Annotated in this window: 49 protein-coding genes and 1 pseudogene; 25 read left to right on the top strand and 25 right to left on the bottom strand. The window is 66.5% G+C overall.

Going from position 1 to position 57659, the window contains the following annotated elements; translation table 11 throughout:
- Positions 1–1162, bottom strand: a 1162-nt coding sequence (locus tag AC1DR1_RS17730; protein WP_476992997.1) for an aldehyde dehydrogenase family protein, incomplete at its 3' end; no start/stop codon positions are given.
- 131 nt (positions 1163–1293) lie between these two features.
- On the bottom strand, positions 1294–2652 hold the full coding sequence (locus tag AC1DR1_RS17725) for an MFS transporter (RefSeq protein WP_476992996.1): 1359 nt from the start codon (positions 2650–2652) through the stop codon (positions 1294–1296).
- A 171-nt stretch (positions 2653–2823) separates the two neighbouring features.
- Between AC1DR1_RS17725 and AC1DR1_RS17720 the strand changes: the two genes are divergently transcribed.
- The 9 genes from AC1DR1_RS17720 to AC1DR1_RS17680 all read left to right on the top strand — a co-directional run bounded on the left by AC1DR1_RS17720 (position 2824) and on the right by AC1DR1_RS17680 (position 14220).
- Positions 2824–3657: a PaaX family transcriptional regulator gene (locus AC1DR1_RS17720; protein ID WP_476992995.1), complete on the top strand. Its 834-nt coding sequence runs from the start codon at positions 2824–2826 to the stop codon at positions 3655–3657.
- 180 nt (positions 3658–3837) lie between these two features.
- Entirely contained in the window at positions 3838–5412 is a 1575-nt protein-coding gene (locus AC1DR1_RS17715) for an FAD-dependent monooxygenase (RefSeq protein WP_476992994.1), read from the top strand.
- Positions 5405–7441, top strand: a complete 2037-nt coding sequence (locus AC1DR1_RS17710) for an acetate--CoA ligase family protein (protein WP_476992993.1) — start codon at positions 5405–5407, stop codon at positions 7439–7441. The genes AC1DR1_RS17715 and AC1DR1_RS17710 overlap by 8 nt, the downstream gene beginning before the upstream one ends.
- Positions 7438–9111 carry a (2,3-dihydroxybenzoyl)adenylate synthase gene (locus AC1DR1_RS17705; protein WP_476992992.1) on the top strand — a complete coding sequence of 558 codons (1674 nt, stop codon included), beginning with the start codon at positions 7438–7440 and terminating at the stop codon, positions 9109–9111. The genes AC1DR1_RS17710 and AC1DR1_RS17705 overlap by 4 nt, the downstream gene beginning before the upstream one ends.
- 9 nt (positions 9112–9120) lie before the next feature.
- The gene (locus AC1DR1_RS17700; protein ID WP_476992991.1) at positions 9121–10245 is read left to right on the top strand and encodes a cupin domain-containing protein; all 1125 of its coding nucleotides are present in this window, start codon (positions 9121–9123) and stop codon (positions 10243–10245) included.
- A complete protein-coding gene (locus AC1DR1_RS17695) occupies positions 10242–11063 on the top strand; it encodes a fumarylacetoacetate hydrolase family protein (RefSeq protein WP_476966769.1) in 822 nt (273 codons plus the stop codon). The genes AC1DR1_RS17700 and AC1DR1_RS17695 overlap by 4 nt, the downstream gene beginning before the upstream one ends.
- Positions 11063–11821 carry a maleylpyruvate isomerase family mycothiol-dependent enzyme gene (locus AC1DR1_RS17690; RefSeq protein WP_476992990.1) on the top strand — a complete coding sequence of 253 codons (759 nt, stop codon included), beginning with the start codon at positions 11063–11065 and terminating at the stop codon, positions 11819–11821. Before AC1DR1_RS17695 ends, AC1DR1_RS17690 begins: the two co-directional genes overlap by 1 nt.
- A gap of 215 nt (positions 11822–12036) precedes the next feature.
- A complete protein-coding gene (locus AC1DR1_RS17685; RefSeq protein WP_229992393.1) occupies positions 12037–13416 on the top strand; it encodes an MFS transporter in 1380 nt (459 codons plus the stop codon).
- A gap of 27 nt (positions 13417–13443) precedes the next feature.
- Positions 13444–14220: an SDR family NAD(P)-dependent oxidoreductase gene (locus AC1DR1_RS17680; RefSeq protein ID WP_229992394.1), complete on the top strand. Its 777-nt coding sequence runs from the start codon at positions 13444–13446 to the stop codon at positions 14218–14220.
- Between the two features lie 35 nt (positions 14221–14255).
- On the opposite strand, the gene AC1DR1_RS17675 is transcribed toward AC1DR1_RS17680, so the two are convergent.
- From AC1DR1_RS17675 to AC1DR1_RS17645, 7 genes are all read right to left on the bottom strand, one after another.
- A complete protein-coding gene (locus AC1DR1_RS17675; protein WP_476992989.1) occupies positions 14256–15707 on the bottom strand; it encodes an MFS transporter in 1452 nt (483 codons plus the stop codon).
- Positions 15708–15794: 87 nt separating this feature from the next.
- Entirely contained in the window at positions 15795–16268 is a 474-nt protein-coding gene (locus tag AC1DR1_RS17670; protein WP_229992396.1) for a MarR family winged helix-turn-helix transcriptional regulator, read from the bottom strand.
- A gap of 5 nt (positions 16269–16273) precedes the next feature.
- On the bottom strand, positions 16274–16888 hold the full coding sequence (locus AC1DR1_RS17665) for a TetR/AcrR family transcriptional regulator (RefSeq protein ID WP_229992397.1): 615 nt from the start codon (positions 16886–16888) through the stop codon (positions 16274–16276).
- Positions 16889–16916: 28 nt separating this feature from the next.
- Positions 16917–18161, bottom strand: a complete 1245-nt coding sequence (locus AC1DR1_RS17660; protein WP_229992398.1) for an NAD(P)/FAD-dependent oxidoreductase — start codon at positions 18159–18161, stop codon at positions 16917–16919.
- Complete coding sequence (locus AC1DR1_RS17655) at positions 18158–18352, bottom strand: ferredoxin (RefSeq protein WP_229992399.1); 195 nt, start codon at positions 18350–18352, stop codon at positions 18158–18160. The genes AC1DR1_RS17660 and AC1DR1_RS17655 overlap by 4 nt, the downstream gene beginning before the upstream one ends.
- Complete coding sequence (locus AC1DR1_RS17650) at positions 18349–19521, bottom strand: cytochrome P450 (protein ID WP_229992400.1); 1173 nt, start codon at positions 19519–19521, stop codon at positions 18349–18351. The genes AC1DR1_RS17655 and AC1DR1_RS17650 overlap by 4 nt, the downstream gene beginning before the upstream one ends.
- Entirely contained in the window at positions 19518–21302 is a 1785-nt protein-coding gene (locus AC1DR1_RS17645; RefSeq protein ID WP_476992988.1) for an MFS transporter, read from the bottom strand. Before AC1DR1_RS17645 ends, AC1DR1_RS17650 begins: the two co-directional genes overlap by 4 nt.
- A 316-nt stretch (positions 21303–21618) precedes the next feature.
- On the opposite strand from AC1DR1_RS17645, the gene AC1DR1_RS17640 reads away from it, so the two are divergent.
- The 6 genes from AC1DR1_RS17640 to AC1DR1_RS17615 all read left to right on the top strand — a co-directional run bounded on the left by AC1DR1_RS17640 (position 21619) and on the right by AC1DR1_RS17615 (position 28468).
- Positions 21619–22629, top strand: a complete 1011-nt coding sequence (locus AC1DR1_RS17640) for a phosphotriesterase family protein (protein ID WP_229992402.1) — start codon at positions 21619–21621, stop codon at positions 22627–22629.
- Positions 22630–22679: 50 nt separating this feature from the next.
- On the top strand, positions 22680–23633 hold the full coding sequence (locus AC1DR1_RS17635; protein ID WP_229992403.1) for a phosphotriesterase family protein: 954 nt from the start codon (positions 22680–22682) through the stop codon (positions 23631–23633).
- A gap of 72 nt (positions 23634–23705) precedes the next feature.
- The gene (locus tag AC1DR1_RS17630) at positions 23706–24833 is read left to right on the top strand and encodes an FAD-dependent monooxygenase (RefSeq protein WP_229992404.1); all 1128 of its coding nucleotides are present in this window, start codon (positions 23706–23708) and stop codon (positions 24831–24833) included.
- A 5-nt stretch (positions 24834–24838) separates the two neighbouring features.
- The gene (locus tag AC1DR1_RS17625; RefSeq protein ID WP_364743138.1) at positions 24839–25771 is read left to right on the top strand and encodes an alpha/beta hydrolase; all 933 of its coding nucleotides are present in this window, start codon (positions 24839–24841) and stop codon (positions 25769–25771) included.
- Positions 25768–26736: an MBL fold metallo-hydrolase gene (locus AC1DR1_RS17620; protein ID WP_229992406.1), complete on the top strand. Its 969-nt coding sequence runs from the start codon at positions 25768–25770 to the stop codon at positions 26734–26736. The genes AC1DR1_RS17625 and AC1DR1_RS17620 overlap by 4 nt, the downstream gene beginning before the upstream one ends.
- On the top strand, positions 26729–28468 hold the full coding sequence (locus AC1DR1_RS17615; protein ID WP_229992407.1) for a CocE/NonD family hydrolase: 1740 nt from the start codon (positions 26729–26731) through the stop codon (positions 28466–28468). Before AC1DR1_RS17620 ends, AC1DR1_RS17615 begins: the two co-directional genes overlap by 8 nt.
- Positions 28469–28530: 62 nt before the next feature.
- Here the strand turns inward: AC1DR1_RS17615 and AC1DR1_RS17610 are convergent, their stop codons facing one another.
- The 4 genes from AC1DR1_RS17610 to AC1DR1_RS17595 all read right to left on the bottom strand — a co-directional run bounded on the left by AC1DR1_RS17610 (position 28531) and on the right by AC1DR1_RS17595 (position 32671).
- Positions 28531–29088 carry a TetR/AcrR family transcriptional regulator gene (locus tag AC1DR1_RS17610; protein WP_476992987.1) on the bottom strand — a complete coding sequence of 186 codons (558 nt, stop codon included), beginning with the start codon at positions 29086–29088 and terminating at the stop codon, positions 28531–28533.
- A 186-nt stretch (positions 29089–29274) separates the two neighbouring features.
- Positions 29275–31665: an ATP-binding cassette domain-containing protein gene (locus AC1DR1_RS17605; RefSeq protein WP_229992409.1), complete on the bottom strand. Its 2391-nt coding sequence runs from the start codon at positions 31663–31665 to the stop codon at positions 29275–29277.
- Positions 31666–31805: 140 nt separating this feature from the next.
- The gene (locus tag AC1DR1_RS17600) at positions 31806–32225 is read right to left on the bottom strand and encodes a VOC family protein (RefSeq protein WP_229992410.1); all 420 of its coding nucleotides are present in this window, start codon (positions 32223–32225) and stop codon (positions 31806–31808) included.
- A complete protein-coding gene (locus AC1DR1_RS17595; protein WP_476966763.1) occupies positions 32222–32671 on the bottom strand; it encodes a helix-turn-helix transcriptional regulator in 450 nt (149 codons plus the stop codon). Before AC1DR1_RS17595 ends, AC1DR1_RS17600 begins: the two co-directional genes overlap by 4 nt.
- A gap of 104 nt (positions 32672–32775) precedes the next feature.
- Here AC1DR1_RS17595 and AC1DR1_RS17590 point away from each other — a divergent pair, with 104 nt between their 5' ends.
- The 6 genes from AC1DR1_RS17590 to AC1DR1_RS17565 all read left to right on the top strand — a co-directional run bounded on the left by AC1DR1_RS17590 (position 32776) and on the right by AC1DR1_RS17565 (position 38784).
- Positions 32776–34011: a type III polyketide synthase gene (locus tag AC1DR1_RS17590; RefSeq protein ID WP_476992986.1), complete on the top strand. Its 1236-nt coding sequence runs from the start codon at positions 32776–32778 to the stop codon at positions 34009–34011.
- 62 nt (positions 34012–34073) lie between these two features.
- Entirely contained in the window at positions 34074–34784 is a 711-nt protein-coding gene (locus tag AC1DR1_RS17585) for a class I SAM-dependent methyltransferase (RefSeq protein WP_476966761.1), read from the top strand.
- Complete coding sequence (locus AC1DR1_RS17580; RefSeq protein ID WP_476992985.1) at positions 34777–35958, top strand: FAD-dependent oxidoreductase; 1182 nt, start codon at positions 34777–34779, stop codon at positions 35956–35958. Before AC1DR1_RS17585 ends, AC1DR1_RS17580 begins: the two co-directional genes overlap by 8 nt.
- A 528-nt stretch (positions 35959–36486) precedes the next feature.
- On the top strand, positions 36487–37020 hold the full coding sequence (locus tag AC1DR1_RS17575; RefSeq protein ID WP_476966759.1) for a hypothetical protein: 534 nt from the start codon (positions 36487–36489) through the stop codon (positions 37018–37020).
- Between the two features lie 111 nt (positions 37021–37131).
- On the top strand, positions 37132–38103 hold the full coding sequence (locus AC1DR1_RS17570) for a hypothetical protein (protein WP_476966758.1): 972 nt from the start codon (positions 37132–37134) through the stop codon (positions 38101–38103).
- A gap of 9 nt (positions 38104–38112) precedes the next feature.
- A complete protein-coding gene (locus tag AC1DR1_RS17565; protein ID WP_476966757.1) occupies positions 38113–38784 on the top strand; it encodes a peptide deformylase in 672 nt (223 codons plus the stop codon).
- Here AC1DR1_RS17565 and AC1DR1_RS17560 read toward each other — a convergent pair.
- Positions 38781–40847, bottom strand: coding sequence for a S9 family peptidase (locus tag AC1DR1_RS17560; protein ID WP_476966756.1), 2067 nt, complete (start codon positions 40845–40847; stop codon positions 38781–38783). The two genes, AC1DR1_RS17565 and AC1DR1_RS17560, sit on opposite strands and share 4 nt — an antisense overlap.
- Positions 40848–41026: 179 nt before the next feature.
- Here AC1DR1_RS17560 and AC1DR1_RS17555 point away from each other — a divergent pair, with 179 nt between their 5' ends.
- The 4 genes from AC1DR1_RS17555 (at position 41027) to AC1DR1_RS17540 (ending at position 44478) form a co-directional block, all read left to right on the top strand.
- The gene (locus AC1DR1_RS17555) at positions 41027–42004 is read left to right on the top strand and encodes a putative RNA methyltransferase (RefSeq protein ID WP_476992984.1); all 978 of its coding nucleotides are present in this window, start codon (positions 41027–41029) and stop codon (positions 42002–42004) included.
- A gap of 230 nt (positions 42005–42234) precedes the next feature.
- A complete protein-coding gene (locus tag AC1DR1_RS17550; RefSeq protein ID WP_090580549.1) occupies positions 42235–42696 on the top strand; it encodes an NfeD family protein in 462 nt (153 codons plus the stop codon).
- A gap of 89 nt (positions 42697–42785) precedes the next feature.
- A complete protein-coding gene (locus tag AC1DR1_RS17545; protein WP_229996015.1) occupies positions 42786–43742 on the top strand; it encodes an SPFH domain-containing protein in 957 nt (318 codons plus the stop codon).
- A gap of 388 nt (positions 43743–44130) precedes the next feature.
- Positions 44131–44478: an RNA polymerase-binding protein RbpA gene (locus AC1DR1_RS17540; RefSeq protein WP_026266329.1), complete on the top strand. Its 348-nt coding sequence runs from the start codon at positions 44131–44133 to the stop codon at positions 44476–44478.
- Between the two features lie 110 nt (positions 44479–44588).
- Here AC1DR1_RS17540 and AC1DR1_RS17535 read toward each other — a convergent pair whose 3' ends face one another.
- The 11 genes and pseudogenes from AC1DR1_RS17535 to AC1DR1_RS17485 all read right to left on the bottom strand — a co-directional run.
- Entirely contained in the window at positions 44589–45335 is a 747-nt protein-coding gene (locus tag AC1DR1_RS17535; RefSeq protein ID WP_229996184.1) for a polyprenol monophosphomannose synthase, read from the bottom strand.
- Positions 45336–45788: 453 nt separating this feature from the next.
- The gene (locus AC1DR1_RS17530) at positions 45789–47444 is read right to left on the bottom strand and encodes an amidohydrolase (protein WP_476992983.1); all 1656 of its coding nucleotides are present in this window, start codon (positions 47442–47444) and stop codon (positions 45789–45791) included.
- A 105-nt stretch (positions 47445–47549) separates the two neighbouring features.
- Entirely contained in the window at positions 47550–50498 is a 2949-nt protein-coding gene (locus AC1DR1_RS17525; protein ID WP_476992982.1) for a DEAD/DEAH box helicase, read from the bottom strand.
- Between the two features lie 24 nt (positions 50499–50522).
- The gene (gene tatC, locus AC1DR1_RS17520; protein WP_229994991.1) at positions 50523–51317 is read right to left on the bottom strand and encodes a twin-arginine translocase subunit TatC; all 795 of its coding nucleotides are present in this window, start codon (positions 51315–51317) and stop codon (positions 50523–50525) included.
- A gap of 48 nt (positions 51318–51365) precedes the next feature.
- Positions 51366–51635 carry a Sec-independent protein translocase subunit TatA gene (tatA, locus tag AC1DR1_RS17515; RefSeq protein ID WP_229994969.1) on the bottom strand — a complete coding sequence of 90 codons (270 nt, stop codon included), beginning with the start codon at positions 51633–51635 and terminating at the stop codon, positions 51366–51368.
- Between the two features lie 35 nt (positions 51636–51670).
- The gene (locus AC1DR1_RS17510; RefSeq protein WP_229994970.1) at positions 51671–52054 is read right to left on the bottom strand and encodes a hypothetical protein; all 384 of its coding nucleotides are present in this window, start codon (positions 52052–52054) and stop codon (positions 51671–51673) included.
- Positions 52055–52059: 5 nt separating this feature from the next.
- Entirely contained in the window at positions 52060–54099 is a 2040-nt protein-coding gene (locus AC1DR1_RS17505) for a helix-turn-helix transcriptional regulator (protein WP_476992998.1), read from the bottom strand.
- A gap of 327 nt (positions 54100–54426) precedes the next feature.
- Positions 54427–54822, bottom strand: a complete 396-nt coding sequence (locus AC1DR1_RS17500; protein ID WP_229994972.1) for an FKBP-type peptidyl-prolyl cis-trans isomerase — start codon at positions 54820–54822, stop codon at positions 54427–54429.
- Between the two features lie 49 nt (positions 54823–54871).
- Positions 54872–55807, bottom strand: coding sequence for an FKBP-type peptidyl-prolyl cis-trans isomerase (locus AC1DR1_RS17495; RefSeq protein WP_229994973.1), 936 nt, complete (start codon positions 55805–55807; stop codon positions 54872–54874).
- 112 nt (positions 55808–55919) lie between these two features.
- Positions 55920–57284, bottom strand: a complete 1365-nt coding sequence (gene pafA, locus AC1DR1_RS17490) for a Pup--protein ligase (RefSeq protein WP_229994974.1) — start codon at positions 57282–57284, stop codon at positions 55920–55922.
- A gap of 1 nt (position 57285) precedes the next feature.
- Positions 57286–57659: pseudogene (locus AC1DR1_RS17485) on the bottom strand (proteasome subunit alpha); the annotation flags it as partial.

The raw sequence follows: 57659 nt of genomic DNA, 5'->3' as shown, positions 1-57659 counted from the left end.
CAACCGTGGTGATTGGGCCGAAGGTTTCCTGATCGTAGATCGACATCTCAGGCCGCACTTTGTCGATGATCGTGGCAGGCATCGAGGCACCGTCGGCACGGTCACCGACGATAAGTTCAGCTCCCTTGGCGAGTGCATCATCGATGAGACCGTTGATGCGGGCACCCGACTCTTCGCGGATCATGGGACCGACGATGCAGGCTTCATCGGCCAGCGGGTCGCCGGCGCTTAGCTGCGCCGCCCGTGCTGCGAACTTGGCGACGAACTCGTCGGCCACGCTGTCGTCAACGACGAAACGTTCGGTCGACATGCAGATCTGGCCCTGGTAGAGGAAGGAGCCGAAGACGGCCGCATTGACGGCGCCGTCAATGTCGGCGTCGTCGAGCACGACGAAAGGCGCCTTGCCGCCGAGCTCGAGCAGTAACGGCTTGAGGTATCGGGCGGCCTTTTCCGCAATGATGCGCCCCACTGCCGTCGAGCCGGGGAAGTTGATCCGGCGAACCGCCGGGTGCGCGATGATGGATTCGACGACCCGGTCGGAGTCCTCCGGGGTGCTTGTCAGGAAGTTCAGAACGCCAGCAGGAAGTCCTGCCTCGTGCAGGACTTCTGCAATGATCGCATGGGTTTTCGGGCTAGTTTCTGAGGCGCGGAAGACCACGGTGTTGCCGCAAACGATGGGGTAGGCAATGGCCCGGGCCGCCAGCACGCCTGCCCCGTTCCAGGGAGCCATGCTGAGAACAACTCCRGCGGGCTGCCGGACAGTCATGGAGAGCGTGCCCGGCTTATCCGTGGGGAGCGTCTCACCCTGAATCTGAGTGGCCAGCCCCGCCGCTTCACGGAACAGCTGCGCGGTGAGGAAGACGTTGAACCCGGCCCAGAGCTGTGCTGCACCAACTTCTGACATCATCGTTTCGATGAATTCGGGGCCCCGTCGCTCCATGATTTCCGCCGCCTTCAGCATCACGGCCCGTCGCTCGGTAGGGCCGGTCGCTGACCACGAACCGAAGGCCTTTGACGCCGACTGAACCGCATCGAGAGCGTCGTCTACGCTTGCTGCCGCGCTTTCGGTCACGAGTGCACCCGTCAGCGGGTTTCGCCGCTCGAACGTCTTGCGTTCACGGCCGTCTCGTGGCTGGTTATCAATGATGAGTTGCGTTTGCACTCTGCTCTCCTTGGTTTCTTTTTGATGATGATGCCGGGCTGCGCGCTGGTGGCGCCCGCGTTACTGCTGCAGGAATTCCTGACGCCCTGAGTCCACCGACGGCGGCCTCAACCGCGACAATGGGGCCAGTCTCAGTGCGGTATGGCGGTGTTGGATATTGTCGGCTGAACGGCCGCGGCGTCCGGGCTGGTGGTTGCCGCGGTGAGGAGCCGCGGTACCGACAGCACGGCGACTACGCCGATTGCTGCTGCTATGGCCCAGACGGAGAAGTTGATGAAGTTGCCCAGTGAGGCCGCTACCAGAACGCCGCCGCCCGAGATAGCCAGGACCGCGCCGATCCGCCCGATGCCGAGCGTGATGCCTAGGGCCGTGGCCCGCGTTGCGCCCGAGAAGTAAGTTGCAACGAAGCCGTTCACCAGGATCTGCGCTCCCACTGATCCGAAACCGACGACCGCGACAAGCAGATACATGACCGGAAGTGGCATGAGGCTGGTCCCCATGAGAACCAGTGCTATGCCGGAACTGGCGAAAGCCGTTGCGGTCACCGGGCGGGGTCCAAATCGGTCAGCCAGGCGGGAGGACACGAGCACACCCACGACGGCACCGATGTTGACCGTGAGAAGGAATGTCAGGGAGGAGGCCAGCGAGTACTTGGCGATGACCATGAGCTGCGGCAGCCAGGTATTGAGCCCATACACGAGCGTCTGGCCACAGACACCAGCCAAGCAGAAGAGGACCATCGCCCCGAGCAGGCGCCCTGTCAGTAGCGTGCGGAACCGGCCGGCTACCGGGGCGCCGCGATCCACGGGTGCTTCGGGTAGCGGTTCCAGTCCGTAGTCGGCGATGATGCGGTCCGCTTGGGCCCGGTCACCCTTGACAGCGAGGAAGGCCGGGGACTCGGGAAGGAACTTGAATAGCAGAGGCAGCACGGTAATCAGTGGAACGCCGCCGAGGGCCAGCATCCCCCGGAATCCGAGTGCGGGCAGGAAGGCGAGGGCGACCAGCGCGGCGAGGATCCCCCCAACAGCGTATCCGGAGAACATCAGGGCGTTATTGAAGTTGCGCCGGTTCGACTTTGAGAACTCTACGGTCAGTGCGATCGCCGTGGGGATGACACCGCCCAGTCCGAGGCCTGCCAGGAAGCGGAACAAACCGAAGAGCTCGGGAGTCGGTGCCCAGGCCGTCAGCAGCATGAGCAGAGAGAAGGCTGCAATGGAAGCCATCATGACCTTCCGCCGCCCGACGATGTCGGTGAGGTACCCGATGAGGATGGCGCCCATGAACATCCCGGCCAGCGCGTAGCTGCCGATCGCGCCCGTCTGCACCGGAGTCAGGCCCCAAGGTTCGTACGCAAGGAGTTTGGGAACGATTGCACCGTAGACAACCAGATCGTATCCGTCGAAGACGATGGCCAGGAAACAGAGAAAGATGACAGCGGCTGCCGATTTGCGAGGGCGAACCGGAGGTGAGACAGGCGATTGAAAAGCCATTGGGGACTCCAGGTGATATACACGACGTTGTGGCTGTGCCAGAGATGAGGGGTCGTTCGACTGTGATCTGACCCACAACTGAATGTAACATAAATGTGTTGTGCGTCAACAGAGGTGTTGCATGTTCCCTGATTGACGCCCGCCCGGGCACGCAAGTATTGGAGAAGCCTTATGCAGTGGAAGCCCAGAGCCCTGATCCTGGATCTATTTGGGGACTACCTCCGGTATGCCGGGAGCGAGGTAAAGCTTGCTGACATCACGGAGCTCCTCGCCGTCTTTGACATTGAGGCGGCCACGGTCCGCGTCAACCTCTCGCGCCTTCGTAAGGAGGGCTGGTTCACCACCCGGCGCGTGGGGCGGGAAACGGTCTACTCCCTCACCCCCCACATGCTGGAGATCCTCAACGAGGGGCGCGAACGGATCTTCCGCCGGCGGGACGAAAAGTGGGAGGGTCGCTGGACCATGGCCATTTACCAGGTCCCGGAATCCGAACGCGCCGTCCGGGAACAGCTCCGCAAGCAGCTCGCGTGGCATGGTTTCGGCCAGCTGTCGCCATCGACCTGGCTAAGCCCGCACGACCTCATCTCGGAGGTCCGCGAAATTGCCGCCGAATATCCGCTGGCCAAAGTTGATGCTCTCTGGTGCGGGACCGGCGACCTCGAGGAGGACAGGGACCTCGCCGCACGATGCTGGGACCTCGAGCAGCTCGGCGCGGACTATCGGCAATTCATCCGCACCTATGCCGCCCTTGATGATGAGGCAGTCAACGCCGGCAAGGACGGGCGAACGGCACTCATCGAACGGATGCAGATTATCGGCGACTTCCGTCGCTTCCCATTCCGGGACCCCCACCTGCCCCTCGAGCTGCAACCCAAGGGCTGGCCCAGCAGCGAGGCGTACAGCCTGTTTGGTGCAATCCACCGCCAGCTCGGGCCTGCCGCCACGGAATTCGTCTCCGGCGTCATTGGTCAGCCCGTCGGGCAGGGCCAGGAGGTCGTCGCGTAACGCGTCGAGGCCCTGAAGCCCGCCGGCCGCTTCTGGGACCTGGACACCCTCACTGGAAGGTCCGTCCCGCGGTTCCCAACAGTTATATGTAACAAATAGTTGACGATCCGCGGAGAACCGTTACATACTGGGAACGAGACGTAGCACACGTCCTCCCCCAAATCTCTAAAGGTGGCATCGATGGCACTTCGCGTAGCCTGCATTGGCGGCGGTCCCGGCGGACTGTTCTTCTCAACCCTGTTCAAGCAAACCGTTCCCGACGCCGACGTCGTGCTCTTTGAGCGGAACCAGGCCACCGACGCCTTTGGCTTTGGCGTGGTCTTCTCCGACGCGACGCTGAACCGGATCAACGACGCCGATCCCGTTGTTCGCAATGGCCTCCGGGACTTCGGCACCCATTGGGACGACATCGAGGTCTGGCTCAAAGGCGAACAGAAGTCCTTCACCGGCAACGGCATGGCCGCGATCTACCGCAAGACCCTCCTGAAGCTCATGCAGGAGCGGGCGGCCGAAGTCGGGGTCGACACGCGCTTTGGCCAGTACGTGCCCGAGCTGTCCCAGCTCGACGGTTTCGACCTGATAGTCGGCGCAGACGGCGCCAACTCGTCGACCCGCGAACAGTTGGGCGAGAGCCTGGGCCACACCGCCGAGACCGCAACAGCCAAGTTCATCTGGTTCGGGACCACGTACAAATTCAACGGACTCACCTTCGTCCACCGGCAGAGCGAATACGGCAACTTCGCGGTCCACGGCTACCCGATCAGTGACGACCTGAGCACCTTCATTGTCGAGACCGACGAAGCAACCTGGCGCCGGGCTGGACTCGACGAATTCGATGTCAGCCAGCCCCCGGGACCCTCCGACCTGAAGACCCAGCGGTTCCTCGAAAAGCTCTTCGCCGAAGACATCAACGGTGAGCCGCTCGTGGCCAACAACTCCCGGTGGGCAAACTTCCGCACCCGACGCACCCGTTCCTGGCACAAGGGCAACGTCGTCCTGCTCGGCGACGCTGTGCACACCGCCCACTTCTCTGTAGGTTCCGGTACCAAGATGGCCATGGAAGATGCCATCACGCTGGTCCGGGAAGTCGCGGCGCACCAGGACGACCTGGAGTTGGCTTTCACGAACTACGAAGCCGAACGCCAGCCGCAGGTGGCCAAAATCCAAAACCAGGCCCGCGGCGGACTGAGCTGGTGGGAACACTTCGCCCGTTACTACAACTCCTTCGAGCCGACCCAGTTCACCTTCCACTTCTTCTCCCGCAGCATCGACATCGACAAGATCCGCCAGCGTGACCCGGAGCTGGTTGCATCCGCAGAACAGGACTGGCTGGCCAGGCACGGAAACACGCCGATGGAAACTCCGCTCTTCGCAGGATCCGCAGCGTTCGCTGGCCGCCAACTCTCCTTCACCTACCAGGACGGCACGCCGAAGTTGAGCGGAACCGGCGGCAGCATTGCCCTGGTCACCGACCCGGACGACGCCGACGCCAACACGGGACTTCTGCTCACCGCGCCGGATACCGAAGAGGGCCTGGCCGCCGCGTTTGAGCTTCTGCCGGCTCAGGCTGCTGCCATTGTTATCCAGGGCGGCAATCCGTTCACCCGTATTCTTCTGTCCGAGGAAGCCCGCCTTGGACGGAGACTGAAAAGCGTCATCGTCGATGACCGGGGCCCGGTATCGGCCCTGACGCTGGTCCTCTCCGGCCGCGCTGACGCCGTCGCCACCGCAAGCATGGAGGTTTCAAATGCATGATCTTTCTCCCCTGCTCGCACCGCGCGGCATCATCGTCGTCGGCGCCTCGTCCAGCCCCGAGAAACTCGGCGCCGTCATGGCACAATCACTGTCCACCTACCCGGCTCCGGTGGAGCTCGTGAACAGCCGCGGAGAGAACGGTATGCACACCAGCATCGCCGACGCCGCAGCCGCCATTCCTGGCGGTCCGGATCTGGCAGTGCTCTGCGTACCTGCCGCCGCCACCGCCCAGGCATTGCGTGACAGCTCGGCGAATGGCGCCAAGGCAGCGCTGGTCTGCGCCGGCGGATTCGCCGAAGCCGGCGGTCCCGGCATCGAATTCGCGCACCAGGTGGAGGCTGCTGTCCGGGACACCGGCATCCGGCTGCTCGGCCCGAACACGTCGGGCTTCTTCGTCCCCTATCGCAATCTTCGCGCAAGCTTCGTGCCCGGCGTCGCAGAACTGGAACCGGGTTCGGTGGCCGTCGTGGCAGCCAGCGGTGGAGTCAACCACGTCCTCGCTTTCCACCTGCAGCGGGCCGGCGTGGGCGTCAGCCTCGGCGTCGGTATCGGCGCTGGCACTGATATCACCGCACCCGATGTTCTGGACTACCTGATCTCCGATGAGCAAACCAAGGCAGTCGCCCTGCACCTGGAAACCGTCGCCGACGGACCAGCCCTCATCGACGCCGTATCACGCCTCAGCGCGGTTAAGCCGGTTGTAGCTTTGGTCGTCGGCCGCAACGATGTGTCCGAGTTCGCCCAGTCCCACACCGGGGCTTTGGCCACGTCCTGGCGCACCACACGATCCGTCCTCAAGCAGGCCGGGGCGGTAATTGTCGACGACGAGAACCAGTTGGTTGCCGCCGTCACCGCCTTGGCGGGTCGCCGCCTCGCACCGGCGGCAGACCCCGGAGTTGGCCTCATCACGGGTCAGGCCGGACCGGGCTTGCTGATCGCTGATGCCCTTCACAGCGCCGGAGTGACCCTCCCCCGTCTTACAGAGGGCAGCCAGGACACTATCGGCGCCTTGCTCCCTCCGCTGACCTTTCAAGCCAATCCCGTTGACACCGGCCGTCCCGGACCCGGCTACGAGCAAATCGTTGCCGCCGTCGCCCAAGACCCGGCCATCGACGTCGTCGCCGTCTACGGTCTGACTGAACCCGTAGCCGACCTCCCCCTGGCGGTCGCCAATTCCGGAGTGGCTCATATGATGCCGTTTGTGATCGGCGTCGATGGTCCCGATGGAGACCTGGAGCGCACCTTCAAGTCCGCGCAACATCACGACCTTCCACTGATCTCGGGGCCAACATCGCTGGCCCACGGAATCGCAGCATTGGTGAACGATTCCCGGGGTCAATTCCAACGGGAGCAAGCATCTGCCGGAGCACTCGCATGGCCCGATCTTCACGGGCCCTGGGACGAGAACCGGGCCAAGGAACTTCTGGGTGCATTGGGCATTTCCACGCCGGAACGTCGTGTGTGCAGCACCCGTGCCGCCGCTCATGAAGCCCTATCCGAACTCGGCGGCCCAGTGGCGGTCAAACTGCTCGACGCCGCCGTCCTGCACAAGACGGAGATCGGCGGCGTGCACCTGGGGGTCAAGTCCCCGGAAGACATGGACCGCGCGCTGGAGGGCCTTGAGGCCGCCGGCGCCCGGGAGTTCCTGGTGGAGGTGATGGCCCCATCCGGCGTCGACCTTGTGGTGGGCGTCCGCCGCGATCCCGTTTTCGGACCGATCGTGGTTCTGGGATTGGGCGGCACCGCCGCCGAAGTGTTCGCCGACATTTCCATCCGTTCTGCGCCCCTGGCGGTACGGGCGGCCGAGGGCATGCCCGGCGATCTGCAGGCGCGCGAACTCTTGTATGGCTTCCGCTCCGGGCCGATGCTGAACACAGCGGAACTTGCAGGCCTGTTGGTCAGGCTCGGCGATGCACTCGTCTCCAACGAGGCCATCGCAGAAATCGAAATCAACCCCCTGCGCCTGACCCGCAACGGGCTCCTGGCGCTGGACGCAGTAGTTATCAATGTCGAGGAGGACATTAAATGACCAGCCACACCAGTGAAGGCACTGTCCCCTGGCCGGCCGACCTTGCCGCAGAATTTCGTCAGAAGGGCTACTGGGAAGACCGGACCCTTGGCAGCTACGTCCTCGAAACGGCCGATCGGCTTCCTGACAAGATCGCCTTGGTGGAGGGTGATGTCCGGATCACCTACTCCGAGCTTGCCAACCGTATGGACGCTGCCGCTGAGCGGCTCCTTCAGCTCGGACTCAAAGCGGACGATCGCATCATGGTCCAATTGCCCAACGGATGGCAGTTCACCATACTCACACTGGCTTGTTTCCGGGCAGGCATTGTCCCCGTCATGGCGCTGCCGGCGCACAGGAAATATGAGCTTTCCTTCCTAACGGAACTCTCCGAGTCACGGGCCATTGCGGTGCCGGACGTTATCAAGGATTTCGACCACCAAGCGTTAGCGGAGGAGCTCGCATCGTCAATTCCCTCACTCAAGTTGATCCTCGTGTCCGGTGCGGCGAATCCCTTGAACGTTCGTCTGGAAGAGATCCTGGCCCCGGGCAATGACGCGCTGGGTGCCCGCGCACGGCTGGATGCATCGGCACCGTCTGCCGATGCAGCAGCTCTGTTCCTGCTCTCCGGCGGCACCACCGGCCTCCCCAAACTCATCACCAGAACCCACAACGACTACGCCTACAACATCAAGGCCACCTCCATACCAACGGCCGTCTCCGAGGACACCGTGTATCTGGGTACGCTGCCGGCCAGCCACAACTTCCCGCTCGCCTGCCCGGGCATCCTGGGGATCCTCTTCGCCGGCGGCCGTGTGGTCATGCTGCCCAGCCCCGAACCGCGTAAGGCCTTCGCCGCCATCGAACGGGAAGGGGTCACGCTTTCAACAGCAGTTCCGGCGGTGGCGCAACGCTGGATTGAGCACCAAGAGGAAACGGGTGGCAACCAGTTGGCGAGCCTACAGGTCATTCAGGTTGGTGGTTCGCGGCTGCCCGATGAAATTGCCCGCAAAGTGAAGCCAGTGCTTGGCGCAACGCTGCAGCAGGTCTTCGGCATGGCGGAAGGACTCATCAACACCACCCGCCTGGACGACCCCGAAGACGTAATTTGCACGACCCAGGGACGTCCTGTGTCCGAAGCCGACGAGGTCCGAATTGTGGATGAGGCAGGCAATGACCTCCCGGATGGCGTAGCCGGTTCCATACTGACACGCGGCCCATACACCCCCCGCGGCTACTACCGCGCACCTGAGGCCAACGCCCGGGCCTTCACCCCGGATGGCTGGTACGCCAGCGGTGACATCGTGGAGCGGCGCCCCGACGGAAACCTCATCGTCCAGGGCCGGGACAAGGACATGATCAACCGCGGCGGAGAAAAGATCTCGGCAGAGGAAATCGAAAGCCTCGTCTACCGCATCGAGGATGTCACCATGGCAGCCGCCGTTGCGATGCCTGACCCCGTGCTCGGCGAAAAACTCTGCCTCTACATCACAGTCAAACCCGGACACCAAGTAACCCTTGAGCAAATCCAGGAGCTGCTTCGCAAGACCGGAGTCGCTGCGTTCAAGATCCCCGAACGACTCGTGGTCCTGGACGAGTTGCCGACCACCAAAGTCGGCAAGATCAACAAGAAAGACCTCCGCGCCGACATAGCAGAGCGACTCGCCGCCGCTGGCGCCCACGCAAAGTAAAGGATTGGCATGATCGAGAACACGACTCACGAATCAGTGGCCGCGGGGCACACTGCTCCGGAGCCGACGCCCGAAGAGGCTGCCCAGCTCAAGGAGCTGTACCGGGATTTTGACCGGGAGAACCTGATCCCGCTGTGGACCGAGATCGCGGATTTGATGCCGATGGTCCCGACCCCGAAGGCGGTCCCCCACGTCTGGCGGTGGAGCGACCTGTACCCGCTGGCGGCCCGTGCCGGGGATCTGGTCCCGGTGGGGCGGGGCGGGGAGCGCCGGGCCATTGCCCTGGCCAACCCGGGCCTGGCTGGTACGCCGTACGCGACGCCCACGCTGTGGGCGGCCATCCAGTACCTCGGCGCCCGTGAAACCGCGCCGGAACACCGGCACTCGCAGAACGCGTTCCGGTTCGTCGTCGAGGGCGAAGGGGTCTGGACTGTGGTGAACGGKGACCCGGTGCGGATGTCSCGCGGCGACTTCCTGCTGACCCCGGGCTGGAACTTCCACGGCCACCACAACGACACCGATGAGCCGATGGCCTGGATCGACGGCCTGGATATCCCGTTCGTGCACTACGCCGACGCCGGSTTCTTCGAGTTCGGCACCGAGCGCGTCACCGATGAGGCCACCCCGGACATCTCCCGCTCCGAGCGGCTCTGGGCCCACCCGGGCCTGCGCCCGCTCTCCGGCCTGGACGACRCCACGAGCTCCCCCATCGCGGCGTACCGCTGGGAATACACGGACCGCGCACTGGCCGAGCAGCTGCTGCTGGARGACGAGGGCCACCCGGCCACCGTGTCCCAGGGCCACGCCGCCGTCCGCTACACCAACCCCACCACGGGCGGGGATGTGATGCCGACCATCCGGGCCGAATTCCACCGCCTCCGCGCCGGCGCCGCSACCGAGACCCTCCGCGAGGTCGGCTCCAGCGTCTGGCAGGTCTTCGARGGSWCCGGCTCCGTGGTCCTGAACGGCGAAACCAGGACCCTGGCGAAGGGCGACCTCTTCGTCGTCCCGTCCTGGGCMGCCTGGTCMYTGCAGGCYGAGACCGGGTTCGATCTCTTCCGCTTCAGTGACGCCCCCATTTTCGAACGACTGAACTTCAACCGCACCTACCTCGAAGGACGCAAGAACGCATGAGACTCCTCACCCTCCGCACCCAAACCGGCACCAAGGCCGTGCGCCAGGACGGCGACACCCTGACCGAGATCGACGGCTTCGCCGACGTCGGAGAGCTGCTCCGCACCGCGGACTGGGARGCSACCGCGAAGGCAGCCAAAGGCGCCACGCACCCGCTCGAGGGCGCCAACCTYGACGCCGTCGTGCCCTCCCCCGGCAAGATCATCTGCGTGGGCCACAACTACCGCAACCACATCAAGGAAATGGGCCGGGAAGTCCCCGAGTTCCCCACCCTGTTCGCCAAGTACCAGGAATCCCTGATCGGCCCGAACGATGATCTGGCCCTGCCGCAGGAATCCGGCACCGTCGACTGGGAATCCGAACTCGCCGTCGTCATCGGCAAGAAGGGCCGCCGGATCAGCGAAGCCGACGCCGCGGAGCACATCGCCGGCTACGCCGTGCTCAACGACGTGTCCATGCGCGACTACCAGTTCCGCACCATCCAGTGGCTGCAGGGCAAGACCTGGGAAAAGTCCACCCCCTTCGGCCCCGCGCTGGTCACCAAGGACGAGTTCAGCGGCGGCCTCATGACCACCGCGGTCGACGGCGAAGTGCAGCAGCAGACCCCGACCAACGACGTCGTCTTCACCCCGGAGTTCCTGGTCTCCTACATCTCCACCATCATCACGCTGAACCCGGGCGACGTCATCGCCACCGGCACYCCGGGAGGCGTGGGCCACGCCCAGGACCCSAAGCGCTACCTGCAGGAAGGCCAGATCCTCGTCACCACCATCGAGGGCCTGGGCCAGCTGAAGAACCGCGTGGTCAAGGAAGCCTGATGGTTGCCCGCCAGGACCAGACGACGGACCCGGAGCTGCTTGCGGCCCTGCTGCAGGCACGCCGGGGCACGGCGTTCTTCGCCCGCAAGCTCAACGAGCTCTCCGACGCGGAGCTCGACGGCGATTCGCTGCTGCCGGGCTGGACCCGACGCCACATCACCGCGCACATCGGCTACAACGCCCGGGCGATCGCGCGGCTCATCGAGTGGGCGGCCACCGGCGTGGAGACCCCGATGTACGCCTCCACCGCGGTCCGCGACCACGAGATCGACTTCGGGGCAACCCTGAGYCCGATCGCGCTGCGGCACCTGTTCGACCACTCCGCCGTGCACCTGAACGTCGAATGGCGGGACCTGCCCGGGGACGCCTGGCACCACAAAGTCCGCACCATCCAGGGCCGGGAAGTGCCTGCCACCGAAACGGTCTGGATGCGCAGCCGGGAAGTCTGGATGCACGCCGTGGACCTGGCCAACGGCGCCAGCTTCACCGACATCCCGGTTCCCGTGCTGGAGCGGCTCCTGAAGGACATCACCGGCGCCTGGAAGGCCCGCGGCACCGATGCGGACCTCGTGGTCAAGGTAACGGACCGCGGCCTCACATTCGGGGACACGACGTCGGCGTCCCCTACCGTGGTCTCCGGACCGCTCGCGACCGTCGTCGAATGGGCCGCCGGCCGCGGCAACGGCGGCGTCACCGCCAGCGGGTCCGGCGCTGAAGCCGGCAACGGCAAGGTTCCGGCCGCACCGAAGTGGATCTGAGCCCCACGGATTCCAGCAGCAGACCGGAAAAGCCCCCTCACCCGAGGGGGCTTTTCCGGTTTAAATACCGCAGGGACCGCCGGCTACTTTCCATCCCGGTAACCATCTGCATGTGCGATTACTCAGTGTGGTGACTATTGCGGAGCAGAGTGGTAAACATGAGCTGTTCCGCTGAGGAACCCCGGCGGGGCTCGTTTCTCACAGCGAGGTGAACCATGACTTCCATCAATCCTGCCAATCATCTCGACGAACTCGGCCAGCGCACGCTGCGCAGGGCGCGCCGCCGCATCATGCCACTGATCGTCCTGCTCTACTTCATTGCGTACCTGGACCGGAACAATGTCGGCTTCGCGAAGCTGACCATGAGCGAGGACATTGGCCTGAGCGCATCGGCATACGGCCTCGGCGCGGGCATCTTCTTCCTCGGCTACGCGCTGCTGGAAATCCCGAGCAACGCCGGAATGTACCGGTTCGGCGCCCGCAAATGGATCGCCCGGATCCTCATCTCATGGGGCATCTTTGCGACCGCCATGTGCCTGGTGAACGGCGAAACCAGCTTCTACATCGTCCGGTTCCTGCTCGGTGCCGCCGAGGCAGGGTTCTTCCCCGCCATCCTCTTCTACCTGACGCTGTGGTTCCCGGCCGCCCAGCGCGTCACGGTGCTGGGGATCTTCATCCTGGCGCAGCCGGTGTCCAATGCCCTTGGCGCTCCGGTTTCGGGCCTGCTGCTGCAGATGGACGGCATTCTTGGCCTGCAGGGGTGGCAGTGGCTTTACATCGTTGAGGGCATCCCCGCCATCATCCTCGGGATTCTGACCCCGGTCCTGATGACCGACCGCCCCAGCCAGGCGCATTGGCTGGCCGACGATGAGCGCGAATGGCTGACCAGGACCATGGACGATGAGCTGGCCCACAAGCAGAAGGGGCAGCCCCATCATTTCCTGGCCGGCCTCAAGGACCCCCGGACCATTGCCTACGCAGCGCTGTACTTCGGGCTGGTCTGCGGTATCTACGGCCTCGGGCTGTGGATGCCGACGATCGTTGCCGCACTCGGGGACTTCAGCACCACGCAGGTCGGTTTTATCGTTGCCATCCCCTACACGATTGCGGCGATCTTTGTGTACTTCTGGGGCAAGCGCTCGGACCGTACCGGTAACCGGGTCTTGCACGCGACCCTGAGCATGATCATGGCGGCCATCGGTCTCTTGGCTGCCGGCTACCTGGTCGAGGTCAACGCGATCCTGGCACTGATGGCCCTGACGCTGGCGGCCATGGGCATTTACTCCGCTATTGCCCCGTTCCTGGCCATGCCCGCGACTGCCCTGGTCGGTGCTGCGGCAGCAGCCGGTCTGGCCATGGTGAATTCGCTCGGTAATCTGGGCGGGTTCGTGGCTCCCTACGCCGTGGGGCTGCTAAATGACGCCTCGGGCGATAACCGTTCCGGCCTCGTGTTCCTGTCGGCCTGCCTCGGCATCACGGCCGTCGCGACCTATCTCTACGCACGCAAGCGCCCGGAGGGACATGTGAAGCCCGGTACGCCCTCCACGGTCGGGGAAGAAGCTGTAGCTTCCGACGACTTCGACATCCAGAACTGACAATCAGGCGACGAAGGGCTAAGGGACATGACTCAGCAAAAAGCGTTTCCGGTGAAGCGGACCGCCGTGCTGACCGGCGCGGCCTCTCCCCGCGGCATCGGACGGGCGACGGCGGAAATGCTCGCCAGCGGAGGCTGGGCGGTTGCGATCCTGGATGTCGACGGCGACGCAGCCCGGAACGCAGCGGAGGAAATCACCGCCGTTTACGGTGTCCAGGCGATTGGCGTGGGCGCGGACGTCTCCGACCCGGAGGCCGTCAACGCCGCCATTGACGAGGTTGAATCCACCCTGCCGCCGATCGTTGGCCTGGCCAACCTGGCAGGTATCAGCTCACCCACGGAGTTCATGGACGAGACGCTCGGGGCGTGGGAGCGGGTGTTCAAAATCAACATGACCGGCACGTTCCTGGTATCCCAGCGGGTGCTCAAGGGCATGATCGAGCGGAAGCTAGGAAGGATCGTGAGCGTCTCGTCCATCTCCGCCCAGCGCGGAGGCGGCACCTACTCCAAGGTGGCTTACAGTGCCTCGAAAGCTGCCATCATCGGTTTCACACGGGCTCTGGCCCGGGAAATGGGCCAGCACGGAATCACCGTCAACTGCGTGGCTCCCGGCCCCGTGGACACGGACATCATGGGTGGAACACTCACGGATGAGCGAAAAGCCGCCATGGCTGCCGACATCCTGGTGGGCCGGGTGGGAACCGTACGGGACATCGCCGCGCTGATGGTGTTCCTGCTGGGCGAGGATGCCGGCTTCATCACGGCCGCGACGTATGACATTAACGGAGGACTGCAGATTTCCTGACCCTTGCGAACTGAGTCATCTGCGCAAGACGGGGCTCAGCCCAGGTGGACGATCGGGGCGTCGCCGTCGGTGCCTGTGAACTTCTTGCGGTCGATGTTGATGAGCAGCAGGGCAATCGGAGCGATCAGGATCGCAACACCTGCGGCCCAGAGGAACACCTTGGCGTAGCCGTCTGAGAGGGCCGCCAGTGAGACACCGCCGGCCGCGGCCGCGATGGTGCTGAAGAGAGCGATGCCGAGGGAGCCGCCGATCTGCTGCGAGGCGTTGACCAAGGCGCTGGCCACACCGGAATCATCCTTGTCCACGCCGAACAGCGCCAGGTTCTGCATCGGCACGAACACCATGCCAAGCCCGACACCCAGGAGAAGGAGCGCGGGCAGCATGTTGACGAGGTAGAGGCCCTCGGCGCTGACCTGCGTGAGCCAGAGCATCGCCGCCGCCATGAAGACCGGACCCGCGGCCGTCGGGATCTTTGCACCCAGCTTCGGCAGGTTCTTCGCGACAACCCCCGCCGTGATGATCAGTGCCACCGTCATGGGCAGGGAAGCAAGCCCGGCGAGGAACGGGGCGAAGCCAAGCACAATCTGGATGTAGAAGTTGATGAACAGAATGCCGCCGATCAGGACCGCGCCGGACAGGAACGAGGCCAGGAACGCCGCTCCGCGGTTGCGCTCGGTGGCCACGCGCAGCGGCAGGAGCGGGTGCTTGACGGTGGCCTCGACCAGGACGAAGAGTGCCATGAGTACGACGCCGGCTGCAATGAATCCCCAGGCTTCGGGGGCATCCCAGCCGTGCTCCGCATTGGTGAAGCCGTAGACGAGGGACCCCAAACCCAGGGCGGCCAGGACGACGCCGGGCCAGTCATATTTGGTGGACCCCTGGGCCTTGCTTTCGCTGACCAGAGACCACACGCCGGCGAGGGCGATGGCGGCGATCGGCACGTTCACGAAGAAGCACCAGCGCCAGCTCGCGTGTTCGGTCAGGAAACCTCCCAGCAGGACGCCGACGGCGGCACCGACGCCAGTGATGGAGCCGAAGATCGCGAACGCCGTGCCGCGGTCCTTTCCGCCCGGAAAGGCGACGTTCAGCAGCGCCAGGGCGGCGGGGGCCAGCAGCGCAGCGAACACGCCCTGCAGGGCGCGCGCACCGATCAGTTCCCAGGGCTGTTGCGCGATGCCGCTGAGCAGAGACGCGACCGCGAAACCTGCGGCGGCCACGAGGAAGGTCCGTTTCCGGCCCCAGAAGTCCGCGATCCGGCCTCCGAGCAGCAGGAAGGCGCCGAAGGCCAGTGCGTAGGCCGTGACCACCCAGGAACGCGCCGAGTCACTGATCCCCATCTCGATCTGGAGACGCGGCAGTGCCAGGTTCACGATCGTGCCGTCCAGGACCACCATGAACTGTGCGAGGGCCAGGAATACCAGCGCCCACCAGCTGCTGCTGGGCCTGCTCCCCTGCTTTGTCCCTGCATCTGCTAGCTGTGTTGCCATATCAAAATCCACCCTTCAAGTATTAATACTTACAAAAGTATAACTACTTCGCATGAGTTCGTAGGCAGGGCGTGGAGGTGATGTGCGCTACTCGGGCTCGGCGATGATCGAGGCGAGGCGCTGCAGGGCCGGCAGGCTGGCGGCGATTTGCTCGCGCTCTTCGGGCAGCAGCCGGGAACTCGCCGACTCCAGCGCTTCCGCCCAGGCGCCCTCAAGGAGGGTCTTGATCCGCTGGGACTCCGCCGTGGGGTGGAGGGCGACGTACCGCTTGTCGGCTGCGTCGCGGGTGCGGGTGACAAGGCCCGCGGCGACCAGCTCCCGGAGCTGGACGCTGACGTTGCTGAACTGCCGCCCGAGACGCGAGGCAACGTCCGCAACGGTGATGCCGGGGTGGTTCTCGATGACCCGGAGGATTTCCAGCACGCCATTGGACAGCGGCCGGACGCCGGTGTCATTGTGCGATTTCCGGCGGATATCGGAGGAAATGTCGATCACCGAGACGGCCAGGGACCGGTGGTCCACAGCCTTCGCCGGTACTTCGGCTGCGCCCATACTTTCCATCCGGTTCAGCCTTCGTCGCAGAGCAGGTGGTACCAGTTGTCGGCGAGCACCTCGAGTGCGTGGTCGCGGTTTGGTTCAAACTTCCGTCGTGTCCAGAGCGTGGCGACGTAGTCGAGCGAGGTGAACGCGAGAGTGCCGCGAATGTGGCGCGTCTCCTCCGAGAAGCGACTTGCCAGCTCCATTCCGCGCACGAGATCGGAGATGACCTCCTCATGCCATCCCTCGACCAGGGCGCGCACCTCGCGATCAACGGCGGCTGCCTCCTCGAGCACGTCGAGGTACGGGCGGAAGACTGGCCAGAGCGCCGCCCGCGACTCCAGCCAGGCCAGGATGCCCGGCAGCTCGCCTGCGCGCACGACGTCGACGAGCTCGGCCGCGGTCGATCCCCGTTCGGGGCCGTCCGCGCGGTCCAGCACAGCGTTGACGCGCGCCATGAAGTCCCGCATCAGGTCGCTGCGCGAGGGGTAGTAGGCGTAAAAAGTCACCCGGGTGGTTCCTGCCGCAGCGGCAATCTCATCGATCGTCGTCGCGGCGTAGCCCTTCTCGGTGAAGAGTTCAAGTGCCCGTTCGACGATCACGTCGCGGGTCAGCTGCTTCTGGGCCTCTCGCAACGACGACATGGATCAATCCTAACGGTGTTGTGCGGCGTCAGACACGAGCTGGCGCCGCCGGACGCACCGCGGCCGGACCGACGTCGGCCAGCCGGCGCAGTTTGGGGATGGGGATCCGGTAGTTGATCGCGACGGCGGTGCCTGAACCGTCCATGTTGTCCCAGCGCAGCAGCATCGAATCCGCACTCTCGCCGGGCTCGCAGAAATCGGGAGTCCCGACAACCGGCGCGAAGCCCACCGACTTGAGCGACAGGCCGAAGCCCTCTGTCCAGAAGTACGGCTGGAAGTCGAACTCGGGCGCCGCGTCACCCTTGAGCAGGCCGACGGCGGCGATCTTGGCCTGGTCGATGGCGCTGGTCCAGAGGGGCACCCGTTCCACCCCTCGACGGGTCGGGAAGAACGCCACGTCGCCGGCGGCGACGATGTCCGGCCGGAGCCTGCCGCGCGAGTCGACACGCAGCTGCCCGTCGACGAGGAGGTTCGAGCCAGCCAGCCAGCCGATGTTTGGCTCGTCGCCGATAGCGGTGACCACAAGGTCCGCCTCCAGTTCGGTGCCGTCGGCAAGGACGACTTTTGCCCCGGTACCGTGATCGAGAAGACGGGCCTTCCCACCGCCAACCACCCGCAGTCCGCGCCGGACGGCGGCGGAGGTGAAGATGTCGGCCAGATGGTCGCCAAGCTGACGCGAGAGCGGCTTGACGTCGGAGACGAGGGTGACCTCGCAGCCCACGTGCAGGCAACCGGACGCGACCTCAACGCCGAGCGGTCCGCCGCCGACCACAATAACTGACGGGCGCGATGCGGCCAGCTCTTTGAGCAGGATCGCATCCTCGATGGTGCGCAGGGTGAGCTCCCGGAGGGAGCCGTCCTGTCGCGGTCCAGCTGCTCCTTGCCCCGGGGCGAGGCGCTTCGCCCGGGAACCGGAAGCGATGACGAGGCCGTCATACGGCAGCTCATCGCCCCCGTCCAGGCGAACCAGCCGGGCGTCAACGTCCAGGCCCGTGGCGCTGACTCCGAGCAGCTCGGTTGCTTCGTGGGTCGGCTCGGGGAGCACATGGGCCTGGAGTACATCGTCGCTTTTCCCATCGACGCTGTTCCCATCAACACTGTCCCCATCAACACTGTGCAGCAGCGCCTTGGAGAGGGCTGGCCGGCTGTAGGGATGGTGGCGCTCGGCGCCCACAACAGTGAGCTCACCATCGAAGCCGGCCGAGCGCAGCGAGTCGCAGGCCGTGAGCCCGGCGATGCCGTTGCCAACCACCACTATCCTGCGCATCGTCATGCCGCGGCCAACCGCAGCGCGGCAACCGGGCAGACCCTTACCGCCGCCTTCGCGGCGTCCAGGTCAGCCCCTTCCGCGTCCGGAACGTCGATTACCAGCTCGCCGTCGTCGTCGAGGTGCATCAGCCGGGGAGCGGCCTCTTCGCAGAGGCCGTGTCCCTCGCAGCGCGGCCGGTCGAGTTGGATCCTCATGCTGCCACCACCTTGGTGACCTGGAGCAACTCGAGGCTCCGCGTGATGTTGCTCGGCTCCCGGACTTCATCGGAAATCGTCAGCGTTTTCACCCTGCGGGCAAGGGCCTCAATGATCGCATGGGCTTCAAGTTTCGCCAGGCCTTGGCCGGCGCAGCCGTGCGGTCCATAGCCGAAGGACAGGTGGTCCACCGGGTTGCGCATCACGTCGAAGGTGTCGGGATTCTCGTAGTGCCGCGGGTCCCGGTTGCCGGCGCCGAAGAGGATGCCCACCTGCGCCCCGGCAGGAATCGTGGCTCCGTCGATTTCCACGTCGCGGGTTGCCCTGCGGCCCCAGATGTGGACCGGTGCCCAGTAGCGCAGCACTTCGGCGAACGCCGCGGGGACGAGTTCCGGGTTCTCCCGGACCAGCCCGAACTGCCCGGGGTGGTGGCCGAACAGCGCAATGATGTTCCCGATTGACGCGATTGTCGTGTCGACGCCCGCTCCCAGGTACTGGTGGATGATGTGCCCCGCAGAGCCTTGGGGAATGTCGCCGCGTGTCTCGGCGTCGAAGATTCCGCGGCCGATTGAGCCGGGTGTGAGGTCGTCGGCGGTGACCGACGAGCACCAGCCGTAGAGCTCGCCGGCGATCGGGAAGCTCTCCTGCGTGCGCTGGTTCAGCGGGCCGATGACCTGCATCGCGGCCTGGCCCCAGCGCAGCATGTTGTCCTTGACGTGTCCGCTGAAGCCAATGAGGTCGGCAACGATTTCGATCGGGAAGGCCCGGGCCAGGGAGTCGATGGCCTCAAAGCTGCCGCTGGCGGCGAGCTCGGCGACGAGCTGGTCCGCCTTTTCGTCGATGACGACCTTCAGGCCGCGGAGTGCGCGGGGGGTGAGGTTCTGTGACAGCGTGGCCCGGAGCTGCGTGTGAATGGGCGGGTCGGAGGCAAGCGAGGTGCCCTGCAGCGCCTCGTTCACCATCGGGTTGAAGCCGATGCTGGTCGACGAGAAGGTCTCCGGATCACCGAGTGCGTCACGGATAACGTCGTAGCGCGTTAGGACGTACAGCTCGTTCTTGGGAAGGTGCACCACTGCGGCCTGCTCGCGGAGCGAGGCATACGTGGGGTAGGGGTCGACCAGGACGTCGTCGGCCCAGATGTCGATGCCGGATTCGGTGGGTGCAGTCACGGTGTTCTCCTTGCGGATTGTGGGTTGTGGGTAGTGGGTAGTGACGTGTAGCCGTCAGTCTCAGACGGCCACTTCAGCGGTGGCCTCTGTCGTCTCTGCGATGGCGTCGGGGGTGGGCGCCGAAGAACGAGCGGAGATGAAGAGGGTGAGGAGGGCGGAGGCTGTTGCCGCGATGGCAGCGACGAGGTAGACCGTTTGGAAGCCCTGGCCGAGCGAGGCTCCGGCCACGCCCTGTATCTGCTGCTGCGCGGCGGTGAGGGCCTGAACCATGCCGTCGACAGCAGGGGCGGGCGCGCCCCCGGCCAGTGCCTGGCCGGAGAACTGGGCGATGACGCCGTCCCAGCCCGAGAGATAGCCCAGGGGCGGCACGTGGGAGAGCCGGCGACTGCGTTGGCGGGCAGCCCCGCCCCGCCGAGGATCCCGCCGAGGGGGCCCGCGAAGGCTGAGGCGCCGATGCTGAACGCGATGGCCGAGCCGATGACCGGGCCAAGGGCGAAGCCAAGGTCCCGCAGCAGGTTCGTCGTCGCCGACGCCATGCCGATGTGCTGCGGCGGGACGGTGTTGATCGCCACGGAAGTGATGGAGCCAACTGTGAGCGCGAATCCGATGCCCAGCAGCAGAAGTGGCGGAATGAAGGCCGTCCACGGGGTACCGCCGAAGGCCTCCGGCGCGCCCAGGGAGAACGTCGAGAGCCAAAAGCCGGAGATGGCCATGAAGGCGAAGCCCAAGGTGAGCACCCAGCGCGGCGCTATGTGGTGGATGAGCCACCCCACCACGGGGATGAAGGCGAACGCGGGGCCCTGGATGAAGACGAACAGCACCCCGACCTTCCAGGTCTCGGCCAGGGCAAGGCCGCCGACGGCGACGCTGGTGCTGAAGCAGATCGCGAGGAAGGCAAACATGCCGGTGACCGCGACGACGCCTGTGATCGAGTAGGCGCTGTTCTTGAACAGGGAAAGGTGGATGAGCGGCTGTTTGGTCCGCGTCTCGATGACGAGGAAGAGGACCAAAAGGATGCCGCCGATGACGTAGCTAACGACGACATCCGAAGCGCCGAAGCCCGCATCGACCGCCTGAACCGTCGCAAAAAGCACGGCGATGAGGCCGAGCGCGAGGGTGAACTGGCCGGGCAGGTCGAGTTTGCGTCCCTCCGCGGCCGCGGAGTCCTTCGCCCGGAGCGCGACGATGAGAACGCCCACGGCGACGGCGGCCGCAACGAAGTAGGCGACACGCCAGCCGCTGAACACGTTCGGCGTGCCAGCCGCAGCGCCTGGCACGGTGAAGAACTGGGCCGTGAGGCCGGCGAGCAGGGGGGAGATCACCGCGCCGAGCGACAGGAACCCGGCCCAGGTGGCAATGACCCGGGCCCGCGCCCGGTGGTCCGGGGTGATCGCCGCGATCATGGACAGCGAAATGGGGAAGAGGATGCCCGCCCCGATGCCGCCGACGGCCTGCGCGGTGATCATCATCTCGGTTGTCGGCGCCAGCGCAGCAAGGACGGAGCCGACGATGCTGACCCCGGCGCCGATGTACAGAAGCTTCTTGCGTCCGAACAGGTCACCCAGGAGCCCCCAGCTGAGCTCGAACACGACGATACCCATCAAGAACATGCCCGCGATCCAGGTCAGGCCCGCGCCCGAGGTATGGAATTCCGCGGCGAAGGTGCCGCTGAGGGCACCCGGCAGGGCGTTGGTGATCTGCGCGAGTGTGACCGCGCTGTAGGCGGCCACGAACGTCGCTCGTACTGAGCCTCGGCTCGACACCGTGGTGGTCTGACTCATCGATGAAACTCCTTTGTTTCCGGTCGATTCTCCGGTGGTGCGCCGTTGCTGGTGCCCTACCGGGTAAGTGCCGGTAGGCCGGAGGTAGATGTGGCGCTCCCCACAGTGTGGTGCCAAGGTTTACATGATGTCAAGAGCACTTACGCAACGTTGGTTTCATAAGCACACCGATGCTCAGCTGCCGTACGGCCTGCAAATTTCCTTGACATCATGTAAAGAAATATGTGAGGCTGACTGCACCGCAAGGGAGCGACGGCACGGTCGAACTCCGCGGCACCCCTGCATTGCAGCACTCGATCCTCAAGGGAGAAGCCAAGTGAGCCACACCACACCCGCCGATACCGGTGACGCGTTCCACGCCCCCGCCGGGCAAACCGTCAACACGGTCTTGGGTCCCGTCCCTGCCTCGGAACTGGGCGTTGTGGCGCTCCATGAGGCTTTGTTGTCGGTGGTCCCGGGCGCCCAGTACGCACCGGAGATCTCCATGGACCGGGCGGAGATCTTCCAGGCCCTGGCCGCGAAACTCGAGGACTTCCGCGGGCACGGCGGGAAGACGATCGTGGACAGCACCGGCATGTTCCACGGCCGCGACCTCAAGCTCTACGAGGCACTGTCCCGCTCCACCGGCGTCCACATCGTCGCCTCCACGGGCCTGGGCCCGGAGGAAGAACTCGGCGGATACTTCCTGACGCCCCAGACCAACCCGCCCACCCCGTGGCCGGCCGAAAAGTTCAGTGATCTCTTCGGCAAGGAGGTCAAGGAGGGGATGGTGGTTCCCCGGGTCGAGCGCCGCGCCGCCGCTGGCATCATCGCCACCACCGCCGACCGCGCCGGTATGACGCCGACCGAGGAAAGCCTGTTTCGCGGCTCCGCCCGCGCTGCCAGGGACACCGGCGTCCCGGTCTCCATCCGCTTCGGCGCCGACGCCCTGCACGATCTGGACATCGTCCTGGACGAGCAGATCGGGGCCGACCGGGTGCTCGTCGGCGGCCTCGACCGCAAGGACGGCGCCGGCTCCGCCATGGAAGTGGCCGGCCGGGGAGCCTTCGTCGGCATCGACCACGTGGGCCTGAACGACCATGCGGACTACCTCACCGACCACGATCGCGCCGAACTGGTGCTCGAGCTCGTCAAGGCAGGCCATGCCGAAAGGATCATCCTTTCGGGCAACTCGATCGGCGTGGCCAAGGGTCTGCCGGAGTACAACCTGCCCTACAGCCACGTCCTGACCACCTTCATGCCTTTCCTCAAGGCCCACGGCCTGGGCGAGGAAGACGCCCGGCGCATCCTCGTGGACAACCCGCGCAACCTGCTGACCGTGCGCTAAGCACGCGGCGGCCCACACACAACAAGCTTTCGAACCCCGAGGTGAACGAAATGACCAAAGTCAACACCGTGCTGGGAACCATCCCGGCCGAAGAACTGGAAATCGTGGCGGTCCACGAACACATCGGCTACGGCATGCCCGGGTCCGAACTGGACACCAAGTGGTGGAAGTCTCCGGAGCAGGCCTACGAGGAAACCGTGCCGAAACTGCGGAAATTCCGCGAATACGGCGGCGGCACCTTCGTGGACGCCACGGGCATTTGCAACGGCCGCGACGTCGACTACTACAAGTCACTGTCCCGGAAGACGGGCGTGCACATCGTGGCCTGCACCGGCTTCGTCGGCGGCGACACCGCCCTGCCGCACTTCTCCCGTGCCACCGTGGAGTACCTCACGAAGGTGTTCATCCACGAGATCACCGTCGGCATCGGCACTACAGGCGCCAAGGCCGGCGTCATCAAGGTCGGTGTGAGCCGCGGCGGACGCATGACGGACCTGGACCAGCGGATCTACCGGGCCGCGGCCCGCGCCGCCGTCGTCACCGGCGCACCGGTCCTGACCCACCTGGCCATCGACCCCGAACCGGCGGTGAACATTTTCAACGAAGAGGGCCTCCCGCTGGACCGCGTGCTCTTTGGCCACGCCGACGACGGCCTGAACGCTCCGATCACTCCCCACGATTGGATCTACGAGCAGGGCGGCCGCATCGGCTTCGACACCTTCGGCTACGACCTCGAACTGCCCGATCCGCCGTTCTGGGGCCGCAAGCGCGCCGAACGCATGGAGCACTTCGTCCACCTCGTGAACAAGGGCTATGCGGACAAGCTCCTGGTCTCGGCCGACGCAAATTGCAGCCCACTGGGCTGGCCGGGAGTGAAGGGCCACACCATCAACTACATCTTCGAGGACATGATCCCCGACATGCGCGCAGCCGGAATCGACGACGCCACCCTCAAACTCCTGCTCGAGGACAACCCGGCCGACTTCCTGTCGCTTCACGCCTGACCCCGGACAATCCACCACACTCACCGTTCCCCAACACTTGGCCCGGGCCAAGCGTCAAGAAAGAGATGAACCATGAAGGCTGAAGACATCAAGAACCTCAACATCGCCATCGTCGGCGCGGGGTACGGCGGCGCCGCGGCGGCCAAAGCCCTGAGCCTGCTCGGTGCCGACGTCAACGTGTACGAACAGGCTTCCCAGATGCGGGAGGTCGGCGCCGGCATCGGGCTGCGTCCCGCCACCATGCACCGGTTCAGCCAATGGGGCATCTTTGACGCGATCGCGAAAGTAAGCTCGCCGAGCGACTACTTCGAAATCCTCACCGCCACGGGTGAGCCGATCATGAAGGACACCTGGCCGGAGTTCGGCGAGCAGACACAGACCCACCTCATCCACCGCGGCGACTTCATCGAGGCCCTGCTGGGCGTGCTGCCCGAGGGCATGGTGCACCTTGGCCACAAGCTGGAAACCATCGAGGACAAGGGCGGCCGCCCCGTCCTGACGTTCACCAACGGCAAGAGCGTCGAGGCCGACCTGGTGGTGGGCGCCGACGGCATCAAGTCCGTGGTGCGTGAGCAGCTCTTCAGCGACAAGGGTCCGGTGTTCTCGGGCGAACACGCCTACCGCGCTGTGATCTCCGCCGACGACGCCCACGGCATGGTGGTGGACGACAACCTGCGGATGTACATGGGCAGGGGCACGAAGGTCTACCTGCTGCCGCTGCGTCACCGCAACCAGATGTCGTTCGATATCACCGCACTGTGCCCGGACAGCACCTGGGCCCCCACGATCACGAAGGACGACCTCGTGGCGACAGTGGAGGGCTTCGACGAGCGGATTGTCAACATTGCCCGCGGCCTCGACATGGACACCGTGAACATCCGCGCCGTCTACGACATAGACCCGGTTAGCTCGTGGCACACGGACTCCGTCGTGGTCATGGGCGATGCGGCCCACTCGATGCTGCACCACCAGGGCCAGGGCGCGAACTCGGCCATCGAGGACGCCGGCGCGCTCGCCGATGCCCTTGCGGGGGCTGGCTCCGTCAAGGAGGCACTGGCCCTGTTCCAGGCAACCCGCAAGCCGGTAACGGACGAGCTGCAGCGTATCTCCCGCCAGGGCTGGTCCGAGGACGAGGTCAATGACGTCTTCCCGGGGCAAAAACCCACGTCCCAGAAGCCCGCCGCCGCATCGAAAGCGTGAACGCCATGACCATCCATCCCGAAATCGCCAAAATCCTCGGCACCCTGCCGGCACCGGACGGGTCGCCGCTCAACCCGGCGGCCATGCGCGCCGGGGAGGCTTCGCAGGTGCTCCCTCTCGAGGACCGGCTGCCGCTGTTCCTTGTCGAGGACGCCACGGCAGTGACGGCGTCGGGCGAGGTGCCCGTGCGGATCTACACGCCTGCCGAGGCGGACGCCTACGGCCTGCTGGTGTACTTCCACGGCGGCGCATTCTTCCTGGGCAGCCTGGACACCCACGACCACGTGGCACGGTCGCTGGCGAGGGAGACCGGCCACAAGGTCATCTCGGTCGGCTATCGCCTCGCCCCGGAGGCCGCGTTCCCGGCCGGCCTCGACGACTGCTACGGGGTGGTCCGGTGGGCCGCCGAGCAGGGTGCGAGCCTGGGCTGGGACGGGAAGAACCTGGCCATCGCCGGTGACAGCTCGGGTGGCAACTTCGTCGCGGCCGTCGCCGCGCAAGCACACGACGACGGGTTTGATCTCATCACGCACCAGGTCCTCTTCTACCCGTCCCTGGACCTGGACTTCGACGTCGACCGCTACGCCTCACTGCGGGAGAACGCTGAGGGGTACGGGCTGGAGACGGCGGGCCTTTTGCCGTTCAACTCCTTCTACCTCGGGAACGGGGCGGATCCGTCGGATCCCCTCGTCTCCCCCATCAAGCGCGAGGATCTCGCCGGCCTGCCACCGGCCCTGGTCATCACCGCGGAGTACGATCCCCTGCGCGATGAGGGCGAACTCTACGGCCAGCGACTGACGGAGGCCGGCGTGGACGCGACGGTCAGCCGTTACGCGGGGGCAAACCACGGCTTCGTCGCAAACTTCTCCTGGCTCCCGGAGTTCTACCGGGCGTTCGGTGAGACGGCCGCCTTCCTGGACGGGAACGCCGGGCAATGACGCCGGCAGTCGCTGTTCATCCCATCGTCTCGCCGTGGGGCCGGTTCGGTCTCTACAGCTTCTTCATCGACGCCCCGGAGCCCGCCATCGTGGACACTGGGATCGCATCCTCGCCCGCGGAAGGACTGGCGCCCGCGCTGGCGGCGATCGGCCGCCGGATCGAGGACGTCCGCTGGATCCTGCTGACTCACGGGCATATCGACCACGTCGGCGGTGCCCACGCCCTGTGGGAACTCACCGGACGGCGCGCGCAGGTCGTTATCCACGAGGCCGACGCGCCGCTGCTGCGCTCGCGAAGGGCGCACGTGGACGAATACGTCGCCGGCCGGGCGCAGTACCTGCACGACCCTGACGGTGAATCGAGGCTGTCGGCCGCCGCGGACGCGGTTATCTCCGGCGAGATGGAACCGACGTTGTTGGTGCGGGGCGGAGAGAGAATCTCCCTCGGTGGTGACGTCACCGTTTCCGTTCACTCAATCCCGGGACATACCCCCGGGTCGGTCGCCTATGTCATCGACGGGCAGGACGACGTGTTCGTCGGCGACGCCGTCCAGGTCCACGGCGCGGCCAACGGGTTCCCCGGTTTCGTGGACCCGGCCGGCTATCGCGCAGGCCTTCAGTACCTGCGTGAGGAGATCCGTCCGCAGCATCTCTACCTCGGGCACCCGTACCGCCGCGCGGACGGCACGCCGTATGGCGTCGAGCTCGACGCGGAACAGGCCAGGGAAGCGCTCCAGGCGAGCCAAGAGATCGAGGCCCGTGTCGGTGACGCGGCCTGCCGCTGCCTGGACGCCGGGCTGCAGGACACGGACTCGCCATACTCGCCCTTCGCCCGCGTTGCTGAAGAACTCGGCTACGCGGGGGACCCCAGCCTGGAGCCGTCCCCGTTCTTCACGACGCTCCACGGCTACCGCACAACCTTTGACCAAATGACCAAGCATGAGGAGCTACGCACCCATGGATGACCTAAAGATGCTGGATGCCGGCGGGGAAAAGATTGCTGTCCGCAAGGATCTCCGGGTCCCGATGCGGGACGGCGTCGAGCTCGCCGCGGACGCCTATCACGGTACTGAGGACAAGCCGCGGCCCGCCCTGGTGGCACTGAGCCCCTACGGCAAGGAGCTGCAGGCGCTGGCCCTCACCACCCCGCCGCAGCGGCGCCCCAGCCCCATGTGGGACGGCTGCATCGAGGCCGGGGACATCGCCCGCATCGTCAAGGAGGACTACGTCCACGTCATCGGCGACCTGCGCGGCTCCGGCCACTCCGGCGGCGAGCACATCGGCAATTACAACGCCGGCGGCGTCTCCCTGGGCCAGGACGCGTACGACTTCATCGAATGGGTCGCCGAGCAGCCGTGGTGCGACGGCAACGTCGGCATGGTCGGCATCTCCTACTTCGGCTCCATGCAGGTGCTGGCCGCGGCCGAGCGCCCGCCGCACCTGAAGGCGATCTTCGTCTCCGGCGGCCACTACGACTTTTACGAGACCACCTACCACGGCGGCGTCATGTGGTTCATGCCGCGCGCCGCCCGCGAGGGCCGCGGCGGCGACTCCGGCTGGGCGTTCACCGACGGCGTGAAGTCCCGCATGATCGAGAAGTACTCCCCCGATGAACTGAAGAAGCTGGTCCAGGAGCGGCTGCAGGATCCGGACGTGGCCGCCTGGCCGAACCTGGTCCATGTCCTGAACTACCCGAAGAATCATGAGGTCTGGTTCGACATCGTGATGAACGAGCTGGACGGGGACTGGTACGAGGAGCGCAACCCCGTCTCGCTGGCCCCGAACATCGACATCCCGGTCTGGCTGCAGCTCGACCAGGGCCGCGGCTGGACCTTGGATGGCACGATCGAGCTGTTCAATAAGCTGAAGGGCCCCAAGAAGCTGGACATCGGTCCCTACCCGCCGATGCAGTCGCGTCCCTTTATCGAGGAGCACGACAAGATGTTCCGGTGGTACGACTACTGGATCAAGGGCATCGACAACGGCGTCATGGACGAACCGGCCGTGAGCGTCTTTGTGGAGGGTTCCCGGGAGGTGGTGACCGCCGAGGCGTGGCCGCCGAAGGACATCGAGTACAAGTCCCTCTATCTGCGCCCGCGCCACACGCTGTCCGAACAGCCCGAGCCGATGGGGGCGGAGTACGCCGCCCCGGACGGCTTCTACCAGGCGCCGCTGACGGTGACGGACAAGGTGGAGATCATCAGCTGGTCCACCCCTGTCTTCGAGGAGGACACGGAGATGATCGGCGCCGGTGCCGCGCACATCTTCGCCGAGATCGACCAGCCGGACACCAACTTCATCCTGCGCCTGTGGGACTACGCTCCCAACGGCCCGCGCCAGCTGATCACCAGCGGCTACCTGAAGGCCTCGCACCGCGAACTCGACGAGCGAACCACCGAGGGCAACCCGTACCACGCGCACACCCGTTCCGTGCCGGTGGAGCCGGGGACGATCGAGGAGTACGTGCTGCGCCTCTATCCGTTCGCGAACACGTTCAAGCCGGGGCACAAGCTGACGGTGGAACTGTCCAACGGCGAGCCGCTGGCCGACGAGCACAATGCGCTGCTGCCGCCGGATGCCTTCCACCTGCCCGTGGGCCGGCCCGTCACCCATAAGATCTACCGCGACGCCGCCCACCAGTCCAGGCTGGTCCTGCCGTTCACCACACGCAAGGCGGCGGAAGACCAGGGGCACTGATGTCGTGGGGCACCTGAAAACGCCGGGGCGCAGTCAATAGACTGCGCCCCGGTGCTTCCTGCTCACTCAGCCAGCAGGAAGCACCAGTTCTCGACCATCAGATCCAGAGAAGTGTCGCGGTCTACGGTCCAACCGAGCCGCATCCAGCGCCGGGAAAAGAACTCCAGTTCTCCGAAGGCCAGCGTGCACCGGACACGGCGGCTGGGTGGGTCAAAACGCCCGGCCCGGTCCAGGCCGGCCTGCATGTCATCGATTGCCAGGTCGAACCACTGATCCAAAGCGGCCTGGATGTCCGGTTCGCTGGCCGCGGCCTGGTGCGCCGCCACCACATAGGGACGGATGTCGGCCCATTGGTCAAATTTCCGTGCAAGCCAGACCCTGATCAGCTTGCGGTCCCCGGATTCCACCACCGAATGCAGCGGCGGCACATCGGCATCGGTCAGTATCTCGTTGGACCGCTCGACGAGCGAGCGCATGAGCTGGGCCTTGGACGGAAAATGCGAATAGAAGGTTGCCCTGGTGGTGCCTACGGCAGCGGCAATGTCATCCACCGTGGTGGCGGCGAACCCCTTTTCCTCGAAAAGCTCCAGCCCCTTCTCGAGAAAAAGTCGGCGGGTCATCTGCTTTTGAGCTTCTCGAATGCTTGCCACGGCCCCAGATTAGTCCACATTCTCAGACCACGCTGGAATCCGCCGATACCGAATCGGTTGAGCAGCAGCGGCGGGCTGCCCGCAGTTCCGGGTGCCATCGGAGCGATCCGGTGGCACCCGGAGCCGCAACCGCGGCCGCGGCAATGACCGGGCGGGTCACGAACGGACGTAGGCCGCCAGGTGCTGGCCGGTGAGCGTGGCGCGGGCAGCGACGAGGTCGGCGGGGGTGCCCTCGAAAACAAGCCTGCCGCCGTCGTGGCCGGCACCGGGGCCGAGGTCGATGATCCAGTCGGCGTGCGCCATGACCGCCTGGTGGTGCTCGATGACGATAACCGACTTGCCGGAGTCGACGAGCCGGTCCAGGAGGCCCAGCAGGTTCTGGACGTCGGCGAGGTGCAGGCCGGTGGTGGGCTCGTCGAGGACGTAGATGTCACCCTTCTCTGCCATCTGGGTGGCGAGCTTGACGCGCTGCCGCTCACCGCCGGATAGCGTGGTGAGCGGCTGGCCGAGGGTGAGGTAGCCGAGCCCGACGTCCACGAGCCGGTCGAGGATCTTGTGGGCCGCCGGCGTGCGGGCTTCCCCTTCGCCAAAGAACACCTCGGCCTCGGTCATCGACATTGCCAGCACTTCGGCGATGTTGTAGCCGCCCAGCCTGTACTCCAGCACCGAGGCCTGGAATCGCTTGCCCTCGCAGTCCTCGCAGATGGACTCGACGGTGGCCATGACACCGAGTTCGGTGAAGATGACACCCGCGCCGTTGCAGGTGGGGCAGGCGCCTTCCGAGTTGGAGCTGAACAGCGCCGGCTTCACGCCGTTGGCCTTCGCGAATGCCTTGCGGATCGGCTCGAGGAGGCCCGTGTACGTCGCGGGGTTGCTGCGGCGCGACCCCTTGATGGCACCCTGGTCGATTACCACCACACCGTCGCGTCCGTCCACCGAGCCGTGGATCAGCGAGCTCTTCCCTGAGCCGGCGACGCCGGTGACCACGCAGAGCACGCCGAGCGGGATGTCGACATCCACACCCTGGAGATTGTTGGTGGAGGCACCACGGACCTCCAGTGCGCCCGAGGACGGGCGTACCGATTCCTTTACCGCGGCCCGGTCGTCGAGATGGCGGCCGGTGATGGTGTCACTCCCCCGCAGCCCCTCCACGCTTCCCTCGAAGCAGACACTGCCGCCCTCGGTGCCTGCGCCGGGACCGAGGTCAACGACGTGGTCGGCTATCGCGATGGTCTCCGGCTTGTGCTCGACGACAAGCACGGTGTTGCCCTTGTCGCGCAGCTGCAGCAGCAGCTGGTTCATCCGCTCGATGTCGTGCGGGTGCAGGCCGATCGTCGGCTCGTCAAAGACGTAGGTGATATCTGTGAGGGACGAGCCCAGGTGCCGGATCATCTTTGTGCGCTGGGCCTCTCCCCCGGACAGCGTGCCCGCCGGCCGGTCCAGGGAGAGGTAACCCAGCCCGATTTCGGCGAACGAGTCGAGCAGGTGCCGCAAGCCGTTCAGGAGCGGCGCGACCGAAGGCGCATCGAGCTCGCGGACCCACGCGGCCAGGTCGCTGATCTGCATCACGCAGAGGTCGGCGATGTTCTTGCCCTGGATCTTCGAGGACCGGGCCTCCCGGCTGAGCCGCGTGCCGTCGCACTCCGGGCAGGCCTGAAACGTGATGGCGCGCTCCACGAAGGCCCGGACGTGGGGCTGCATCGCCTCGACGTCCTTGGACAGCATGGACTTCTGGATCTTCGGGATCAGCCCCTCATACGTCAGGTTGATGCCCTCAACCTTGATCTTGGTCGGTTCCTTGTAGAGCAGGTCGTGCATTTCCCTTTTGGTGAACTTCGCGATCGGCTTGTCCATGTCGAAGCCGGCGCCGCTGAAGATGCGGCCGTACCAGCCGTCCATGCTGTAGCCGGGGATTGTCAGGGCACCGCCAGCGAGCGACTTGGAGTCGTCGTAGAGCGCAGTGAGGTCGAAGTCGGAGACCGAGCCCATGCCCTCGCAGCGCGGACACATGCCGCCCAGGTAAACCGCGTCGTGCACCACATTCTTCTCGACCCGGCCGCTTTTCTCGGTGCTCATCACGCCGCTTGCCTTCCGCGTCGGGACGTTGAAGGAAAACGCCGTGGGGGGTCCCACGTGCGGTGATCCCAGCCGGCTGAAGAGGATGCGCAGCATGGCGTTGGCATCGGTGACGGTGCCGACGGTGGACCGGGGGTTGGCGCCCATCCGCTCCTGGTCGACGATGATCGCCGTCGTCAATCCCTCGAGGTGGTCCACCTCCGGCCGCGACAACGTCGGCATGAAGCCCTGCACGAAGGCGCTGTAGGTCTCGTTGATCATCCGCTGCGACTCTGCGGCGATCGTGGCGAACACCAGGGAGCTCTTGCCCGAGCCGGAGACGCCGGTGAACACCGTCAGCCGGCGCTTCGGGATCTCGATGCTGACGTCCTTGAGGTTGTTCTCGCGCGCGCCCTGCACGCTGATCAAATCGTGGGTGTCAGCAACATGCTGCGCAGGCGACTGCGTGTCCGCCCCGGTGGCCATGCTCATGGTGTCTCCATCTGTTTGCGGGGCCGCCTGCGCGGACTCCCTCAGCGTCGCTTTGCTCTATCTAACCAGCTTCCGGCTCTGTGCCTTCTTGTCCCGCGTCCGCCTTGCCCGCGTCCGCCTTGCCCGCGTCCGCGGACGGCTCAGAGCGGCTGCTGGATGCGGATCAGGTTGCCCGCGGGATCGCGGAAGGCACAGTCGCGGACCCCGTAGGGCTGCTCTGTCGGCTCCTGGACCACCTCGGCGCCGCTGGCCTGGAGCCGTTCGAAGGTGGCGTCGACGTCCTTGGTGGCCAGGAGGATGCGGGCGTAGGTGCCCTTGGCCATCATCTCGTCGATGATGCGGCGCTCGTCGTCGGTGATACCGGGGTCGGCGGCCGGCGGCTCCAGGACGATGGCCGTGCCCGGCTGGTCGGCCGGGCCGACCGTGATCCAGCGCATCCCGCCGTATCCGACGTCGTTGCGGACCTCGAAACCGAGTGTGTCGCGATAGAAGGCGACGGCGGCGTCGGGATCGTTGTGTGGGAGGAAACTCGCGTGAATGTTGATGTCCATRAAATTCATGCTAGCTGCGCTTCGGGGGCCGGCACTTCTCGATTCCTGACCGGTCTGGTGACCTGTTTCGCCACGCAGGACGGCATCCCCGCGGTCGCGCGCGCCGCCTCGCGCCGGTAGACGCTGGGCGGTACGCCGACCAGTTCGGTGAAACGGGTACTGAAGGTGCCCAGCGACGAGCAGCCGACCGTGAAGCAGACCTCGGTGACGCTCAGGTCGCCGCGGCGCAGCAACGCCATGGCGCGCTCGATGCGCCGCGTCATCAGATAGCTGTACGGTGACTCGCCGTACGCGAGGCGGAACTCGCGGCTGAGGTGCCCGGCGGACATGTGCACACCGCGGGCGAGGGCCTCGACGTCGAGCGGTTGCGCGTACTCCCGGTCCATCCGGTCACGGACGCGGCGTAGCAGCGCGAGGTCGCGCAAGTGCTGCGCCGGGTCGGGTTTGCTGGTCACATGTGAGATGGTGCTACTTCGCGCCGAAGTTGTCCACCCCGGCCGTGGTCCCAAATCTCAAGTCGTTCCATTGTCTTTGGCGGCGGCCTCACTGAGAATGAACCATGACGGTCTACCTGAGGTCCTTAGAAACTGCAGTCCCGCCAACCATCCTGGTCCAGTCCGAGGCCAGGGCGGTGTTCGCCGCCCAGCCGGGCCTCACTCGGCTCGGATCCCGGCTGGTCAACACCTGCTTTGACTCCGCCGCCATCGCCACCCGGCATACGGCAGTCGAGGAACTCACCAAGGACAGCCGGGCGGAAGATCCCCAGTTCTTCGACCCGGCCACCGGCTTGGTGCTCAGCCCCAGCACCAAGACCCGCAACGGCATTTTCGCCACGGAAGCGACCAAGCTCTTCATTGAGGCCGCCCAAAAAGCCCTGGATGCCTGTCCGGGAGTCGATGCGCAGGACATCACCCACCTGATCACCGTCTCCTGCACCGGATTCTTCAATCCGGGCCCGGACTACAAGATTGTCCGGGCCCTCGGCCTGAACCCGGCCGTCCAGCGGTACCACCTCGGTTTCATGGGCTGCTACGCCGCATTCCCGGCGCTGCGGGCCGCGAAGTCATTTTGTGAGGCGGACCCGGATGCGGCGGTGCTGGTGGTCTGCGCCGAACTCTGTTCCCTCCACGTCCGGACCTCCAATGACCCGGACACCATCATGGGATCGGCCTTGTTCGCCGACGGCGCCGCTGCGGCCATCATCACGGCGCGGGACATCCCTGGCGAACYAGCCCTGCTGCGGCTGGACCACTTCGAAACCGTTCTGACACCCGTCGGGGAGGACTCGATGGCCTGGAACATCGGCGACGAAGGCTTCGAGATGGTGCTGGGAAACTATGTCCCGCACATCATCGATGACCACATCATCGGCGCCCTCGAACCTCTCCTGTCCCGCGACAGTTCGCTGCAGGGACTCCCCTACCGGGACATCCAGCACTGGGGCATCCACCCGGGCGGCCGGAGCATCCTGGACAAGGTCCAGTCCAGGCTGGACCTCAGCGACGAACAACTCGTCCCCGCCCGCGAAACCCTGCGGAACTTCGGCAACATGAGCAGCGCCACCGTCCTGTTCGTCATCAAGCACATCCTGGACCTGCCGGCGGCGGACGACGCCGGGACCAGCCCGGCCAGCCCCGGCGGCCCGGGCGTGGAACGGATCTGCTCCATGGCCTTCGGCCCGGGCCTGACGGTCGAAACGGCACTCTTCACCAGGCTGGCTGCCCCGCGACCTGCTGACAACCCGCGGCAGGAGTCCGCGGCGGAACCGGCGGAACCAGTAGCGGTACGGGTCTGAAAGCGGCCACACTGAAACCGTTCAGCGCGAAGCAGATCCCAGAACACCTCCGGGCGGCCCTCTTGCGGGACCGCGCGTCAGACGCCGTCGAGGAAATGGACCTGCCCGGCTGCGATCCCGGCCGGCTGGAGCGCACTTATGCCCAGTTTGCGCTCGTCAACCGCGCAGTGGCCGGTTGGCGCGGCATCTATCGGACCCGGATCCGGCCGCGGCTGTCCGCGGACTCCCCCACGTCCCTGCTGGACGTCGGTTGCGGCGGGGGCGACGTTTCGGTGCTGCTTGCCCAATGGGCCGCCCGGGACGGGCTGCGCCTGGAAGTCACTGCCATTGACCCGGATCCGCGGGCCATCCTGTTCGCCCGTGCCCGCCACGCAACGGCGGACGTGACGTTTCGCCAGGCGAGCTCTGCAGAGCTGCTCGCAGGGGGCCAGCGGTACGAGGTCGTGGTGTCCAACCATGTGCTGCACCACCTCAGTGGGCTGGGAACGTTCCTTAGCGAGTGTGCCATGTTGTCCAATGGCACCGTCATCCACAACGACATCCGCCGCAGCCCCGCCGCCTACGCGCTCTTCTTTGCCGGCTCCTGGGTGCTCTCCGGCTCCTACATCCGGCGGGACGGGTTGACCTCAATCCGTCGAAGTTACACTGCCGCGGAGCTGGCCGCCGCCGCTCCCCCCGGCTGGACAGTGGCCCGCCACGCCCCATTCCGGAACCTGCTGCTGCTGGACACTCCCGACGGCGACTATCCGGGGAGGCCCGCTGCCCGTGGCTGAAGTGCTGATCATCGGTGCTGGTCCGGTGGGACTGTTCATGGCCGCGCTGCTGCTGCAGGAAGGCGTGGATGTGCAGATCCTGGAACAGCGGAGCGCACCGGAACCGCATTCGCGTGCCATCGGCATCCATCCGCCGGCGTTGGCCGCGCTCGCGGGTACCGGAGTTTCCGAGGCCCTGGTTGCCGAAGGCGTCCCGATCCGCCGCGGAGTTGCCCTCGCCGGCGGGAAATGCCTCGCCCAGATGTCCTTTGCCGGTGTCTCGGACCGTTTTCCGTTCGTCCTGTCCCTGCCCCAGGGCCGCACGGAGGCGCTGCTGGAACGGCGGGTCAATGAGCTCAACGACGGCGCCCTGCACCGCGGCGTCCGCCTCACCCGGCTGTCCGACGACGGCGCCCGCGTCACCGTGGAAGCCGTATCCGGGCGCGGCACCTTGAGCTATGCGGCGCCGCTGGTCATTGCCGCCGACGGCGTGCGCTCCACAGTGCGGGCGCTGCAGGGCGTCGCCTTGCGAGCCAAAGAGTACCCGGACAGCTACCTCATGGGTGACTTCGCGGATAACACCGGGTTCGGTCCGGACGCCGCGCTCTTCCTGGCCRGGGCCGGCATCGTGGAGTCGTTCCCCTTGCCCGGTCATCTCCGCCGCTGGGTGGTCCGGCTGGGCGCCGGCGACCCCCCTGCTGCCGGCGGCGCCACCGCGGGGGGCCAGCGCGGCGACAGTCAGGGCGGCGACGCCCTGTGGCTCATGCGCTGCGTACGCGAGCGGACAGGACTCGACATCGACGCCGGAACCAACACCATGCTCAGCAGCTTCGGCGTCCGCACGCGCCTGGCCCGCCGGATGGTGACCGGCCGGGTGGTGATGATCGGGGATGCGGCCCATGAGGTCAGTCCCATCGGCGGGCAGGGCATGAACCTGGGCTGGCTCGACGCTGCGGCGCTGGTACCGATCGCAACGGCCGCCATGCGCCGCCAGCATATAGACGGCGCCTTGAAGAACTTCGAACGCACCCGGCTGCGGGCGGCGGCGAGGGCCGCACGCCAGGCCGAAATCAATATGGCCCTGGGCCGGCCCCTCACGGACGGCCTCTTGGCGTTGCGGAACCGGGCCATCGGAGGCGTCGCCGCAGTTCCGGCGGTGAATGCACTGATCGCCCGCCGCTTCACGATGCAGTGAGGTTCCCGGTTGCTGCCCCGCGGCCTCCCGCCCGTCGCTGCCCCTCAAAGACACCCGCCGACACCTTTTGAAATTCACCCGCACATGCGGGAGAATTTGGTGGGCTGCTCACGTTCGACGCGCCAGGGCATCCTGAGTTGCCGAGCCCAAACCGTGCATCGGAACCGCAGTCGGTCCGTTGTGGCCCCGAACTCGGTCCAGGGTGCCGTAACTCGGAGTTTTTTGCAGAGTTCTTTTGATAGTCCAGCCTGACAACGGCGCGACATCGCTCAGCGCCAGTTCGAGCCCCTGGGGCCGCCCAGCAGGGTGGGTCGGGGGTAAAGGGTGTGTTGCGAACGCACTCCCGCCGCACAGGAAGGTTCCGGAATTCCACGACCAAATCGGCAACTCAATCCCTTCATCCGCAAATACCTCAAGACCGGCCGCCCCGCCCATGCAGATGCCAGAGGTCTCGGCGAAATCAAGCCGGTCGAGCCCGCCGCCCGGCAGGAGGGCGCGCCCCTCCTCGGCGATGATCAGGTCTACGTGATGAAGTACGGGAGCGAGTACCATACGGCGTGGTGCCACGATGTGGCCGACAAATGGCGCAACGCACCCAGAGGGCTCCTCGTGACGTTGTTGGCCGACATCGGAGCGCGGACCCGCTGCGAGGAATGCGACCGACCCCCGAGCGCAGCCGGAGCGTCATCTGCGCAGGAGTACCAAAAACAACCCCGGCCCGCCCCGGCGACCCCGCCGCCGGACGGGGTGATCCCGTTGAAGGTCGTCGGGGTGGCCCATGGAATCCTGTTCCTGGCGGCGGGGCCGGAGCATCAGGAACTCCTTAAGGGGACCGCTGTCGAGCCGGCGACCCCGCTGTTCGTGGGCGGACGGCGGGCCGGCATCGTGATGCGGGTGGACGCCGCCCGTGACGAACCACGCCTGGTTGTCCAGTTGGACCCCCGCGCCACGTTCCAGAACGGGCCGTACCAGCTGCGCCTCCGCCGTCCCCTTCAGCGGTCGGCGACCAAACCCTATGCCGTGGAGTCCGTTGAACTGGCGCCGCGGGGTAGCACTCCGTAAGGGCGCCCGGGCAGGTGCTGACGGTTCGGCGACGATGGCCGACTCCCTCTCGGCCGTGACCGTGGATGGTGCCGCAAAGCCAGTCGGCTGACCGCAGAATAGACTGTGCGCATGGACGGCCCCGTGGTGACGCGCCGGCGGCACATCGTATTCCGGGCAGCGGAAGCCGCGATCGCCGCGGCCGTGCTGGGCGCTGCTGCGGCCTGCAGCCCGGAAGGCGGTCCGGCCGGTACGAGCTCCGCGGCCACGGATGCTGTGACCGCGGAAATCAGCCAGTTCCGTGACAACTACAGCAAACACATCATCGAAATCCAGCTCACGAACACCACCGGCCGCGCCCTGACGGTCCTTGCCGCGGAACTGACCAGCCCGCTGTTCGCGGCGCCGATCACCTGGCCAGCGCGCACGGGCGGGATTGAGCTTCCGCCCGGACAGGCGAAAAGCCTGCCGGCACCGCTGCCCGCACCAGAATGCGGCTCCCCGTCCCCGTCCTCAACAGGGCCGGCAACCGCCTCCGGCGCCGACTCCGGCAACGCGGTTGTCGCACTCCGGCTGGCGGTGCCGCAAGGCTCTGTGCCACAGGGAACTGCGCCGCCCCAAGCCGTCGCCCGGGCAGCAGACCCGTTCGGCGTCCTGGCGCGGAACAATTCGGAGATGTGCCTGGCCCGGGCAGCCTCGGCCGTGGCCGCGATCGCGCTGGTTCCTGACCTCGAGGTCGCCGCGGACGGGCGGACCGCCGTCGTACGTCTGCTGGTGCAACCGCGCGCTGCCAGCGGTGGAGGGGCTGGCGCGGGTGAGCTGGTGATTGACCGGGTCGAGGAGACCCCCTTGCTGGCGGAAGCCCCGCAAGCCCCCTGGCCCCGTTCGGTGACGCTCAGCGCAGGCGGGCCACCGGCGGAAGTGCGCCTGGGCATCCGGCCCTCCCGCTGCGATCCCCACGCCGTGGCCGAAGACAAGGTGGGCACGCTCCTGCCGCTTCGGGTCAGGGTGGCGGGCCGGGAGGGTGTTGTGAAGATCGACGCCGGCAGCCAACTTCGTGGCCGGATTTATGACTTTGTTACAAAGGCGTGCGGCCGCCAGTAGTCTGGGGGCATGTCCTTTGACGCCAGGCCCACCGACTTCAGCGCCGCCCGGATCAGCGAGGCCGTCCAGGAGATCCTGAGTGCGGGTATCCTTCCGCCGATTGTCCAGGCAGGGCACCCGGTGCTCCGGCACGTGGCGGCACCCTTCGACGGCCAGTTGAGTGACGCCGAACTCGGCCACCTCATCGACCTCATGCGCAGCGTGATGCACAAGGCCCCGGGCGTCGGCCTGGCGGCACCGCAGCTGGGCATTCCGCTGCAGCTCGCCGTCCTGGAGGACCAGTTCACCGTCGATCCCGACGTCGCAGCCATCCGCGGGCGGGAACCGCTGCCGTTCTTTGCCATGCTGAACCCGAGCTATCGGGCCCTTGGCGACAAGTCCGTGGCGTTCTACGAAGGTTGCCTCTCCATCGGAGGCCTGCAGGCGGCGGTGTTGCGGCCGGAATCGGTCCAGCTCGATTTCGCGGCGCCGGACGGCACGCAACTGGAGCGGACTTTCACCGGCTGGCAAGCCCGGATTGTCCAGCATGAGACCGACCATCTGCACGGAGTGCTGTTCCTTGACCGGGCCGAGCTGCGCTCCATCAGCAACAACGCCGAATACTCGGCCCGCTGGGCCCAGCCAGACATCAGCCGTGCCCGGCAGGAACTCGGGTTCCTGCCGGACCCGGCGGAGGACTAAGGCAGAGGTGCCGGGTTCCCGGCAGATGGCAGGTAGCGGGCCCACCACTTCAGGATTTCATCGAACCTCTGCTTGCGGTGGTGCGGAGTCCCGGAGCGGGACAGCTCATGGTTCTCACCCGGGAAAACCAGGAATCCGGTCTCGACGCCCTGCTGCTTGAGGGCGGTGAAGTACCGCTGGCCCTGCTCCACGGGGCACCGGAGGTCCTCCTCACTGTGGATCACCAGCGACGGCGTCCGTACGTTCTCCACCCGGGCCATGGGACTCTGGGCCGCCATTTGCTCCGCCGAAGGGCCGGTGTATTCGCCGCCGAAGAACCAGCCGATGTCAGAAGAACCCGTAAAGCTCACCGGATCCAGGAAACCGCGCTCGACGATGGCCGCCCTGAAGCGGTGGTCGTGGCTGATGGTCCACGCCGTCAGGTAGCCGCCGTAGGAACCGCCCATGATGCCGACATTGGCGGCGTCCAGGTCCTCAAACTTCTCCACGGCCCCGTCCAGGAAGGCGAGGACGTCCTGCATGTCCACGGTTCCCATCCGCTCCTTGATGGAGCGTCCGTGCTCCTGGCCATAGCCAGCCGAGCCCCGCGGATTGCACATGAGTACGGCGTAACCGGCCCCGGCATAAACCTGGGCTTCGTCGAACAAGGCCACGCCGAACTGGGCAAAAGGACCGCCGTGGATGTTCAGCAGCACCGGGTGCGGGCCGGGGCCCGCCGGCTTCACGAGCCAGCCATGGACCGGGTACCCGTCGGTCGAGGGCAAAGTCAGTTCCTGCGGCTCGCTGATGCCCGCCACGCTGCGCAGAGGCGCGGAGAAATCCGTCAGGCGGTGCACGTGCCCGCTGTCGAGCACAGCGAGGTCCCCGGCCGTGGTTGCATCGCTGAAACTCACCACGAGCCGCCCCCCGCCGTCCGCGGCCCCGGTCACCACCCGGTTCCCCTCCAGCAGGACGGCGTGGCCTCCCGTCGCGACGAATTCGTGCAGCTCTACGGTTCCCCGCGCATTGTTCAGCACCAGGGCGCCCGCGGCCCCGCGCAGCTCGATCCGGCTGCCGCCGGACACGTCCAGGGTCTCGGCGTCGCTGAGCGCTGTGGCGTCTCCGCCGGCGGCCGGCATGGCATACAGGGCGGTGTTCCTGGCCACGAAGTCCCGGCCGGATGCGCCCAGGTCCTGGGCGAGGAAGAACAGCCACTTCCCGTCCGCGGACTGGCGCACGGCGCTGACGGTCTGCCGTCCGGTATTGGCCGGTGAGAGGGCTTGCGGCTGCCCTCCGGCGGCGGGAATCGCGTAGATTCCGCTGACGAGGTCGGTGTCCCGGCCCTCATGCAGGGCCGCGGTGAAGTAGATGGTGCCGCCGTCGGCGCTGAAGCTGGCGTCGTTGTGGTCCGCCGCCCCGGTGGTGAGCTGTCTGGCGGCCGGCAGCAGGCTGGCACCGGTTTCCGCGGGATCGGCCGCGGCGCCGAGGGCCTTGAGGGCGCGCCCGGCCGGGGCCACCTTCGGTTCGGCGTCAAGCTGCGGCACCTCGACAAGGAACAGCTGCAGGGGCTTGTCGGCCGTGTAGCCAAGACCGTTCATGCGGTACTGGTAATCGGTGATCAGCCGGGCGTCCTCGCTGCCGGCACCCACCCCGTCGATGTTGCCGTACCGGCCCTCATCAGGGGTCCTGGCACCGAAGACAATGCTGCGGGAATCGGGTGACCAGGCAAAGGAGCTGACCCCCAGCGGCGCTGCCGCTAACAGCTGGGGTTCGCCGCCGGCTGCTTCCACCACGTGGAGCTGCGGTTTTCCGCCGGCAGCCGCACGCAGGAACGCAAGGGCCTGGCCGTCCGGTGAAAAGTCCGGCGCGGTGTCCCGGAAGCCGCGGGTCAGGCGGCGCGGCCGTTGGCCGGGGTTGAGGTTTGGGATGTTCAGGTCCGGATCCAACGGGACGGTCCACAATTGGCCCACATAGGCATCGGCATCGAAGTCCGGCCGGATCACGGACACCACGGCGCGGGAGCCGTCAGGGTGCACGGCGGGGGCGGAGACGGAATTGAGCAGCGGTAGATGTTCAGATTTCACGCTTGCGAGCCTAACCCGCGGCGGGCGCGCTGTGAACTACCTCACGTCCTGCCGGTGCGCCGCGGACGCCACGGCCGTCCCATTCCCCGGCCGGCCGCCGTCGGCGGGAARGCTCCAGCGTGACCTGCCCCGGCCCCCTGCCGCGAGGCGGGCCGGGGTTCCGCGCTTAGGATGAAGCTATGCCTCCCGCCCCCGATTTCCCCCTCTTGTGCCCGGTRTGCCGGGACGCTCTCCGCTTCGGTGGCGGCGGTGCCCGCACCCTGGTGTGCGGCGCCGGCCACAGCTTTGATGCCGCCAGGCAGGGATACTTCAACTTCCTGGTCGGCAGGGGGACTGTTTTTGAAGCCGACAGCGCAGAGATGGTGGCGGCCCGCTTCGATTTCCTCTCGGCAGGGCACTACCGGCGGCTGGCCGATGCCATTGCCGATCTTGCCGCGCCGGCGCTCATGGAGGCCCCGGCCGGGCAGCCGGCGGTGCTGGACGCCGGAACGGGAACCGGGCACTACCTCAGGGCCGTGCTGGATCGTCTCGCCCGGGATCGCGCGGCACGGGATCTTGCATTAACGCCCGATCCCGCGGCGGACGGTGCTTCGGCGGACGGTGCTTCGGCGGACGGTGCTTCGGCGGACGGTGCTTCGGCCGATGGTGTCCTGGCCGCGGCCATCGGCCTGGACATTTCCAAGTTTGCATTGCGCCGGGCCGCCAGGATGAACCCGGAAGCCTTGAACGTGGTCGGGGACGTCTGGCAGCCGTTACCGCTCGCGGACAGCGCCGTCGACGTCGTCACCGTGGTCTTTGCGCCGCGCAACGCGCCTGAGTTCGCCCGGGTGCTCCGCCCCGGCGGCCGCCTGATCGTGGTCACACCACGGCCTGGACACCTGGAGGAGATTGCCGGCCTGACCGGGATGCTGGGGATCGAACCGGCCAAGGACGAACGGCTCACTGCTTCCCTGGGCAAGGATTTCGCGGCCGTCAGCGCCAGGGATCTGGACCTGGCGTTGACCCTGGCTCCGCGCGACGTCGCCAACCTTGCCTACATGGGTCCGGCAGGCCACCACCTGGACCGTGCCGCACTCGCGGCCCTCGAGGCCGGGCTTCCGGCGTGGACCGCTGTCTCGGCCCGCTTCCGGATCAGCGTTTTTGCACCCATCCGCTGACCGCTCCCGCCGCGACGCCGCGACGCGGCCTGCCTTCAAGCCGCCCTGAACCACTCCCGGGGGAATCGGGATGGGGAAATCGGGCAGGGAATCGACCCGCGAAATAACGACTTGGCCACTTTGTCCATGAATTCCCAACTCCCTGTCCCAGCTATTGCCCCGCCGCTTAGGATGGAAAGACAGTTACTGGGGAACTGTGCCTGCAGCTCCCGGAACTAAAGGGGGAATTGATGTCTGAATGGTTGATCGAGAATTGGTGGGCCCTGTGGCTCACGCTCTTTCTCCTGTTTGCCGTGGTCGAGATGATCACTCTGGACCTGTTCTTCATCATGCTAGGCGGCGGCGCCCTCGCCGGGCTCGTGGCGGACTTCGCCGGTGCGGATCCGTGGCTTCAGATCATCGCCTTCTGCGTTGTGTCCCTCCTCATGATTGGCTTCGTTCGGCCGGTGGCCCTCAAGCATCTGCACAGAGGCCCGGCGGATCAGCGCACCAACATCGAACGACTTATCGGCGAATCCGCCGTCGTCATGGAGGCCGTGAATGAAAGCGGCGGGCTCGTCAAGATTGGCGGGGACGTCTGGAGTGCACGGTCCGAATCGGGAGTGCTGGTGCCCGGACAGCAGGCTGTGGTCAGCGCCATCGACGGTGCCACCGCGATCGTGGCCCCGCAGCCGGAATCGGCAATCCAATAAGGGAGAGCAGTTCTGCGGGCAGTGGTGTCCGGAGGGCCTCGGAACTGCCGCAGCGAGACAAAACCAAACAACTGGGGAATAGGTGAAGTATGGATATCGCAGTCGCAATTGTGCTGCTGGTACTAATTGTGTTCGTAATTATTGTGCTGGTCCGGTCGGTTCGGATCATTCCACAGGCCCGGGCCGGCGTCGTTGAACGGCTGGGCAAATACCAACGCACCCTGAATCCCGGGCTTACCCTGCTGATCCCGTTTGTGGATCGCTTGCTGCCGTTGCTCGACCTGCGTGAGCAGGTGGTTTCCTTCCCGCCGCAGCCCGTCATCACCGAGGACAACCTGGTCGTTTCGATCGACACTGTGGTCTACTTCCAGGTCACTGACGCACGGGCCGCCACTTACGAGATCGCCAACTACATCCAGGCCGTGGAGCAGCTCACCACCACCACCCTGCGCAACGTGGTTGGCGGCCTCAACCTTGAGGAAGCGCTGACGTCGCGCGACCAGATCAACGGCCAGCTCCGTGGCGTCCTGGACGAGGCGACCGGACGCTGGGGCATCCGGGTCTCCCGTGTGGAGCTCAAGGCGATCGATCCGCCCCACTCGATCCAGGATTCGATGGAAAAGCAGATGCGGGCCGAACGTGACCGCCGCGCGGCCATTCTGACGGCAGAGGGCACCAAACAGTCCGCAATCCTCACCGCCGAGGGCCAGCGCCAGTCGTCCATCCTGAAGGCCGAAGGCGACGCCAAGGCCGCGATCCTGCGCGCTGACGGCGAGGCGCAGGCCATTCAGAAGGTCTTTGACGCGATCCACAAGGGCAACCCGGACCAGAAGCTGCTCGCCTACCAGTACCTCCAGACCCTCCCGAAGATAGCCGAGGGGAGCTCGAACAAGCTGTGGATCATTCCCAGCGAGGTAGGCGAGGCACTCAAGGGGATCGGGAACGTGCTGGGGGCAAACGCCGTGCAAGAGCAGGCGTCCCCGACGCCGGACGTTGTTCCGCCGTCAGCGCCGGCCGGTGCAGACGGCCAAGGGAGCCGGCCCTGAGCCCAAGTCCGCATTGGATCACTCGGACGCCGCCTGCGTAACTGCGCAGCCTGCGCGGTCCCGGCTGCGGGGGCCGGCCAATTCAACGACGGGCCGGTCGGGTGCAGCCTACGCAGTTCACCCCGCGGGGCTACTCGCTTTACCTCGCCCGCACCACTCCCGTATACTTGAATATTTGTCCGGTCGGTTCAGCCGTCCGGAACAAAAACGCTCCGCACAGCGTTGATTCCAATGACGTTCCAAGCAGTTTTTGTCCACTGGCAACTGTCATCTGGCCGGGCCAAACGGGCCAGGTACGGTACAGCGCGGTGCAACCAGAAGTCCGGGCGCCTGACGGTCCCCGGACAACGCAGGGCTGGACCCTGCGAACCGAATAGAGGGAGAAAAGATGAGCGATCGCAGCCTGCGGGGTATGCGCCTTGGCGCACAGAGCATGGAGACCGAATCCGGCGTCGAACCGGCTCCGCGCCAGCGGGTTGAATACCGTTGCGAGGACGGCGAGCAGGTGTTCGTGACGTTCTCCTCGGAAGCCGAAATCCCCCCGGTCTGGGTTTCGAAGACGGGCAAGGAGGCCTTGCTGGTCGACGGCGAACGCCCCGTCAACAGYAACGAAAAGGCAGTTCGCACGCACTGGGACATGTTGCTGGAGCGCCGCTCGCTGCCCGAGCTGGAGCAGATCCTCGAAGACCGCCTCACGATCCTGCGCGAACGCCGGGGCGAACGCCGCTCGGCCTAGACCCCCAGCGCACCGGCTACGGCAAGGGCCGGGCCCGCATCACTCTGTTGATGCGGGCCCGGCCCTTTTTGGTCCGGATTGCCATCCGGGAACGGGAGCCGTCCGTGCTGCTAGGCGTTCTGCCGGCTGTCCTGCTTGCCCCGGAGCTTGTTCCAGCGGGCAGTGAGTCCCCACTTGGTGACGTTGATCATGGCTTCGACGACGATATTGCCGCTCATCTTCGAAGCGCCGAGCTCACGCTCAACGAAGGTGATGGGCCGTTCCACGATGGTCAGGCCGAGCTTGGCCACGCGCCAGGCCAGATCCACCTGGAAGCCGTAGCCGACCGAGTCCACTGCATCCAGGTTCAGCTTCTCGAGCGTCGTCCGGCGGAAGGCGCGGAAGCCGCCGGTGACGTCCTTGATCTTCACGCCCAGCATGATCCGGGCGTAGGTGCTGCCGACTCGGCTGATGGCCTGGCGGTAGAGCGGCCAGTTGACCACACTGCCCCCGGGAACCCAGCGTGAGCCCATGGCGAGGTCCGCGCCCTGCTCCACAGCTTCGATCAGCTGGGGCAGCTGCTCGGGCTGGTGCGAACCGTCGGCGTCCATCTCCACGAGGATGTCGTAGCCGGCCTCCAGGCCCCACTTGAAGCCCGCGATGTACGCGGCTCCCAGCCCCGCCTTTCCGGCGCGGTGCAGGACGTGGACCTGGCCGTCGTCGGCCGCCAGACGGTCCGCCAGCTGCCCCGTGCCGTCGGGGCTGTTGTCGTCGACAACCAGCACGTCGGAAGCGGGCACGGCTGTGCGCAGGCGACCGAGGGTCTTGGGCAACGATTCCAGCTCGTTATAGGTCGGGATGATGGTGAGGACACGCACAGCGAGGCCTTTCCTTGAAGGGAGCGGTCGGTGCGCCGAACGTCATTCGTTCCGGATATTCAGGCGCAACTTCCCATTATAGGGAGTTGCGCGCCCGTCATGGGCCCGCGTGACCCCCCGGGCAGGTCCACCCGCTTCGGGCCAGTTCCGGCAGGCCTCGAATTGCGGCGCCGGAACCGTTTTCTGCTGCGAAGTAGACCCGCCCCGTGGGGTGCCCGGGGTCATGACCAGTAAAGCTCCCGCGGGTGCGGCAACCTGGGATGGACCGGGACTGACGGAGCCTGCGCCGTACGCAACCCTCCGTTGCCCCTCAATGCTACGGGGGCGGACCGATCTGTCAACCGAGCCGTGACCTGCCGTTATGTCCATCGCCCCAGTTCAGGGCAGGGTTACGGCCGTGAATGTTTCGGCTCCGCCGGCCGGATGACGGGCCGTGGATTGGGCGCCCAGGGCTCAGGCGCCGACGGCGCCGCTGGCATAGAGTTCCCGGCCGTCCCGTACCGTCAGCAGGCAGGCAGGATCGCTGCCGGTGTCCAGCGCCGGCAGGAGCGGTGTGCGGGCGCGCGGGTCGGTGCTCCAGGACTGCACCCGGCCGTCGGCAACCTGGACCATGAGTTCCTCGACCTCCCATACCGCGAAACTGGCCGGCGCCCCCGGCACCAGCTGCCCGGCCATGGGGTTGGGGTAGCGGGCGGCCCGCCAGCCGGCCCGTGTGTGGCCCAGGAACGCGGCGCGGGCGGAGATCTGTTCCGCAGGGTTGGTGTGCTGCAGGCACGCACGCACGCTGGACCACGGCCGCAGCGGCGTCACCGGGCTGTCGCTGCCGAAGCAGATCGGCACACCGGCCGCGTAGAGGCTTCCAAAGGCGTTCATTCCCAGCTGGCGGGAACCGAGCCGCTGCTGGTACAGGCCGTTCCCGCCACCCCACAGGGCGTCGAAGACCGGCTGCGCGCTGACGGTGACCGAATAGCGTGCCAGCCGGCTGATGGCCGCGGGATCCGCGAGCTCGACGTGCTCGAATCGGTGCCCCGCGGCGCGGACGCGCTGCTCCCCCACCTCGGCCGCGGCAAGGTCGAGGGCCTCCAAGGCAGCGTCCAGGCCCGCGTCGCCGATCACGTGGAAACCTGCCTGGATTCCCAGCAGCGAGCACGCCGCAAGGTGGGCGGCGGCCTCGGCCACGGAGAGGTACAGGTTGCCGCGCTCTCCTGGTGCGTCGGCGTAGTCCGCACGGAGGGAGGCGGTCCGTGAGCCGATCGAGCCGTCGATGTTGAGGTCGCCAGCCAGACCCAGAACGGATACGCCCAGGCCGTCAAGGATGGACTGGGCATGTTCCTGCGATGTGGCCAGTTCGCCCCAGTACGGCAGAATCTCGGGGACGGCGTCCGGGCCGTCATTCCAGGCCGTCGCCAGCTGCAGGTCCTCGATGCTCCCGATGTGGGGTGCAGCCATCTCCGCGAGGGCCACATAACCGTTGGCGGCGGCCTCGGCGAGGGCACGCCGCTGGTACGTGCGCAGGGTGTCTGCCGGCAGCTGGCGGGCTGCCAGGCGGGCGGCGGTGTGCGCCCCGCGTTTGACCTGGCTGCCGGCGGCGCCGTCGAGCCCGTCCAGGCCGGCCGACGCCGCCAGGGAGCTTGAAACCAGGGCCGAGTGGACATCCACGCGGGACAGGTAGACCTGGCGGCCGCCGGCCGCGCGTTCGATTTCGTCCCGGGTGGGCAGGGTGGGATCGGACCAAGTGCTCTCGTCCCAGCCGTGGCCCAGGACGGGGCCATCCGCGCTGGAAGCGGAGAGGGAGAAGGCGGCCACGGCGTCGAGCAGTTCAGTGGCCGAGCGCACGCCGGCCAGCTGCAGCCCAGCCAGGGCGATTCCGGTTTCCGTCACGTGGACGTGGGAGTCGACGAAGCCGGGGGCCAGCAGCGCGCCCTGCAGATCGATCACCTCCATGGAGGAGTCCGCGATGGACGTGGCGGCCTGCTCGGAACCGACCCAGGCGACAGTGTCGCCGTCGACCAGCACCGCGGTCGCAAAGGGATCGGCCGCAGTGTAGACGGAGCCGTTGCGGTACAGCGTGACTTTGCGGGGGGCGGGGGCGGCCGGCGAATCGGTCATGGGGCGGGAACTCCTTGTAACTGGTGGCCGGTCCAGCGCCGGCGGGTTCGAAAGTCGTGGGAGGCCCGGCAGGGGGCCAGGTAGCGGGCCGGCACGGCCCGCTCCCTACGCCACGGACGAATAGGCGACGACGCCGCGTTTGATGAGTTTGATGGCCTGCGCGCACAGCCGCGCAACCCGGGGGTCGAGGTTCGGGATGTCGGCCAGCTGGTCCAGGAGGTCAATCACCTGTTTGACCCAGCGGACAAAGTCGCCTGCAGCCAGGTCGGTGCCGCTCAGCACGTCCTGGAGGTGCCGGCCCTTGGCCCATTTGAAGATCGGCCAGACGAGGCCGAGTTCGGGCTCGCCGGTGAGAGGGAGCTTGTTGGCCTCCTCCACGTCCTCCAGCGCGGACCATTCCCGGACCACGGTGTCTACCGCGGATTCCAGGGACACGCTCGGCATCTTGGGCCGCAGGCCGCGGTCCTCGCGCTTGGCCTGGTAGACGAGCACACTGGCCAGGGCGGCGATCTCGGCGGCGTCGAGGTCGTTGAACGCGCCCATCCGCAGTGACTGCGAAATCAGCAGGTCCTTTTCGCCGTAGATCCGCCGCAGGCGTTGCCCGTCCGGGCTGATGGACAGCACACCGGTGTCCGAGGTCTCCAGGTAGCCGTAGCCCGTCAGGACGCCGCATACGCGGTCAAAGGTCTTCGCGATGGTGTTGGTCCGGCCCTGGATCTGGCGGATGAGCCCGTCCGTTTCCTGGCGGAGCTTCCACCAGCGTTCGGACCAGCGGGCATGGTCCTCGCGTTCGCTGCAGCCGTGGCACGGGTGGGCGCGGAGCTCCCGGCGCAACTCGGCGATCCGCTTCTCCTGGCTGGGCGCTGCGGAGGCCCGGCCGAAGTCGTCGTCGCGGCGCGGGGGCGCAGGCGGCCGGTGCTCGCGGATGGCGTTGCGCACCGAGGACGCCAAATCGCGGCGGGATTTGGGGACCTTGGCGTTGAAGGATTTGGGAATCCTGATCCGCGTGATCGGTGACAACGGACCTTCGACGTCGTGCAGGCCGATCCGGCGGAGCTGGTTGTCCAGAGTCATGACGGCGGGACGGGGCTCCCGGGATTCGTGGTCGGAGCTGAGCACCACCGCCAGTCCGGGCGACTTGCCGCCGGGGACATCCACCACGTCGCCCGGAAGCAGCCGGCTCAGGGAGTCCTCGGTGAGGGACTTTTTAGCCCGGGAGCTGCCCCTGGAGGCGGTGGTCTCGGCATCGCCCAGGGCCCGCCGCAACCGCGCGTATTCGGTGAAATCCCCAAGATGGCAGGTCATGGCCTTGCTGAACCCGGCGATGGACTCTTCCCGGCTCCGGACCTGCCGGGCCAGCCCAACGACGGAACGGTCCGCCTGAAACTGGGCAAAGGACGATTCGAGGATCTCCCGGGCGCGGGGCCGGCCGAACTGCGCCAGGAGGTTAATGGACATGTTGTACGTGGGCCGGAAACTGGAGTTCAGCGGGTAGGTCCGCCGTGAGGCGAGGCCGGCGACAGCCGCGGGATCCGTGCCGGGTTGCCACAKGACGACGGCGTGGCCCTCGACGTCGATGCCGCGGCGTCCGGCGCGGCCGGTCAGCTGGGTGTACTCCCCCGCAGTGATGTTGACATGCGCCTCGCCGTTGAACTTGTCCAGCTTTTCCAGCACCACGCAGCGGGCCGGCATATTGACGCCGAGGGCAAGCGTTTCGGTGGCGAAGACGGCCTTGACCAGCCCGTCGACGAACAGCTTCTCCACAACCTCCTTGAACGTCGGCAGCATGCCGGCGTGGTGCGCGGCGAGTCCGCGCAGCAGGCCGTCCCGCCAGCTCCAGAAGCCAAGCACATCGAGGTCGTCCGAGGGGATGTCCTGGGCGGCCTCGTCGACGCGCTGGGCGATGATCTGTTGTTCGCGCTCGGTGGTCAGCCAGAGTCCCGCCGCGACGCACTGGGCCACGGCGGCATCGCAGCCGGCCCGCGAGAAAATGAACGTGATGGCCGGCAGGAGGTCCTGCCGGTCCAGGCTGGCGATAACCTGCGGCCGGCTGGCCTTCCGCACCGGGCTGCGCTGGGCGCTCTGCGGTTCGTCCCGCTGGCGCTGGTTCCGCCGCTGGTTGCGGCCGCCATGGCCGAAGCGGCCACGGAAATTCATCTGGCTCTCGGCCCGTGCCATGGACAGCAGTTCCGGGTTGACCTCGAAACCGGCCCGCCCGGGCAGCTCTGCGGTGATGGCCGCGGAGCCAACGGCCGCAGGGACACTGCCTGCAGCGGCCCGGCCGGCAACTGCCTGACCGTCAGCTGCCTCGCTTCCCCCTGCCTCACCGGCTGGGGCGATCTCGTCAAAGGTTGTGTCGCCGGCAAACAGGTCCACGATCTTCCGGCCCACCATGACGTGCTGCCACAGGGGCACAGGGCGGTGTTCGGAGACGATCACGTCGGTCTGCCCGCGGACGGTGTCGAGCCATGCGCCGAACTCCTCGGCGTTGGAGACCGTGGCGCTCAGCGATGCCACCTGGACCTCGCTGGGCAGGTGGATGATCACTTCCTCCCACACCGCCCCGCGGAAGCGGTCAGCGAGGTAGTGGACTTCGTCCATGACCACGAAGCCGAGGTCATCGAGGGTGTCGGAGTCCGCGTAGAGCATATTGCGAAGCACTTCGGTGGTCATCACCACCACGGGGGCGTCCCCGTTGATGCTGGTATCGCCGGTGAGCAGGCCCACCTGGGCGGCGCCGTACTTGGCGGCCAGCTCGGCGTACTTCTGGTTGCTCAGGGCCTTGATGGGCGTGGTGTAGAACGCTTTGAGACCGCGCTGGAGGGCCAGATAGATGGCGAACTCCCCCACGATGGTTTTCCCGGCGCCGGTGGGGGCGGCCACCAGCACGCCCCGGCCCGCCTGCAGGGACAGGCATGCTTCGCGCTGGAAGTCATCGAGTTCGAATTCGAGCGAGCGGATGAAGCCGCCCAGATAGGTTTTGGCTTCGGCGGCCCGCTCGACGCTGGCGCGGTAACGTTCGGACGGCGATTCCGGCCCGGGGTGTGACGACATGCTTCCAGCCTAGTGCGCGAAGGGCTAGAGGTTCTCCAGCTCGGAGCTGGGGGTGGCCTGGTCGGCCGTGGCTTCGGTCTCGGCCGCATGCTTGACGGCGCGTCGCTCGCGCCGGCGGTCGTTGAGCAGGCAGAGCCCGATCGCGGCGAAGAACAGCGCCAGCATGGGTCCGGCCAGGTAGAACATGCTCATGGCGTCGGCGCCGGGGGCGGCCATCGCGGCGAACAGGCAGACCAGGAACACCGTGATCCGCCAGCTCTTGACCAGCTGCTGGCCCTTGATGAGGCCGGCCAGGTTCAGCCCGAACAGGACCACCGGCAGGAGGAAGGCGATGCCGAAGGCGAGCAGCAGCCGCAGCACAAAGGACAGGTACACCTGGGCGCTGATGAAGTTGGAGCCGCCCGACGGCGTGAAATCGGTCAGGACGCGCACGGCGTTGGGCAGCACAAGCCAGGCCAGCAGGACGCCGCCGACGAACAGCGGCACGGCCGCGGCCACGAAGGACAGGGCCAAGCGGCGTTCCTTCTTGTGCAGCCCGGGCACAATGAAGGCCCACAGCTGGTAGAGCCAGACGGGGCTGGCGATGATCAGGCCCAGGAACACGGACACCTGGATCATGAGGTCGAACGAGCTCGCGACGCCGTCAAAGTTCAGGGTGGCCTGACGGCCCTCGTGCTCGTTCAGGTCGCGGATCGGCTTGATCAGCGCCGTCAGCATTGGCTGGTAGACAAGGAAACCCACTACCGTCCCAAGGACGACGGCGATTGCCGCCTTAAAGAGCCGGTTGCGCAGCTCTTTCAGGTGGTCGAGGAGCGCCATCCTCCCCTCGGGGTTCGATCGACGGCTCATGGTCAATGCCATACGGACTTAGGCGCGGGTCGACGGCGGAACGTCGGTTCCGTCGCCCGTGCGGCTTTCCGGTGCGCCGGCCTGCGGGTGGTTGATAACCCTGCCTTCGACCGGCTCTGAGCCATCCTTGGCGTCGGAGGCGCCGTCCTTCTTCATTTCCCGGACTTCCGACTTGAAAATGCGCATCGACTGGCCCAGGCTGCGGGCCATGCCCGGCAGCTTCGGCGCAGCGAAAAGCACCAATGCCAGAACGATGATGATGATGAGATGCCAGCCTTCAAGCCTCATGGGGGGAGGTCCTTTCGTTTGAATACATCCTATGACTAACGCGTTTCGATGTCGCTCAGCGCCTGTGGTTGCCCGCGGTCCTTCTTGCGCTGGATGCGGCGCAGCCGGCGGGCGTTCTGCCGGGCGGACTTGGATGCGTGGTAATCATGTCGCATCCGGGCAGGCGAGGCAAAAACGGCGTCGCCGGGAACCGGCCGGGGGCCTGCGTCCGTGCCGTCCGGGGCACCGGCGTCGGCCGTTGCGGACCCGGTCTCGGGGGCCGAAGGTGAGGGCAGGCGGGAAAAACGTTCGGCGGCTTCACCCAATTCCTCAAGCGTGGTCATGGCTTGCCGGTACAGCCGCACGCCGAGCACGCCGAAGAAGAGCAGCGACAGCGCGACGAGCGCTATCCAAATCAGGATCCAGGACCACCAAGGCATGCTTATCAGTCTATCGGGCGATCCGACGAGGCTTCGTATTGCGCCAGGGCAGCGGCGAGCCATTCCCTGGACGCGTTCGCGAGGGCGTCTGGCTGCAGGATCCGCACCATTCCGCCGTGCTGGGCTACGAACATTGGCAGCCAGCCCGTACTGCCGAACCGGATTTCGGCGAGCATGCCGCCGCCGGGCAGCGCCGCGGTCCTCTCGGCGTAGTAGTCGTCTGCGAGACCAGTGCCACGGGGCGCAAGTTCCACCACCACCACCGTGTCGTCGTCGTTCGGGGTGAACAGTTTCACCGGAAAGCTGTCCGCCGGTTTCGCCGTCGCGGCCGCCGGCCGGCCGTTGGGCTCAAGGGCTTCGATCCTGTCCAGCCGGAAGTTGCGCAGGCCCTGGGCAGAGTGGCAGTACGCCTCGAGGTACCACGTGTTGTCCAGTGAATAGAGCCGCAAGGGGTCCACGTCGCGGTCGGACACGGCGTCGCGCTGCGGCGAGAAGTACCTCAAGTGCAGCTGCGCCCCGGACCTGATGGCCGTACGGGCGGTTTCGAGGGTGGCAGAGTTGCCGGGGGCCACCTCGGGGCCGGACAGCGCAGCCGCCTTCACCCCCTCCTCCCCCGCAGCGGCCATGAGTTTGAGCGTCACCGATTCCAGTGCGCCGCCTTCGGCGATCTCGGGCAGGCCGTTGAGGGTTTCCAGGCCGGTCAAGAGGGCGCAGGCCTCGTCCACGGTGAAACGTACGGGGCGGGTCAGGTCCAGGTCCTGGGTGATGAAAACGTGATCATCGTCCCACTGGATGTCCAGCAGATCGTCGGGGTAGCCTTCCGGCAGGCCTGAGCAGATCAGGATCCGCAGGTCGTCCTCGAGCGCCTTGCGGGTGATCCCAAACCTGGCCGCGACCTCGCTGATATGCAGTCCCTGGTTGTGGACAAGGAAGGGGACGAGCTGCAGCATCCGCTTGAGCTGGTCCTCCGAGGTGCGCTTGCGGGTGCGCCCGGCGCGGCCGGCTTCAGGGAAGGCCACGTCCGGAACGGGCCTGGCGGCGAAGGCGGCGGCTCCGGTGAGGCGGCGGCGGACGGCGCCGGCGAATTCGGGAGGTGAAATCACGGTGACCCGGGGACCATAGGAGGCCAGCTCCTCGCCCAGCGTCTCGGCATCGCGGAAGGGCACCGTGAGCCGGTCCCTCCCGGCCGCGGGCAGCCGGGCCCCGGACTCCAGATCCAGGGCCCCGGGTTCCGGAGCTGGCTCCGAAACCGGCTGGGCGCGTTTGCGGAGCCCCAGGAGCCGTCCCTGCTCGACATCGACGACGGCGCTCTGTACCGGCAGCTCGGCCAGGGCAGCCAGTTCGGCGCGGACATTGAATGCGGCGGGAGGCGTGAAGCCCTTTTTCTCCAGCACGGTCACGGCGGACGTCAGGCGGGACAACCGGAAGAACCGTTTGTCCCCCCGGCCGCGGTCCTGGCCCACGAGGTACCACTGGCCAAAGCGGCTGCCCAGGCCCCAGGGCTCCACCAAGCGTTCCTGCTCCTGGCCCGTGCTGCCGGCGAGGTAGCTGAACCTGACCGGGTGCTGGGCATGCATCGCGGCGACCAGGTCTTCAAAGGCCTGGCCGGCGGGCCGGATGCGCGGCTGGACGCCGGTGGGAAGTTCGGCGTCGACGAGGCCGCCGGCGGCCTGCAGCTTGCGGACCGCGTCCACGGCGGCCGAGCCGAGGGCGGCATGCTCCCAGAGCTGCGCTGCGAGGATCAGGACAGTGCATTCCTCGGGGCTGAGGCTGACGTCGGGCAGCCGGTTCGATTCCTTGCCGATCCGGTAGCGGGTGGTTGCCGGGTCGTCGGAGCCCCACCCCGTGTCCGTCACGGTTTCGACGTCAAAGCCAAACTGGCGCAACTCGCCTTTGTCGCGTTCGAACATGCGGCCGAAGGCGACGTCACTGCTCGTGGTGTCGTGGTACACCTTTTCGCGCAGCTCACCGCGGCGCAGGCCGTACTTGGTGTTGAGCAGGGCAATGAGCAGGTTCAGGAGACGTTCTGTACGTGAGGCGGACACCACGCAAGGGTACTAAAGCCGGTCCCCGAAAATAACGAAAGCGCGGCAACAGCCGGAAGAACTTTTCCGATTGTTACCGCGCTTTGCGCATGTCAGCAGCATATTCCCTGCTGGTACCACCGGCCGATGGGCCCACGCCCGCAGGGTTCCCTGTCCAGGGAACCGGTGCGGACTTGCGAGGATAGGGGGCGGGTGGGTGGGCCCACGCCCGCAGGGTTCCCTGTCCAGGGAACCGGTGCGGACTTGCGAGGATAGGGGGCGGGTGGGTGGGCCCACGCCCGCAGGGTTCCCTGTCCGAGCTTGCGAGGATTAGGGGGCCGGTGGGGATTAGCGGACGGCGACGAGGTCCACGACGAAGATCAGGGCCTCGTTGGGGCCGATCGCCCCGCCGGCGCCACGGGAGCCGTAGGCAAGCTCGGACGGGATCTCGAGGCGGCGGCGGCCGCCGACCTTCATGCCCAGCAGGCCCTGGTCCCAGCCCTGGATGACCTGGCCGACRCCGACCCGGAAGTCCAGCGGCGCGCCGCGGCCCCAGGAGGCGTCAAATTCTTCACCGGTGGACCAGGCGACGCCCACGTAGTGGGTGGAAACGGTGTCGCCGGGCTTGGCCTCGGCGCCGTCCCCTTCGATCAGGTCGGTGATGACCAGTTCGGTGGGGACGTCCCCTTGGGGGAAGTCAATTTCCGGCTTCTCGCGGTCGAGGTTGCGCTGTCCAAATGACATGGTTACTCCTTTGACGTGACGTGTATTGACGTGTGGTGGATGCGGTGGATTATTTGACGCCGAGGATGTCGACGACGAAGACGAGGTCGCCCTTCGCGTCGCCTTGGCCCTGATCACCGTAGGCTAGGTCCTTCGGGACCACCAAAAGGACGCGGGAGCCGACCGTCTTGCCGGTCAGGCCCTGGGTCCAGCCCTTGATGACACCGGTCAGCGGGAAGGTGGCCTTTTTGCCACTTTCAAAGCTGGAGTCGAAGACCTTGCCGGTGGCGAGGGCCACGCCGACGTAGTTGACGGTGATCGTGTCGGTCTCCTTGAGGGCCTGGCCCTTGCCGGTGATGAGGTCCTGGGAGACCAGCTCGGTCGGAGCCTTGACGCCGGTGACCGAGATCTCCGGGATGCCCTTGTCGTTTTCCTTGACGGTCGGCAGGCCGGCCGGCGGGGTGACGGCGTCGCCCTCAGGCTTGTCMAGGACCGGCGGAGCATCCTTGGCGGAGAGGACCTTGACGATCAGGAGCTGCGTCGGCTTGGCCTCGGTCCCCTCGGCGGCGGCCTGGCCGGGAACGGCCAGGGCGATGTGGGAGCCAACCTTGGCGCCCACGAACGCGTTGTAGATCACGGGGCTGCTGGTCTTGAGCTCGTCGTTCAGCTCCAGCGGCTCGGGATCGTTCGGGAACGTGTCTTCGAGGGTGGCACCGTCGGTGCCGTTGAAGGCAACGATCGAAATGTCCGCGATCTGGTTGGCCTTGACCCGGTCGCCGCCGCCCTCGGTGACCACCTTGACAGTGGGTTCCTTGACGTCGAGCGGCTTGGTGAACTCGACACCGGGGGCCTTCTTGTCACCGTTCTCGGTCAGTTTGACCGAGTCCAGCTTGGCGGTCTCACCCGCGGACTGGCTGGTGGGTTCCGGAGCCGGAGGCGCTTCGCTGCCGCCGCAGGCGGTCAGCAGCAGCAGTCCGGGAAGAAGAATTGCTAGTAGTCGGCGCACTTGGAAACTTTCGTCGAGGCAAGGTGGACTCAGTGCCGTTCGGTTTCCCGCGGCAAAGAAAGCAGCGGCCGCAAGACGGCCCTACCCCCAGAATAACGTGCCAAGCTGGGTATCAGCCCATCGAGTCCAGCAGCGCATCCACCCGGTCGTCCACGCTGCGGAACGGATCCTTGCACAGGATGGTCTGGTGGGCGCGGTCGTTCAGCTTCAGATGGACCCAGTCCACCGTGTAGTCGCGTCCGAGCTCCTGGGCGCGCCGGACGAAGTCGCCGCGGAGTTTGGCACGCGTGGTCTGCGGCGGGGCATCCACAGCATCCTTGACCGCGGTGTCGTCCACCACCCGGCGCACGGCCCCGCGGGCCTGGAGCAGGTAGAAGAGGCCGCGGCCGCGGGAAATGTCATGGTAGGTCAGGTCCAGCTGCGCAATCCGGGGCGCGTCAAGCCCCAGCCCGTGCCGTTCCCGGTAGTTGTCCATGAGCTTCTTCTTGATGGCCCAGTCCACTTCAGTATCGATCGTGCTCGTGTCGCCGCTTTCGATGGCGTCCAAGGTGCGCTCCCAGAGGTCCAGGATCATCGGCACGTGTGCGTTGTGCGCACCGTGCTCGGCCACGAACGCGGTTACCTTGCCCAGGTACTCGCGCTGGATTTCCAGCGCCGTGAGCTGCCGGCCGTTGGCGAGCCGCACCAGTGCCCGGCCGCTCAGGTCGTGGGAAATTTCCCGGATGCTGCGGATGGGGTTCTCCATCCTCATGTCGCGCATGATCACCCCGGCCTCGATCATCCGCAGGATCAGGTCCACCGTGCCGATCTTGAGCAGCGCCGTCGTTTCGGACATGTTGGAGTCGCCCACGATCACGTGCAGGCGCCGGTAGAACTCGGCGTCCGCGTGCGGCTCGTCCCGGGTGTTGATGATGGGCCTGGAGCGGGTGGTGGCGGAGGAGACGCCCTCCCAGATGTGGTCGGCCCGCTGGGAGAAGGCGAAGGTGGCCCCGTGCGGGGTCTTGAGGATCTTGCCGGCCCCGGCGATCAACTGGCGCGTCACGAGGAACGGGATGAGGATCTCCGCGAGCCGGGAAAATTCCCCGCGGCGCGGGATCAGGTAGTTTTCGTGGCTGCCGTAGGAGTTCCCGGCCGAGTCCGTGTTGTTCTTGAACAGGTACACGGTCCCGTTGAATCCTTCCGCTGCCAGCCGTTCCTGGGCTTCGTCCACGAGGTCGCACAGAATCAGCTCCCCGGCGCGGTCATGGGCGATCAGCTGGGCGAGGTCGTCGCACTCGGCCGTGGCGTACTCCGGATGGGAGCCGACGTCCAGGTAGAGGCGTGAGCCGTTGGTCAGGAAGACGTTGGAAGACCGTCCCCAGCTGACCACCTTGCGGAAGAGGTAGCGGGCCACTTCCTCCGGCGCCAGCGGCCGGGACTCCGGGCTTGAATAGGAAATTCCGAATTCGGTTTCGATGCCGAATATGCGCTTGTCCATCTCACTTCTCCTCAGCCAGCAATGCCACGATGTCCGGGTCCTCGAGCCGGCGGAACGCCCGGCGGGTGCCGCGGCCGCTTTCCGACCCCCGGTCCAGTACCGCAACTTCCAGTGCGGATACCGGCAGGGTGGTGGTTTCCTTGTCTGCCACGAGTCCTGCGAGGGCCAGCCGGATGGCTCCCGCGAAGTCGAGTTCGCCCTGCCAGCCCGCCGCGACAGCTTCGGAAACCTTGTCCGCCTGCCCGCCCATCACGATGAAGCCGTGCTCATCGGCAATGGACCCGTCAAAGGTCAGACGGTACAGATGGTCCGCCTCCTGGGTTTGAGCGACTTCGGCCACGGCCAGTTCCACCTCGAAAGGTTTCTGTTCTGCCG

The sequence above is a fragment of the Arthrobacter sp. P4_F10 genome (assembly GCF_056401435.1).
This window is presented reverse-complemented; position numbering and strand designations above follow the sequence as displayed.

Bases quoted from the DNA above. Each gene is read 5' to 3' on its own strand.
- AC1DR1_RS17655 (WP_229992399.1), bottom strand. From the start codon at position 18,352: ATGAGGATCCAACTCGACCGGCCGCGCTGCGAGGGACACGGCCTCTGC.
- AC1DR1_RS17545 (WP_229996015.1), top strand. From the start codon at position 42,786: ATGGATATCGCAGTCGCAATTGTGCTGCTGGTACTAATTGTGTTCGTA.
- AC1DR1_RS17620 (WP_229992406.1), top strand. From the start codon at position 25,768: ATGACGCCGGCAGTCGCTGTTCATCCCATCGTCTCGCCGTGGGGCCGG.
- AC1DR1_RS17530 (WP_476992983.1), bottom strand. From the start codon at position 47,444: ATGACCGATTCGCCGGCCGCCCCCGCCCCCCGCAAAGTCACGCTGTAC.
- AC1DR1_RS17615 (WP_229992407.1), top strand. From the start codon at position 26,729: ATGGATGACCTAAAGATGCTGGATGCCGGCGGGGAAAAGATTGCTGTC.
- AC1DR1_RS17605 (WP_229992409.1), bottom strand. From the start codon at position 31,665: ATGAGCATGGCCACCGGGGCGGACACGCAGTCGCCTGCGCAGCATGTT.
- AC1DR1_RS17570 (WP_476966758.1), top strand. From the start codon at position 37,132: ATGGACGGCCCCGTGGTGACGCGCCGGCGGCACATCGTATTCCGGGCA.
- AC1DR1_RS17710 (WP_476992993.1), top strand. From the start codon at position 5,405: ATGCATGATCTTTCTCCCCTGCTCGCACCGCGCGGCATCATCGTCGTC.
- AC1DR1_RS17705 (WP_476992992.1), top strand. From the start codon at position 7,438: ATGACCAGCCACACCAGTGAAGGCACTGTCCCCTGGCCGGCCGACCTT.
- AC1DR1_RS17665 (WP_229992397.1), bottom strand. From the start codon at position 16,888: ATGTCGTCGTTGCGAGAGGCCCAGAAGCAGCTGACCCGCGACGTGATC.
- tatA (WP_229994969.1), bottom strand. From the start codon at position 51,635: ATGAGGCTTGAAGGCTGGCATCTCATCATCATCATCGTTCTGGCATTG.
- AC1DR1_RS17670 (WP_229992396.1), bottom strand. From the start codon at position 16,268: ATGGAAAGTATGGGCGCAGCCGAAGTACCGGCGAAGGCTGTGGACCAC.
- AC1DR1_RS17575 (WP_476966759.1), top strand. From the start codon at position 36,487: ATGAAGTACGGGAGCGAGTACCATACGGCGTGGTGCCACGATGTGGCC.
- AC1DR1_RS17675 (WP_476992989.1), bottom strand. From the start codon at position 15,707: ATGGCAACACAGCTAGCAGATGCAGGGACAAAGCAGGGGAGCAGGCCC.
- AC1DR1_RS17685 (WP_229992393.1), top strand. From the start codon at position 12,037: ATGACTTCCATCAATCCTGCCAATCATCTCGACGAACTCGGCCAGCGC.
- AC1DR1_RS17680 (WP_229992394.1), top strand. From the start codon at position 13,444: ATGACTCAGCAAAAAGCGTTTCCGGTGAAGCGGACCGCCGTGCTGACC.
- AC1DR1_RS17660 (WP_229992398.1), bottom strand. From the start codon at position 18,161: ATGACGATGCGCAGGATAGTGGTGGTTGGCAACGGCATCGCCGGGCTC.
- AC1DR1_RS17715 (WP_476992994.1), top strand. From the start codon at position 3,838: ATGGCACTTCGCGTAGCCTGCATTGGCGGCGGTCCCGGCGGACTGTTC.
- AC1DR1_RS17610 (WP_476992987.1), bottom strand. From the start codon at position 29,088: ATGACCCGCCGACTTTTTCTCGAGAAGGGGCTGGAGCTTTTCGAGGAA.
- AC1DR1_RS17725 (WP_476992996.1), bottom strand. From the start codon at position 2,652: ATGGCTTTTCAATCGCCTGTCTCACCTCCGGTTCGCCCTCGCAAATCG.
- AC1DR1_RS17645 (WP_476992988.1), bottom strand. From the start codon at position 21,302: ATGAGTCAGACCACCACGGTGTCGAGCCGAGGCTCAGTACGAGCGACG.
- pafA (WP_229994974.1), bottom strand. From the start codon at position 57,284: ATGGACAAGCGCATATTCGGCATCGAAACCGAATTCGGAATTTCCTAT.
- AC1DR1_RS17565 (WP_476966757.1), top strand. From the start codon at position 38,113: ATGTCCTTTGACGCCAGGCCCACCGACTTCAGCGCCGCCCGGATCAGC.
- AC1DR1_RS17720 (WP_476992995.1), top strand. From the start codon at position 2,824: ATGCAGTGGAAGCCCAGAGCCCTGATCCTGGATCTATTTGGGGACTAC.
- AC1DR1_RS17635 (WP_229992403.1), top strand. From the start codon at position 22,680: ATGACCAAAGTCAACACCGTGCTGGGAACCATCCCGGCCGAAGAACTG.
- AC1DR1_RS17510 (WP_229994970.1), bottom strand. From the start codon at position 52,054: ATGCCTTGGTGGTCCTGGATCCTGATTTGGATAGCGCTCGTCGCGCTG.
- tatC (WP_229994991.1), bottom strand. From the start codon at position 51,317: ATGGCGCTCCTCGACCACCTGAAAGAGCTGCGCAACCGGCTCTTTAAG.
- AC1DR1_RS17550 (WP_090580549.1), top strand. From the start codon at position 42,235: ATGTCTGAATGGTTGATCGAGAATTGGTGGGCCCTGTGGCTCACGCTC.
- AC1DR1_RS17630 (WP_229992404.1), top strand. From the start codon at position 23,706: ATGAAGGCTGAAGACATCAAGAACCTCAACATCGCCATCGTCGGCGCG.
- AC1DR1_RS17625 (WP_364743138.1), top strand. From the start codon at position 24,839: ATGACCATCCATCCCGAAATCGCCAAAATCCTCGGCACCCTGCCGGCA.